The following is a 55814-nucleotide window of genomic DNA, read 5'->3' as shown; positions in this document are numbered from 1 at the left end:
GGGTGGCCGACGACGAGGACGTGGGCGCCGTGCGGACCGGCGGCGACCTGTTCGGCGATCCGCGACTCCTTCGAGCCGCGCACCAGGTGGTCGACGAGCACGCCGATGCGGCGCCCCGGACCGGGCCGGAACTCTCGCACCAGCTCGTCGAGGTTGTCGACGCCCTCGATGTACTCGACGACGACGCCCTCGACCCGCAGGTCGTGGCCCCAGACCTTCTCGACCAGCTCGGCGTCGTGCCGGCCCTCGACGTAGATGCGGCTGGGCAGGGCGACCCGTGCCTTCGCGTCGGCGACGTGGAAGGAGCCGGAGGCGGAGCGCGCGCGACCGAGGCCGGCGTCGCGCTTCAGCCCGGGCGCCTTGAGCGACACCGGCTTCCCCTCGAGGAGGAACCCGGGCCCCAGCGGGAACACGCGGACCTTGCCGAACCGGTCCTCCAGCCGCACCATCCGCAGCTCCACTCCGAGCACGGCGCCCACGAAGCCGGAGGCGACCTCCTCGACCACCAGATCGCGCTCGGCCTCGACCACCGCCACCTCGACCCTGCCGCGGGCGCGCCAGTCGCCGGCGAGCACGTCCTGCCCGTACCTGTCCTCGTCCATCGCACCGAGGGTAGCCGGAGGCGCGCGGGGCGCCGCGCGGACACGGCGCATGCACCTCTGCTTACATGAGCAGATGACCGAGGACCTCGAACCCGCCGCCGAGCTCTTCAAAGTGCTGTCCTCCTCCTCCCGGCTGCGCCTGCTCCGGGCCCTCGCCGAGGAGACGTCGACGGTCGGGCGGCTGGCCGAGGTGACCGGGCTCTCGCAGCCGCTGGTCTCGCAGCACCTGCGGATGCTCCGCACCGCCGGGCTGGTCGCGGTCGAGCGCGTGGGCCGCGAGGCGCACTACTCCGTCGCCGACACCCACGTCACGCACATCGTCGACGACGCTGTCCGGCACGCCCTGGAGGGGTGACCTCCGTCCTTGCCGGGAACGATGATCGCTCTCGATCAGGCGCATCCATTGCAATGCGTTTATGGATCTGGTCGACTGGAGCCCGTCGCGTCCGCGGCCCCCGCATCCGGAAAGGCAGCACCATGAGCACCACCGATCTCCACGCCGAGCACCCCGTCACCGAGCACGAGCACGGCGAGGGCTGCGGCCACCCGGCCGTGCAGCACGAGGACCACGTCGACTACGTCCACGGCACGCACCACCACGCCCTGCACGGCGACCACTACGACGAGCACGAGTCGGAGGCCGAGCACTCGACCGCCGACCACGAGCACGGCGACGCCTGCGGGCACGAGACCGTGCAGCACGACGACCACGTCGACTTCGTCCACGACGGCCACAAGCACGCCGCTCACGCCGGCCACTACGACGAGCACTGAGGCCGTGCGCGACGGGAGGGCTCGCACCCTCCCGTCGGCGCTCAGCCCTGACGGGCCTTGAAGCGCGGGTTCAGCTTGTTGATCACGAAGACGCGGCCGCGGCGGCGGACCACCTGCGAGCCGGGCTGCGCCTTCATCGACCTGAGGGAGTTGCGGACCTTCACGGATGCTCCTGTCGTTAATGAGAACTGTTATCGATAGAGTAGCGGCCCATGGAGCCCCACCACCCCGCACCCCCCGTCCTCGCCGTCACCCTCGTCAGCGCGACCGACCCCCGCGACGCCCGGCGGACCGCCGCACTCCTCGCCGGCAGGCCCGAGTCCCGGATCGACCTCGAGGTCGATCCGCCCGGCGCCGACGGTCCCGCTCTCGCCGAGGAGCTCCACCGGCGCCTCGCGGCCGACGCCGACGACGGCCACCGCGGTCACACGGTCGTCGCCCTCGATGGCCAGGCCGACCCGCTCGAGATCGGACTCGTGCTCGAGCACCTCTGCGCGCAGCGGCATCCCGCCGACACCCGCATCGCGATCCTCGACGTGGTCGCCGTGACGTCGACGGAGGAGATCCTGCGCGTGCTCTGCGGCGGCGCGGGCCCCTCCTTCGACTCGGCGGAGCGCCTCGCCGCCCGCCTGGAGTTCTCGAGCCTCATCGCCCTCGCCGAGCCCCGCTCCGAGAGCGACCCCGAGCGGACCGCACTCGTCCGCGACCTCCTGCGAGCACTCGCCCCCACCGCCGATCTCCTCCCCGCCGGTGAGCTCCCGGCGGCGCCACGGAGGCTCCACCCCCGGCGCGCGCACGCGATCGCCTCCTCGATGGGCTGGCAGTGCGCCCTCAACGGGACCTCGCGGGGCCGCGCCTCGGGCACGACCGTCGAGGAGTTCGTGTTCCGCGATCCGCTGCCCTTCCACCCCGGCCGCCTGAGCACGGCGGTCCACGGGGAGCTGGTGGCGGAGAAGGTGGGCCGCATCCTCCGCTCCCGCGGCCTGGTGCGCCTGGCGACGCGCGCCGACCGGGTCGGCTCGTGGTCGGTCGCCGGCGACGTGCTGACGCTGGACCCGACCAGCCTGCTCAGCTGGGACGAGGACGCGCCTCTCGGCCAGGAGCTCGCCTTCTTCGGGACCGGCCTGGACACCGGGAGGCTGACCGCCGTCCTGCAGAGCTGCCTGCTCACCCCCGAGGAGCTGCTGGCCGGCCCGGCCGCCTGGGCGGAGTACGCGGACCCGTTCCCGCGCTGGGTGGACGAGCACCGGAACTGAACCGAGCGCCCTCCGTCGCGCGGGACTCGACGAGAGCGACCCGCCAAGGACACCATTAGGCGAATGGTCCTCCGAACGCGCCATCGGACTTCTGGAACCCGCCCGATCATTGATGATCTGCGATAACCCTGCAATTGTGACTGGTGTCAAAGATGACGTTGAAAGAAGGAGATGTTCTTGCCAGGCACCAGAAGATCGGTTCGAGCGTTGCTCATGGGCACCGTACTTGCTTTCACTTCATTGGTCGCGACACCTGCGACGGCCGATCCGGGAGTCGTCACAGCGACCCGAACAGCAGAATCGACAATGCAATCTTTCGGCTTGCTCACGCCTATCGCCGCCTCCAGTGAACGCGCCGCTCGACTAAGCTCCGAATCAGAGCACCTGGAGCCGAGCGGCTCCCTCTCGACGAAGTCCGGCCTCACGGTCGAATACAGGAACCACAGCGTCGGCATCACTCCAGGAACCGCTGTCCGATCGGCGAGCGTCGGGCCTTGAGGCGCGCTCGTCTACAACATGAGCGACTCCTACGATTACGCGTTCACAGGGGCAGGCCATGTTCTCAATGCGGGCTTTGCTCTCATCAAGGACCAGGCAGCCCCATCTGATTACAGATTCGACGTGACCGTGGATGGAGAACCCGCCATCCTCGAGTTCATCGACCACTCGGTTGCGGTGAAGGATTCACACGGACGGACCGTCAACTTCATAAATCCGGCCTGGGCCTCAGATTCCACCGGCGCTCCTGTCAGGACCAGTTTCTCGATCGACGGCGGCACGCTGGTGCAGAGAGTGCATCACACGGGCGCATCCTATCCCGTGGTCGCCGACCCCAGCCTCGCCTGTGACATCGCATTCTGTACAATCATGCTCAACAGAACCGAGACGAAAACCGCGTCGCAATCTACCGCAGCAGCGGCAGGATTACTGTGCGGATCAATGACGGCCGCATTCGCCCCCCTCGGAGCGGTGTGCGGCGCTTACGGCGCCGTATTCCACGTCGCCGCAGTTCAAGCGAACAACTCTGGCCAGTGCCTCGGCGCACGCTACCTCACTATAGGTGGCTCTCTGCACCCGGTCATCCAGCGCTGTTAGAGCGCGCGAAGAACAGCGAAGGAGATTCAATGGCCTCTGATCACGATCTCAGTCGGGCGATGCGCCGAGAATTGCGCAATCCCATCCTTGGAGGATTGGCGCTTCTGCTGTTCGGCGGTACAGCGGTTCTATTGCTTCTGTTCTGGTTCACCGATGCACGCGCCGTTCTCACGCCCTTCGTCGGGCCTGGAACGGGACTGGTCCTCACTGCTTTCACCGTGGAGGTAGCTCGACGCGCTAGGAGGCGCATGCGCGCGGAGGAGCGGGAGAGCTGACCTCGGAGCCTCGATCGACGGAGATTCTCGTTGCGCCATTGAGCGGCGAAAATCTCCGTCGCCGGTGGAGGACATTCCGTGTCTGACCAGCCCGGCCGGTATACGCCAACCGGAGTCGAACGATCGGACTATCCAATTTGGGATGCAACCGACATCTACGGCAAACGAAGAGTGATCGACGGAGGGGACGCAGCGCGGCCGTCCACCGTGCGGAGACGACGGACGACCGCCGCGCCGACGGGCTCCGGGACGCACGGAGCCGACCGTGCGCCGGGAGTGTGACGCGCGGAGGCTCCCGCCGGGCGGCGGGTGGGTAGGCTGACCGGACAGCACGTGCTCCGGGGTCGGTGGGAATTCCGAACCGGCGGTCACAGTCCGCGAGCCGCAGCCCCTCGAGAGGGGCGGCGGTTGACCTGGTGGAACTCCAGGACCGACGGTGAAAGTCCGGAGGAGAGGCAGCACGAGCGTCGCGCATCACCGCGCGATGCTGAGCGACGGTGCCCGCGCACATCGCTCGAGACCCCGGAGTTCGGCGACGAACGGAAGAACCGGGAATGACGATCGACTACGAGCACGCGATGCGCCGGGCGCTGGCGCTCGCCGAGCGCGGGCCCGCCCGCGGACCCAACCCGCGCGTGGGCTGCGTGATCCTCGCGCCCGACGGCACCGTCCTCGGCGAGGGCTGGCACCACGGAGCCGGCACCGCGCACGCCGAGGTCGACGCGCTCTCGCACGTCGCACCGGGCGCCGCCGAGGGCGCCACGGCCGTCGTCTCCCTCGAGCCGTGCGACCACACCGGGCGCACGGGTCCCTGCAGCCGCGCCCTGATCGAGGCGGGCGTCTCGCGCGTCGTCTACGCCGTGCCCGATCCGGGCGAGCGCTCGGCGGGCGGCGGGCGCACCCTCCGCGAGGCCGGCGTCGAGGTGATCGAGGGCGTGCTCGCCGAGGAGGGCGAGCAGTTCCTCCACCCGTGGCTCACCGCGACCCGCCTGCACCGCCCCTTCGTCACGCTCAAGTGGGCCTCGACCCTCGACGGCCGCACCGCGGCGGCGGACGGCAGCAGCCGCTGGATCACCGGAGCGGCGGCCCGCCAGCGCGTGCACGAGCAGCGCGCCGCGCACGACGCGATCCTCGTCGGCACCGGCACCGTCCTGGCCGACGACCCCGCCCTCACCGCCCGCGGCGACGGAGGCGAGCTCCTCGCCCACCAGCCGGTCCCCGTCGTCGTCGGCACCCGCTCCGTGCCGTCCGGCGCCCGCCTCCACGAGCACCCCCGCGCCGTGATGGTCGAGCGCACGCACGACCTCACCGCGGTCCTCGCGCACCTGTACTCCGCCGAGATCCGCAGCGTCTACGTCGAGGCCGGGCCGACCCTCGCCTCCGCGCTCGTCGCCGCGGGGCTGGTCGACGAGTACCTCGTGTTCCTCGCGCCCGCACTCCTCGGCGGCCCCCGCCTCGCGCTCGGCGACCTCGGCGTGGAGAGCATCGGCGAGGCCCGGCGACTCTCCCTCCGCTCGGTCGAGATCCTCGGCGACGACCTCCTCGTGACCGCGCGCCCCGACGTCCTCCCCGCGGGCGGTGCCGGCACTCCGGCCCGCCTCCCCCACGCCCTGCAGATGGAGACCCACTGATGTTCACCGGAATCATCGAGGAGAAGGGCGTCGTGACGGCCGTCGAGGCGGGCGCCGACGCGATCCGCCTCAGCATCCGCGGTCCCCTCGCCGTCGAAGGCGTGCGGCACGGCGACTCGATCGCGGTCTCGGGCGTCTGCCTCACCGTCGTCGAGCACACCGACGACGGGTTCACCGCCGACGTCATGGCGCAGACCCTGCGGATGTCGACCCTCGACGGCGTGAGCGTCGGCGACCCCGTCAACCTCGAGCGCGCCGCGCTGGTCGGCGACCGGCTCGGCGGCCACATCGTCCAGGGTCACATCGACGGCACGGCGACCCTCCTCTCCATCGCCCCGGGCGAGGCCTGGCGGGTGCTGCGGTTCTCGCTGCCGATCGGCATCGCTCCGCTCGTCGTCGACAAGGGCTCGATCGCGGTGGACGGCGTCTCGCTGACCGTCTCGGCGATCAGCCCCGCCGCCGAGCCGGAGCAGTGGTTCGAGGTCTCGCTGATCCCCGAGACGCTCGCCGTCACCACGCTGGGCGCGCGCGCGATCGGCGATCAGGTCAACATCGAGACCGACGTCCTGGCCCGCCACGTCGAGCGGATGCTCGCGCTGCGCTCGATCGCGGAGGCCCGCTCATGAGCCTCGCCACCATCCCCGAGGCCGTCGAGGCGCTGCGCGCCGGGCGCCCGATCATCGTCGCGGACGACGAGGGCCGCGAGAACGAGGGCGACGTCATCGTCTCGGCCCAGCTCGCCAGCCAGGAGACGATCGCCTGGATGGTCCGCCACTCCTCCGGGTTCATCTGCGCGCCGATGACCAACGAGATCGCCGACCGCCTCGCCCTGCCGCTGATGGTGGTCGAGAACGAGGACCCGCGCGGCACCGCCTACACGCTGTCCGTCGACGCGGCCGACCGGCTCTCCACCGGCATCAGCGCCTCCGACCGCGCGCACACCCTCCGCGTGCTGGCCGACCCCGAGGCGACCCCCTCCCGCCTGAACCGCCCCGGCCACATCCTGCCGCTGCGCGCCGTCGACGGCGGCGTGCGCGAGCGCGACGGGCACACGGAGGCGGCCGTCGACCTGATGAAGCTCGCCGGCCTCTACCCCGTGGGCGCGATCTCCGAGATCGTCGCCGAGGACGGGGAGATGATGCGGCTGCCGGGGCTGATCGCCCTCGGCGAGCGCGAGGGCGTGCCGGTCACCACGGTCGCGGCCCTCATCGCGTACCTGCAGGAGTTCCACTGCGACACCGAGGTGCCCGTGGCCGTCGCGGTCCCGGAGAGCGCGCGGGTGAGCTTCGAGGTCGAGACCACGGTGCCGACCACGCACGGCCCGTTCCGGATCCGCGCCTACCGCGATCGGCAGACCGGAGCGGATCACGTCGCGATCCTCGCGGGAGAGGTCGCCGCGGGGCGGCCCGCCCTGGTGCGCGTGCACTCCGAGTGCCTGACCGGAGAGGCGTTCGGCTCGCTGAAGTGCGAGTGCGGACCCCAGCTCGACGCCGCGCTCGACACGATCCAGCGCGACGGAGGCGTCGTCGTCTACCTCCGCGGACACGAGGGACGGGGCATCGGCCTGGTCAACAAGCTGCGCGCCTACCGCCTGCAGGAGGACGGCCTCGACACCCTCGACGCCAACCTCGCGCTCGGACTCCCCGCCGATGCGCGCGACTACGGAGCGGCCGTCGGCATCCTCGAGGACCTCGGCCTCACCGAGGTGCGCCTGCTCACCAACAACCCCGAGAAGGTCCGCCAGCTCACCGATCGCGGCATCGTCGTCGCGGAGCGCGTGCCGCTCGTGGTCGGCGTCGGCGCCTTCAACGAGGGCTACCTCGAGACCAAGCGCGACCGCATGGGCCACGCTTTCGACAGCGTCCTCGACCACGACCCCCTCGATGCCGGGATCTCCGGCCTCGCCCTCGACGCCGGGATCGCCGGCGCCACCACGAAGGAGTAGCAATGGCCGGTAGCGGCGCCCCCACCACCTCCCCTCTCGACGGCGCGGGACTGCGCGTCGTCGTCATCGCGGGGACCTGGCACGAGCAGATCAGCGACGGCCTGATCGCCGGAGCGAGCCGAGCCCTCGACGAGGCCGGAGCGTCCTGGTCCCTCGTGCGCGTGCCCGGCTCGTTCGAGCTGCCCGTCGCCTCGAAGGCGGCCCTGGAGGCGGGGGCGGACGCGGTCGTCGCCCTCGGCGTGATCATCCGCGGCGGCACCCCGCACTTCGAGTACGTCTCGGACGCCGCCACCTCCGGGCTCACCACCGTCTCGATCCTGACCGGCAAGCCGGTCGGCTTCGGCGTGCTCACCCTCGACACCGAGCAGCAGGGCATCGACCGCGCGGGTCTTCCCGGCTCGAAGGAGGACAAGGGGCGCGAGGCGGCCGAGGCGGCGGTCTCGACCGCTCTGCTCCTCCGCTCCCTGCGCAGCTGAACCACTGCGGGCGGCCCCCGTCCTGGGGCCGCCCGCACACGAACCTGGGAGAACACGGAGTAAAGTGGACGGGTCGTCACGAGCGACGCCTCTCTCCTCCCCCTCGCCCCAGCGGCCCGCGACGCCCGATCGACGCCCCGCCCCGCCGGCTCGGGGGGAGCCGCCGTCCACACGGAGCCCCTCCCTCATGTCTTCTCCCGCCGTCTCCGACGCGCCAGCAGCCGCCCCGCAGAACTCCCGCGGCCGCGTCATCCTCGCCAGCCTCATCGGCACGTCGATCGAGTTCTACGACTTCTACGCCTACGCGACCGCCGCGGTCCTGGTCTTCCCGTCGCTCTTCTTCGTCAACGAGGATCCGGCCACGGCCCTCCTCGCCTCCTTCGCCGTCTTCGGCGTCGCGTTCATCGCGCGCCCGATCGGGTCGATCATCTTCGGCCACTTCGGCGACCGCGTCGGCCGCAAGGGCACTCTCGTCGCGTCGCTGCTCACGATGGGCGTCGCGACCTTCCTGATCGGCTGCCTGCCCACCGCGCTCACGCCCGGCTGGGAGTTCCTCGCTCCGTTCCTGCTCGTCGTGATGCGCTTCTGCCAGGGCCTCGGCCTCGGCGGCGAGTGGTCCGGAGCCGCGCTGCTCGCGACCGAGAACGCGCCGGCCGGCAAGCGCGCCATCTACGGCACCTTCCCGCAGCTGGGCGCGCCGATCGGCTTCATCGTCGCCAACGTCCTGTTCCTGGTGCTGGCGAGCACGATGAGCGACGAGACGTTCGCCGCCTGGGGCTGGCGCGTGCCGTTCCTGGCGAGCGCCGTGCTCGTGATCATCGGCCTCTACGTGCGGTTCAAGCTCGTCGAGACGCCCGCGTTCCAGAAGGTCGTCGAGAAGGGCGAGGTCGCCAAGCTGCCCCTCGCCCGCGTCTTCGTCACCAGCTGGCGCCCGCTCATCCTGGGCACCTTCATCATGCTGGCGACCTACGTGCTCTTCTACCTGATGACCACGTTCACGCTCACCTACGGCACGTCGCCCGTCGACGGCGCCGTCCCGGGCCTCGGCTACACGCGCAACGACTTCCTCGTCATGCTGATCGTCGGCGTCGTGTTCTTCGGGATCTTCACCCTCGTCTCCGGCCCGCTCGCCGAGCGCTTCGGCCGCCGGCGCACGCTGCTCGTGGTGACCGCGGCGATCCTCGTGTTCGGCCTGCTCTTCGTGCCGCTGTTCAGCGCCGGCTTCGCGGGCGTCATGGCGGTGCTGATCCTCGGCTTCACGCTGATGGGCCTGACCTTCGGCCCGATGGGCGCCGTCCTCCCCGAGCTGTTCCCGACCAACGTCCGCTACACCGGCTCGGCGATGGCCTACAACCTCGCGTCGATCCTCGGAGCGGCGCTCGCGCCGATCATCGCGGTCGCGCTGTGGAGGGCGGCGGGCGGCAGCACCGTGCTGGTCGGCCTGTACCTCAGCGCCGCGGCCGTGCTGACGCTGATCGCGCTCCTGCTCTCGAAGGAGACGAAGAACGCGTCGTACCACGACAACGTCTCGTAGGACTCCCTGCAGAGGACGGCCCGTCGGGATCCCCCGGCGGGCCGTCCGCGTCTCCGCTCCCTCCCTGAGCACCGGGGCCGCCCGCTGGCGGCCTGCTCGCAGCGAGGACGGGGCAGAATGGACGCTGATGAGCACCACCACCTCCCGGCGCGGCGGACGACGACCCTCCCGCGACGACGGACCCCGCGCCTCCTTCTCGCAGCTCGTGCCCTACCTGCTCGAGCACCGCGGCATCCTCTCGGTCGTCGTGGTCCTCAGCCTGTTCGGAGCGGCGGCGAGCCTCGGCCAGCCCCTGCTCGTCGGGCAAGTCATCACCCGGGTCCAGTCCGGTCTCGATCTCGGCCCGCTGGTGTGGGCCCTCGTCGGCCTGGTCGTGGCCTCCGGGCTCATCTCGGGCTTCGCGCACTACCTGCTCCAGCGCACCGGCGAGGGGATCGTGCTCTCGAGCCGCCGCCGCCTGGTCGCGCGGCTGCTGCGCCTCCCGATCCGGGAGTTCGACGCGCGCCGCACCGGCGACCTCGTCTCCCGCGTCGGCTCCGACTCCACGCTCCTGCGCGCCGTGCTGACCCAGGGGCTCGTCGACTCGATCGCGGGCTCCCTCGTCTTCGTCGGCGCGATCATCGCGATGGCCGTCATCGACTGGGTGCTGCTGCTGATCATCGTGGCCGTGGTCGCGGTGGCCCTGGGGCTCGCGCTGACCCTCGGCCGCGGCATCCGCACCGCCAGCCGCATGGCGCAGGAGAAGGTCGGCGATCTGGCCGCGGCCGTCGAGCGCGCCATCAGCGCCGTCCGGACGATCCGTGCGGCCGGAGCCACCGATCGCGAGATCGCGGTCGTCGACCAGCACGCGACGGAGGCGTACCGCCTCGGCATCCGCGTCGCGCACGTCTCGGCCCTCGTGGTGCCGGTGGCCGGGATCGCGATGCAGGTCGCCTTCCTCGCCGTCCTCGGCGTCGGCGGCTACCGCGTCGCGTCCGGCGCGATCGACATCGCCCAGCTGGTCTCGTTCATCCTCTTCCTCTTCATGATGGTGATGCCGCTCGGCAACTTCATCGGCGCCATCACCTCGGTGAACTCGGCGCTGGGCGCTCTCGGCCGCATCCAGGAGATCATCGACCTGCCGATCGAGGGCGACGGCGACGCCTCCGCGGGCGGCCTCGGCGCCGGCGTGGCGGAGGAGGCCATCTCCTTCGAGGACGTGGTGTTCTCCTACGAGGAGGGCGCCGTGCCCGAGGCCGCGGCGGTGGCGGAGGAGCGCGACCGCACCGTCCTGCGCGGCGTCTCCTTCACCGTGCCGCGCGGCAAGCGCACCGCCCTGGTCGGGCCGTCGGGAGCGGGCAAGAGCACGATCCTCGCCCTCATCGAGCGGTTCTACGACCCGGAAGCCGGCGTCGTCCGACTCGGCGGCGTCGACATCACGGCCATCGACCGCGACGCGCTCCGCGCGCAGATCGGCTACGTCGAGCAGGACGCCCCCGTCCTTGCCGGCACCCTCCGCGAGAACCTCGTCCTCGGCCGCCCCGACGCCGACGACGCCGACTGCCTCCGGGTGCTCGAGGCGGTGAATCTGACCGACGTGCTCGAGCGCAACCCGCTCGGCCTGCACGCGCCGGTGGGCGAGAGCGGAGTGATGCTCTCCGGTGGCGAGCGTCAGCGTCTCGCGATCGGCCGCGCGCTCCTGGCGGCACCGCCGATCCTGCTGCTGGACGAGTCCACGTCGAGCCTCGACGGACTCAACGAGCAGCGCCTGCGCCTGGCGATCGACGCGGTCGCCGAGAACCGGACCCTGCTGGTCATCGCGCACCGCCTGTCGACGGTGGTCGACTCCGACCGCATCGTCGTCCTGCAGAAGGGCGAGGTCGTGGGAGTCGGCACCCACTCCGAGCTCGTCGAGTCGACTCCGCTGTACCGGGATCTCGCGAAGCACCAGCTGCTCGTCTGACGGACACCGCTGCGGCGTATCGAGACCCCGCCTCCTGCCGGTCGACCGGCCGCACAGCGCCGTCCCGAGACCCCCGCCGTCTCATGCCGGTCGAGTAGCCGTGAAGTCGCGAGTCGGGACCTCCGCGGGTCGTGAACGACCGCCCGAGCCCGCTCGTCCCTCAGCGCGGCGGCAGCCGCAGGGCGCCGTCGAGCCGGATGGTCTCGCCGTTGATCATGGGGTTCTCGACGATGTGCCGCACCAGGGCCGCGAACTCCTCGGGGCGTCCGAGGCGGGCCGGATGCGGCGTCGCCGAGCCGAGCGCCTCGCGGGTCTTCTCCGGCAGCCCGGCGAGCAGAGGCGTGTCGAAGGTGCCGGGTGCGATCGAGACCACGCGCACGAGCCGGGCCGCCAGCTCGCGCGCGAGCGGCAGGGTCATCGCCGCGACGGCTCCCTTCGACGCGGCGTAGGCCGCCTGCCCGATCTGCCCCTCGAAGGCGGCGACGGAGGAGGTCGTCACCAGGACTCCGCGCTCCCCGTCGATCGGCTCGCGCTCGGCGATCGACGCCGCGGCGAGGCGCAGCACGTTGAGCGTCCCGGTCGTGTTGATGCGCAGCACCCGCTCGAACTGCTCGAGCGGCAGCGGCCCGTCGCGGCCGAGCAGCCGCCCCGGTGTCGCGACGCCCGCACAACTCACGGCGATGCGGAGCTCCCCCGCGGCCTCCACGGCGCGCGAGACGGCGTCCGGATCGAGAACGTCCCCGGCGATCAGCTGCACGGAGGCGGGCAGCTGCGCGGCCTCCACCGCGTGCGGAAGATCGAGCACGACCACTCGCGCTCCTGCGGCGTCGAGGGCCGTCGCCGTCGCGGCTCCCAGTCCGGACGCTCCCCCCGCGATCAGCGCGGACGTCCCCTCGAGTCGCACGGTCAGCCCGCCGGAGCGGGGGTCGAGTCGGCGTCGGACTCGTCGGTCGGCTCGCCGCCGGGCTTTCTCGTCGGATCACTGCTCGGCCCCCCGGACGCGAGCGCCTGCGCCGAGCAGTCGGTCAGGGTGGCGTCGTAGGCGTCCCGGGCGCGCTGCGCCGCCGCGCGGACCTCTTCCTCCGCGAGCGGGCTCGCGAGAGGCGGCCGGTCGCTCAGGCCGTAGCGGGCGAGGCAGTCGCTGATCAGGCGGGTCATGCGCGCGCCGCTCTCGGCATCGGCTGTGGCGGTGGGCGCCGGGGCAGCGGTCGCGACGGAGCCCGAGTCGCGCACGGACCCGTCCGGCACGTCCGCGGCGGGACCGGAGCAGGCGGTGATGCTCAGCGCGAGCGCGGCGCCGATGAGCAGCGCGACGGGCGGGCGGAGCGTCGTGCGCAGGAGCATGGACGACCTCGTTCGTGACGGCTGCTGGCGGGAGTGCGGCCACGGTAGCGCAGTCGCCGCCTCACGGGAGCGCTGGGCGCGCTCTCACGCCCCGTGGCACCCCCAACGGGGCACAGGCACGCCTCTCAGGAGGTCTCGGCGAGCGCCCACATCGCGACCGCCGACGCCGCAGCGACGTTGAGCGAGTCGATCCCGTGCCGCATGGGGATCTGGACGGCGACGTCGGCGGCGGCGAGGGCTTCGGCGGTGAGACCCTGCCCCTCGGTGCCGAGCACGAGGGCGACGCGCTCCGGAGCGCGGGCGGCGAAGTCCCGCAGAGGCACCGCCTCCGGCGTCAGCGCCATCGCCGCGATCGTGAAGCCCGCCCCGTGCAGGAGCCGCTGCGTCGACGCCCAGTCGCCGACGCGCGTCCAGGGCACCTGCAGGACCGTCCCCATGCTCACGCGGATGGCGCGGCGGTAGTACGGATCGGAGCAGCGCGGCGTCACCAGCACCGCATCGGCACCGATCGCCCCGACGGAGCGGAAGATCGCGCCGACGTTCGTCGGGTCGACCACGTCCTCGAGCACGACGATGCGGCGGGATCCCGCGAGCAGACCCGCCGGGTCGGGCAGCGCGGGCCGGTCCATCGCCGCGATCAGGCCGCGGTGCAGGGTGTACCCGGTGAGCTCGGCCAGGAGCTCGCCCGGGCCCGTGAAGACGGGGACGTCGAAGCGGCCGACCAGGCGCTCGGCCTCGGCGGCCGACCCGCCGAGCGCGAGGACCGAGCGCGGCCGGTGCCCGGCGGCGATCGCGCGCTCGAGCACGAGCGCCGATTCCGCGATGTACAGGCCGTGCGGGCCGCGGGCGTTCTTCAGCGCGACGTCCGTGGCGTGCGCGTAGTCGCGCAGCCGCGGATCGTCGAGCGCGGTGACCTCGATCCGCTCCACCGGGTCAGGCGAAGGGGTCGGGGGTGAGCGTGTACTTGGTGCTGAGGTACTCGTGGATCCCCTCGAGCCCGCCCTCGCGGCCGAGGCCCGACTGCTTCACCCCGCCGAAGGGCGCCGCCGCGTTCGACACGACGCCGACGTTGAGCCCCATCATCCCGGTGGCGAGCCGCTCGATCATCCGCTGACCGCGGGCGAGGTCGCGCGTGAAGACGTAGGACACCAGTCCGTACTCGGTGTCGTTGGCGAGCGCGACGGCGTCGTCCTCGTCCGTGAACGGCACGATCGCGAGGACAGGGCCGAAGATCTCCGTGCGGAGGATCTCGCTCTCCCGGTCGACCCCCGCGAGCACGGTCGGCCGGTAGAAGTGGCCGGCCCCCTCGATCCGCTCGCCGCCGGCGAGCAGGCGCGCGCCGCGGGAGACGGCGTCCTCCACCAGGGCGGACGCCTTCTCGACCGCGCGCTCGTCGATCAGGGGGCCGATGGTCACCCCGTCCTCGGTGCCGCGGCCGACGCGCAGTGCGCGCACGCGCTCCACGATCCGCGCGGCGAACTCCTCGGCGATCGACTCGTGCACGAAGAAGCGGTTGGCGGCCGTGCAGGCCTGGCCGATGTTGCGGAACTTCGCGAGCATCGCGCCCTCGACCGCCCGATCGAGGTCGGCGTCCTCGAACACGACGAAGGGCGCGTTGCCGCCCAGCTCCATCGAGGTCCGCAGCACGTTCTCGGAGGCCTGCTGCAGCAGGGTGCGCCCCACCGGCGTGGAGCCCGTGAAGGAGACCTTCCGCAGGCGCGGATCCGACAGGATCGGAGCCGACACGGCCCCCGCCGAGGACGTGGTGACCACGTTGAGCACGCCGTCGGGGAGCCCCGCCTCGGCCAGCAGTGCCGCGAAGGCGAGCGTCGTGAGCGGAGTGAGCTCGGCCGGCTTCACGACGACGGTGCAGCCCGCCGCCAGCGCCGGAGCGATCTTCCGCGTCGCCATCGCGAGCGGGAAGTTCCACGGGGTGATCAGGTAGCAGGGGCCGACCGGGTGCTGCGAGACGATCATCCGGCCGCTGCCCTCGGGCGAGACTCCGTAGCGTCCGCTGATGCGCACCGCCTCCTCGCTGAACCAGCGGAGGAACTCGCCGCCGTAGACGACCTCGCCCCTCGCCTCCGCGACGGGCTTGCCCATCTCGAGCGCCATCAGGAGCGCGAACTCCTCGGTGCGCTCCTGCAGGAGGTCGAACGCCCGCCGGAGGATCTCGCCCCGCTTCCGCGGCGCCGTCGCGGCCCACGACGCACCGGCGGCCACGGCGGCGTCGAGCGCCCGGACCCCGTCCTCCGGAGTCGCGTCGGCGATCGAGACCAGGACCGCTCCGGTGGCCGGGTCCTCGACGTCGATCGAGCCGCCGCCGGAGGCGTCCACCCACTCACCGCCGATCAGCAGCTGCGTGGGGATGCGGGCGAGCAGAGCGGTCTCGGCGGCGCGGGACGCGACGGAATCAGTCACAGGAAAGAACCACTTCTTCGGATCGGAGCGCGCAGACCGCGCCAGGAGGAGCTTCTCGTCCTCCCAGTGTAGGACGAGCGATCGCTCCGGGGGCGGGGTCGCCGGGAGCCGGGAGGACCTGCACCCCCGTGCGCCCTGGGGAGGGACGAGCGCTCAGGCGGACCGCTCGACGCGGACTCCCGCGTCCGTCAGCTCGCGCAGCGCCGCGGCACTCGCCTCCTCGGAGACGCCCGCGATCAGGTCCTCGAGCACGCGGACCTCGAGCCCCGCCCGTCGCGCGTCGAGCGCCGAGGCGCGCACGCAGTGGTCGGTCGCGAGCCCCACGACGTCGAGCGCGGTGACGCCCCGCTCCGCGAGCACGACGCCGAGCTCCTCGCCCGCCTCCGTCGTGCCCTCGAAGGCCGAGTAGGAGGGGCGGCCCTGCCCCTTGAGGATCTGGACGTCGATCCGAGCGGTGTCCAGTGCCGGGTGGAACCGCGCGCCGTCCGTGCCCGCGACGCAGTGGACGGGCCAGCTGTCGACGAAGTCCGGCTCCGCCGCGAAGTGGCCGCCGTTGTGGGAGTCGCCCTCGTGCCAGTCGCGGGAGGCCAGCACCGCGGAATAGCGGTCGGGGTGCGCCGCCAGATGCGCGGCGATGCCCTGGGCGACCGCCGCGCCGCCCGTGACGGCGAGCGCGCCGCCCTCGGTGAAGTCGTTCTGCACGTCGACGATCAGGAGTGCGGTGGTCATCGTGGGCCTTCCGGGTCGAGGAGGGAGGAGGAGCGGGCGGTCGGCCCGCCCGGATCAGGAGTCGGAGAGCGAGGACCCGCAACGGTAGACGCCCGTCACCAGGGTGTCGATCGCGGTCTTCGCCGAGTCGGAGACGTCGCCGAGAGCGTAGACCGCGAACGTCAGGTCGGTGCCGTCCGCCGCGGTGACCACGCCGGCCAGGGTGTAGCCGGTGTCGATCCAGCCCGTCTTCGCGCGCACCGCACCGTCGGCCGCGGCGTTGTCGCCGGCGAACCGGTCGGAGTAGGAGAGCGACCCTGTCCGGCCCGACACCGGCAGGCCGTCGAGGAGGATCCCGAGCTGCCCCTCGCGGGCCCGGACCTTCCGGAGCAGCTCGGTGAAGTACGCCGGCGCGACCGCGTTGTCGTCGCTCAGGCCGGAGCCGTCGACGATCGCGATCCCGGACGTGTCGACGCCGTAGCCGGCGAGCCCCTGCAGCACACCGGCCTGCTCGGCACCGAAGTCACTGCCCGCGCCGGTGCGGATCGCCACGAGCCGCGCGAGCATCTCGGCGATCGCGTTGTCGGAGACGAGCAGCATCTGCTGCACGAGGGTGCCGACCGGGGCCGACTCCACCGTGCCGAGAACCGCGGCGCCCGCGGGAGCGGTCCCGGTGGAGACCACGGGCGAGGCGTCCAGCTCGTCGGCGAACGCCTCTCCGGCCCGGCCGACCGGATCCGTGCCGCGCTCGGAGGTCGAGGCCGCAGGGTCCTCGCGATCGCCGTCCACCTGGAGCGCCGTGATCTCGGGCATGTAGCCGTCGACCTGCTCCTTGCGGTTCCAGCTCGGCTGCCAGGTCTCGCCAGAGTAGAGGGAGGAGTCGAGCACCAGCGACGTGATCGGCGTCCCCGCGGTCGAGGGGTCCGCCTCCCAGGCGCTCTCGACCTGCGCTGCGAGGTCGTCGAGGTGCGCCGCTCCGGAGTAGGTCGACTCCTGGCCGGTCGGGAGCCGGGTCAGGGTGAGGTCTCCCCCGCCGACGAGGACGACGCTCCCGGGCTCGCTCCCCCGGACCACGGTCGTGGCGATGCGCGTCTCCGGGCCGAGGACCGCGAGCGCCGACGCGGCCGTCAGGATCTTGAGGGCGGAGGCGGTGCGCGACGCGGTCCCGCCCCCGCGGTCGAACAAGACCTCGCCCGTCGCGGCGTCGACCACACGAGCCTGCATCGAGCCCAGACGCGGGTCGGCGGCGAGCTCCGCCACCGAGCAGGTGCGGAGCGCCTCGGCCGCCGCTTCGGCGGTGGGCCGTGCCGTCGCCGTCTGCGTCGGAGCGGGAGTCGTGCCGGCGGTCGGGGTCGAGACGACGGGCAGCGCCCCCGGCTCCGCGGCGCTGCCGAGAGCCGTCCCGACGCCGAAGGCGCCGCCACCGAGCACGGCGACCGCGAGCACCGCGGCGACCACGAGAGTGCGGCGACGGCGGGGAGGAGGGGTGTCGGTCATCCGCAACAGGGTAGCGACGCGAGTTCGACGCGACCTGGACGTCGCGGATCCCGCCTGGACGTCGCGGACGGAGGGAGAGGGAGCCGCCTGTGGGAATCGAACCCACGACCTTCTCATTACGAGTGAGACGCTCTGCCGACTGAGCTAAGGCGGCGTGCACGCGGGGCCTGAGCCCCGGACACGATTACACAGCATAGCCTGCTCGCGCGCCCGGGCGTGAATCAGGGCGGCGCGGTCGAGCAGAGGCTCCGGGGACGGCGGCCGCGGCCGCTGCGCTCGGCTCAGGCGAGCGCGCCGCGCAGCTCCTCGAAGGAGCGGGCGATGCGTCCGGGCAGAGCCTCCCGGCCGTCGTGATCGACCCACGCCGCCCAGGCGTGGCGCACGGCGGCGAGCCCGAGGAGCGTCAGCATCCGCGCCCGGCTGCGCACCCGCTCCGCGTCGTCGTCCTCCCGTCCGAGTCGCTCGGCGACGAGCCCCTCGACCGCGAGCTCGAACTCGCGCATGCCCGCGATCTTCAAGCCGACCAGATGCGGGTGCTCGCGGAAGAGCGCGCGGCGGAGGACGTGCAGCTCCCGGTCCTCCTCGAGCGGCTCCTCCATCGCGGCGACGAAGACCCGCTGCAGGTCCTCGAGCACGGCGCCCCGGCCCGCGACGAACGCCGCCGCCGTCTCGTCGGCGATGACCGGGAGCCCGCCGACCAGCGCGTCCTCCTTCGAGGCGAAGTAGTTGAAGAAGGTGCGCGTGGAGACGTCGGCGGCGCGCGAGACGTCCTCGATGGTCACACGCTCCGGCCCGCGCTCGCTCGCGAGCCGGAGGACGGCGATCTCGATGGCCCGCCGAGTGGCCAGGCGCTTGCGCTCGCGGAGCCCGGGCTGCTGCTCGCGGGGCCGCTCCTGCTCGGTCAGCACTGCGGATCCTCCTCCGGGACGGTCCCCTCGAGCAGGTACGCGTCGACCGCGTCGTTCACGCAGGACGTCGACTTGTTGTAGGCCGTGTGCCCCTCGCCGTCGTAGGTGACCAGACGGCCGGCGGAGAGCTCGCCGGCGAGCGCCTGCGCCCACACGTAGGGCGTCGCGGGATCGTTCGTGGTGCCCACGACCAGGATGGGCGCCGAGCCCTCCGCGGTGATCGGCTCGCGGGAGCCCTCGAACGCCGCCGGCCACTCGCTGCAGAGGATGTCGCCGTAGGCCATGTAGCGGCCGATCGTCGGCGCGGCCTGCTCGAGAGCGGCCTCGTCGGCGCGCATCGAGGCGGTGTCGGCGTCGTAGGAGTAGTCGACGCAGTTGATCGCGAGGAACGCCTCGGTGGTGTTGTCCGCGTACCGGCCGTCCGCGTCGCGCCCGTTGTACGCGTCCGCGTACTGGAACGCGACCGTGGGGTCGCCCCGGCGCACGTCGGCGAGCATCTCGCTCAGCGCTCCCCACGCCGTGGCGTCGTAGAGCGGGTAGACGATCGCGGTGAACAGCGTGCTCGCGCCGAGCTCACGGCCGTCGGCGGCCCGGATCGGCGAGGCGTCCACGTCCGCGAGCATGCGCTTCAGCTGGGCCATTCCCGCGTCGACGGTGCCGGTGAACGGGCAGTCGTCCGAGCGGAGGCAGTCGGCGAGGTAGGCGCGCAGTGCGCTCTCGAACCCCTTCGCCTGCTCGCGCACCACGTCGAACGAGGTCGCCGCCGGATCGATCGCGCCGTCGAGGACGACGCGGCCGACCCGGTCCGGGAAGAGCCCGGCGTAGGTCGCTCCGAGGAACGTGCCGTAGGAGTAGCCGAGGTAGTGCAGCGTCTCGTCGCCCAGCGCCGCGCGCAGCACGTCGAGATCACGGGCGGCGCTCGGGGTGCCGACCTCGGGCAGCAGCGGCCCGCTGCGCTCCTCGCAGGCGGCGGCGAACGCGGCGGCGGACGTGCGCTGCGCCTGGATCCACTCGTCGCTGCCCCGCTCCCCCGGCGTGATGTCGTAGAGGTAGGAGTCGAGGCCCGCGGCGTCGAGGCACGAGACGGCGGTGGAGGCGCCCACGCCGCGCGGATCGAAGCCGACGACGTCGTACCGGGCCGCGAGCGCGGAGTCGACCGCGTAGTCGGCGCTGTCGCGGATGAAGTCGACGCCCGACGCTCCCGGCCCGCCCGGGTTCACGAGCAGGGACCCCATCGCCGGGCCCTGCGTCGCGGGCCGGCGCACCAGGGCGATCGACGCCGTCTCCCCCGAGGGGACGTCCCAGTCGAGCGGGACGGTCGCGTCGGTGCAGAGAGCGCCGTCGCCGCAGTCGTCCCAGACCAGCACCTGCGAGTAGAAGCGCTCCAGGGAGTCGTCGACGGTCTGCGGATACGGGGTGGAGGTCCGGTCGACGGTCGGGCCGGGCGCGAAGCAGCCGGTCAGGAGGGACGCCGCAGCGACGAGCGCGACGACGACGGCCGACCGGCGCCCCCGCCTCACGCGGCCACCGGACGGCGAGCAGCCACCACGAGCAGAGCCTCGAGAGCGAGGACCGGGGAGACGTTCGCGTCGATCCGCTGCCGGGCGGTCGCGATCGCGTCGAGGACGGCGAGCGTGCGGTCGGGCGGAGTCGACTCGGCGAGCGCGGTCATCTCGGTCCGGACCTCCTCGTTGATGACGCCGCCGGGCGCCCCGAGCTGGAGACGCACCACGTCGCGGTAGAGGGAGAGCAGGTCGACGAGGATCCGGTCGAGGCCGTCGCGGAGGCTCCGGGTCGCGCGTCGCTTCTGGTCCTCCTCGAGCGCCCGCAGCTGGGAGCGGAGCTGGGCGGGCACAGTGCCCCCAGGCTCGACGCCGAGCGAGCGCAGCGCCTGCTGCCGCTCGGCCTCGTCGCGCTCGAGGGTGATCGCCTTGGCGTCCTCCGTCGCGACCTCGATCATCCGCGCCGCGCCGAGCACCGCGTCCGAGACGCCGCGGAGGCGCAGGGCGATGCGGAGCGTCTCCTCCCGGCGCTCGCGCGCGTTCGCGTCGGTCGCGAGGCGGTGCGCCATCCCGATGTGGCTCTGAGCCTGGCGGGCGGCGCGCTCGGCGGTCTCGGGATCGACCCCGTCGCGGCGCTCGAGGAGCCCGGCGACGTCCTCGACGCTCGGCACCCGGAGCCGCACGGAGCGGACGCGGGAGCGGATGGTGGGGAGCAGATCGGCCTCGCTCGGGGCACACAGGATCCACACCGTGCGCTCCGGCGGCTCCTCGAGCGCCTTCAGCAGCACGTTGGAGGTGCGCTCGCTCATCCGGTCGGCGTCCTCGATGACCATGACCCGGTAGCGCGAGACCGAGGGCGAGTACTGCGAGCTGCTGACCAGCCGCCGCACCTCGTCGATCGAGATGATCACGCGCTCGGTCGTCAGCACGGCGAGGTCGGGATGGGAGCGGGCGGCGACCTGGCGGCAGTCGGGGCACTCCCCGCAGCCGCCGTGGCGGCAGAGCAGTGCGGAGGCGAAGGCGTAGGCGAGGTTCGAGCGGCCGGACCCGGGAGGGCCGGTGATGAGCCAGGAGTGCGTCATCGACGACGACTCCCGGCCGCGGTCGTCCCGGGGCGTCGAGGCGTCCTGCAGGGCGCCGATGGCGTGCTCCTGCCCGACGAGCTGGCTCCAGACGGTCATGCCACCAGGCTAACCGCGAGCACCGACAGCCGGCGCGCCGTCGAGGAGGGCGGCGACCCGCTCCCGCACCGCGGCCGCGATCTCCTCGACCGGGAGAGCGGCGTCCACGACGAGGAAGCGCTCGGCGTCCGTCTCGGCGATCGCCAGGAACGCCTCGCGCACGCGCCCGTGGAACTCCGCCTTCTCGGCCTCCAGCCGGTCGAAGCGGGTGCGGGCCGCGTCGAGCCGGCCCCGCGCGACGGCGGGATCGAGATCGAGCAGGACGGTGAGGTCGGGCCTCAGGTCGTGCGTGGCCCACTCCGACAGCCGCCGGACCTCGACGGCGTCGAGGACTCGCCCGGCTCCCTGGTAGGCGACGGAGGAGTCGATGTAGCGGTCCTGCACGACGACCTCGCCGCGCTCGAGCGCCGGTCGCACGAGCGTCCCGATGTGCTGGGCGCGGTCCGCCGCGTAGAGCAGGGCCTCGGCCCGGGGGTCGATCTCGCCGCGGTGGTGCAGCACGATCTCGCGGATCTGCACGCCCACCTCGGTGCCCCCGGGCTCGCGGGTGCGGACGACGGTCTCGCCCCGCGTGCCCAGCCACTCCTCGAGCAGCCGGGCCTGCGTGGTCTTGCCCGCGCCGTCCCCGCCCTCGAGGGTGACGAACAGCCCGGTCACGACTCCGTCGCGTCCGACGTCTCGGCGGCGGCCGCGGCAGCCGCGCGGCTCGCAGCGGTGGCGCGGGGCGCGGCGGGCTTCTTCGCCGCGGTCGTCTTCGCCGTCGTGGTCTTGGCCGCCGTGGTCCTGGCCGCGGTGGTCTTCGCCGCCGTGGTCTTGGCCACCGTGGTCTTCGCCGCGGTGGTCTTCGCCGCAGGCTTCTTGGTCGGCGCGCGCTTGGCCGGAGCCTTCTTGGCCGGGCCCTTCGCGCGCTTGTCCGCGAGCATCTGGACCGCCTGCTCGAAGTCGATCTCCTCGATCGTCAGGCCCTTGGAGATCGTGACGTTGGTCTCGCCGTCGGTCACGTAGGCGCCGAATCGTCCGTCGCGGATCCGGATCGGCTTGCCGCTGACGGGGTCCGCCTCGAACTCCTTCAGCGCGCTCGACGCGCGTCGCGCCCCGTACTTCGGCTGGGCGAAGATCTCGAGCGCCGTCGGCAGGTCGACCTCGAAGATCTGGTCCTCGCTGGTGAGGGACCGGCTGTCGGTGCCCTTCTTGATGTACGGGCCGTACCGGCCGTTCTGAGCCGTGATCGGCTCGCCGCTCTCGGGGTCGTCGCCGACCGTGCGCGGCAGGTCGAGCAGGCGCAGAGCCGTCGCCAGGTCGATCGACGCGACGTCCATCGACTTGAAGAGGGAGGAGGTGCGCGGCTTCACCACTGCGGGCTTCTTCGCGCCGCGCTTCGCGGGCGCGGGCTCGACGACCTCGCCGGTTGTGGGGTCGGCCGTGGTCTCCGGCTCCGGATCGACCTCGGTCACGTAGGGGCCGAAGCGCCCGTCCTTGACGACGACGGTCTTGCCCGAGTCGGGGTTGCTGCCCAGCACGCGGTCGGTCTGCACGGGCGCGTCGACGAGCTCCTGCGCCTTGGCGGGGGTGAGCTCGTCGGGGGCCAGCTCGAGCGGCAGGTTGACGCGGCGGGGCGTCTCCTGCCCCTCCTCCTGGGCCACCTCGAGGTAGGGGCCGTACTTGCCGATGCGCAGGGTGATGTCGTCGGTGATCCGGACGGAGTTGATGCTCTTCGCATCGATCTCGCCGAGGTTGTCCACGACATGCCGGAGCCCGGGGTGCGTGCCTCCGCCGAAGTAGAAGCGGTTGAGCCAGGCGACGCGGTCCTCCTCGCCGCCGGCGATGCGGTCGAGGTCGCCCTCCATCTCGGCGGTGAAGTCGTACTCCACCAGGTCCGAGAAGAAGTCCTCGAGCAGCCGGACCACCGAGAAGGCGATCCAGTTGGGCACGAGGGCGGTGCCGCGCGGAGTGACGTAGCCGCGGTCGACGATGGTGGAGATGATCGACGCATAGGTCGAGGGCCGGCCGATGCCGAGCTCCTCGAGCGCTTTGACCAGGCTCGCCTCCGTGTAGCGCGGGGGCGGCGAGGTCTCGTGGCCCTTGGCCTCGACCTCGGCGACGACCAGGCTCTGGCCGACCTCGAGCGCCGGCAGCTTGGCGTCCTTCTCGTCGCGGGCGCCGTGACGCTCCTCGTCGCGCCCCTCCTCGTAGGCGAGCAGGAACCCGCGGAAGGTGATGACGGTTCCGGAGGCGGTGAACTCCGCGGTCTTCGCGACGTCGCCGGCCGGCTCGGCGAGCAGCGTCACGGTGGCGGTCGAGCCCTTGGCGTCGGCCATCTGCGAGGCGACGGTGCGCTTCCAGATGAGCTCGTAGAGGCGGAGGTCGTTGCCGCGGAGGGTGCCCGAGAGCTGATCCGGGGTGCGGAAGGTCTCGCCCGCGGGCCGGATCGCCTCGTGCGCCTCCTGCGCGTTCTTGTTCTTGCCGGAGTACAGGCGGGGCTTGTCCGGGACGGTCTCGGCTCCGTAGAGGGACGCGGCCTGCGTGCGTGCGGCGTTCAGCGCCTGCTGCGACAGCCCGGGCGAGTCGGTCCTCATGTAGGTGATGAAGCCGTTCTCGTAGAGCGACTGCGCGACGCTCATCGTCTGGCGCGCCGAGAAGCGCAGCTTGCGCGCCGCCTCCTGCTGGAGCGTGGACGTGGTGAACGGGGCGGCGGGGCGGCGCGAGTACGGCTTGGACTCGAGGTTCGAGACCCGGACCGTCGTGGCGGGGTCGCGGAGGGCCTCGGCGAGGGCCCCGGCGGTGGACTCGTCGAGGACGGTGACGTCGCCCTTCAGCTGACCGCGGTCGTCGAAGTCGCGGCCGCTTCCGATCCGCTTGCCGTCGAGTCGTGCCAGGCGCGCGTCGAAGCCCGCCGAGGAGTCCGACTCGGGCGCGAGCACGGTGGCGAGGTCCCAGTAGCTCGCGGAGACGAACGCCAGTCGCTCCCGCTCGCGGTCGACCACGAGGCGGGTGGCGGCCGACTGCACGCGGCCGGCCGAGAGGCCGGGGCCGACCTTGCGCCACAGCACGGGCGAGATCTCGTAGCCGTAGAGGCGGTCCAGGATCCGGCGGGTCTCCTGCGCGTCGACCAGGGAGGTGTCGATGTCCCGGGTGTTGTCGCGCGCCTTCTGGATCGCGTCCTTCGTGATCTCGTGGAAGACCATGCGGTGCACGGGGACCTTGGGCTTGAGCTCCTCGAGGAGGTGCCAGGCGATGGCCTCGCCCTCGCGGTCCTCATCAGTGGCCAGGTAGAGCTCGTCGGCGTTCTTCAGCGCGCGCTTGAGGTCGGCGACCGTCTTCTTCTTCTGGTCGGAGACGACGTAGTAGGGCTCGAAGCCGTTGTCGACGTCGACGGAGAACTTGCCCAGCGGGCCCTTCTTCAGCTCCGGGGGGAGGTTCTTCGGCTCGATGAGGTCGCGGATGTGCCCGACGGAGGCGAGCACCTCGTAGCCGTCGCCCAGGTACTGGGCGATGGTCTTGGCTTTCGCCGGCGACTCGACGATCACCAGCTTCTTCGTGCCGGACACAGTTCTCCTCGATTGGTGCTGTCGGGTCGGACGACCAGTGGTCCGACGTCCCCTGCTGCGGGGAGACGGTGCGCGGCGACGTGGTGCGGGGAACGGCGACGCGTCCCCATCGGCGGGGGCGCCCGACAGGCACACCATACACACTGACCCCGGACGTCCTGCCCCCTCCCGAGGACACGGGGACCTCGGGAGGACGCTGGACACCGCCTCGGAGCCGCCTGCCCGACCTGCCAGGAGTGGGGGTGACGCGCGGCGCCGATCGGCGCATGATGAGGCATGGCAACGACGCACACCATCACGACCTCCGCCTACACGGCCAAGCTCCTCGACGGACCGCTGGAGGGCAAGACTCTCCGCAGGGATTACGGCGACGATCGGGCCCCTGCCGCGCGCCTCGAGATCCCCGGGGCGAGGGCGGGCTCCCGCTACATCTACCTCCTCGCCGGCGGCCTCGAGCACGACGAGGGCGCGGGCGCTCTGCCGACCGCCGCCGCGTACCGGTACCAGCGGCTCTCCTCCGACTGACGCGCTCCCGCGGGTGTCGTCCGCACCTCGATGCGGACGACACCCGCTGCTGCCTCTCTCAGGGCGGCGGGCCGGCCCGCGACCGCGCGGTGAGGGAGAGCGGACCCGCGGCGACCGCCGCCTCCGCCCTCGCGACGCCGCCGTCGACCTCGCAGAGGACGAGCTCGGCGCCGTTCGCGCGGGCCACGGCGGCGGCGCGCCCGCACGGATCCCCGGCCAGCAGACCGGAGGCGACGTCGGCCGCTGCCAGGGCCGAGGCGTCCGCGGCCGCGACCGCTCGCTGGTGCCCGACGACTCCTGCGCAGCCGGCGAGCACGGCGGCCGTCACCAGGATCGTGCTCGCGATGACGCCGACGGCCACGACCGCGGCCGATCCCTCCTCCCGGTCGCGGACAGCCCCGGGAAGCCGGCGGATCATCCGCCCCCGCCCAGCGCACAGGACCGGACCGAGACCGGGAGCGACACCGCCGGGAGCGGACGCAGCCGAGCCGCGACGTCGACGCAGACCAGTCCGTCCTGCTCCCCCGCCGTGAGCGACGCCCCATCCACCCGGGCGAGCGGCGCGTGGGGGTCGTCGCCCCGGGCCGCGGACCGGGCCGCGTCGGCCGCCGCGTCCACGAGCCGGACGTACTGCGCCGAGGCCGCCACCGACCCCAGGCACAGCGCCAGCACCGCGACCACCGCCGGGAGCACGAGCGCGAGCTCGGCGGTGGCCGACCCCTCCTCCTGGACGAGCCGCCCGCGCAGCAGCGGGAGGCCCCTCATCCCGCCGCGGTGAGCGCGCGGGTCACCAGGTCGGTCAGGATGCTCCGCACCTCGTCGCCCTTGAGGATGACCACCAGCAGCCCGGCGAAGCCGACCGCGGCCATCGTCGCGATCGCGTACTCCGCGGTCGCCGACCCCTCCTCGTCGCCCAGAGAGCCGAGCCCTCCCCACCCGGGTCGGCGCCACTCGACGCGGCCCGCGGAGACGCCGGCGCCCGCCTCTCGACCGGACGTTGCACCTCCGCCGCTCCTCGAGCTCCGGATCCTGCCGGCCGCACCCCCGCCCGCATCCCTGCTCCTGCCGACTCCCCGACTCCGCGTCGCTCCCCCACCGCTGATCGCCGTGTCACCGCTCATCTGTCCTGCTCCGTTCCGCCCCGCTCCGTGCCCCCTCCTCCGAGGATCGCGGACTCCCGATCCCGCCGATCGACCCTCCGGCCGATCCGTGGAGACGCCTCCCGATCGCGCCCCTGTGGAGGAGCGGTCGACCGCGTCACGCCGCCACCGAGAACGTCGAGAGCAGCACCGAGACGACCATCGGAGCCACTCCGAGCAGCAGGAACGCCGGCAGCACGCAGACCCCGAGCGGCAGCATCAGGGTCACGCCGAGCCGAGCGGCTCGCTCCCGCGCCCCGGAGGACGCCCGCGCCCGGACCAGAGCCGCCTCGCTCCGGAGCAGGCGTCCCGCCGGCACGCCCGCCGCCGCGGAGAGGGCGAGCACCGGGTCCGCGTCGGAGAGCACGCGCTCGCCCGAGTCGAGCCCGCACTCGGCGAGCGCCGCCACGACCCGGGCGCGCGACGACTCGATCGAGCCGCCGCCGGCCAGCGCCACCGAGAGGAGGTCGAGCGCGAGTCCCGGTGCCGGATCGGCGGGCGCCGCACCGCGGACCAGACGCCGCGTCCACGCGTGAGCGCCTCCCATCAGCCCCGTTCCCGCGACGAGGCAGACCAGACCCGGCGCGGTCCCGAGGAGCACGCCGACCACGTCGAAGCCCAGCAGCGCCCCCAGACCCAGCGCGGCCAGCGGGAGCGCACCGACGACCCGCCCGGTGGCGGAGGGACCGGCCAGCGCCACCTCGATGTCCCGGCGGGCACGCGCCAGCTCGCGGAGCGACTCCGCCAGCTCGCCGAGAGCAGCGGCGACCGGCGCGCCGGAGTCGGCGGCCACCCGCCAGGCCGCGGCCAGCGCCGCCCACGCGGTCGCCTCCCCGGTGTCTCGCGCCCGCCGCCTCGACGGCCGACGCTCCCGTCCGCTCCGCCGAGAAGCGGGGACTCCACGCAGCAGCGCCTCGGTCACGTCGCCGCCGCGCCCCGCCTCCTCCGACACCGCCCGGAGGAGGCGCCTCCGCCGCGCGTCCCCGCGGCCGGCCCCCTCCGCACCGGCGAGATGTCCGAGCGCCGACGCCGGAGCCACGCCCGCCGCCAGGAGGACGGCCAGCCGGTGCACCACGGCCGCGACCTCGTCCAGGCCGTCGCGACGCGTCACGCGCCCGACCTGGAGACGCGGGGCAGCGTCCCCTCCTCGACCCGCAGCCGCCCGCTCGCGTCCAGCGCGAACGTCCCGGACGCCGCGAGCCGCCGTCGTCCACCCCGGCGCTCCAGGTGCAGCACCAGGTCGATCGCGCTGACGGTCTGCCGCGCGATTGCCTCGGGCCCCAGCCCTGCGAGGACCCCGAGCGCCTCCAGCCGCGCGGGCACGTCAGCGAGGGAGTTCGCGTGGAGCGTCCCCGCACCGCCGTCGTGCCCGGTGTTCAGCGCCGAGAGCAGCTCGCGCAGCTCGACACCGCGGCACTCCCCGAGGACCAGGCGGTCCGGCCGCATCCGCAGCGCCTCGCGGACCAGCCGATCCAGGCCCACGGCCCCGGCGCCCTCGAGGTTCGGCTGCCGCGCTTCGAGCGAGACGACGTGCGGATGCGCCGGCCGGAGCTCGCCGACGTCCTCGATCGCCACGATCCGCTCGGTCGGCGCCGCGCACCCGAGCAGGGCGCCGAGCAGGGTGGTCTTCCCCGATCCGCCCGCTCCCGTGATCAGCAGGTTCCACCGCTCGCGGACCGCCCGGCGCAGGAGCCGCACGCCGTCGTCGTCCAGCATCCCCGCAGCCTGCAGCTCCCGGAGCGACCAGGACTCCGCCCGGGGCACCCGCACCGACACGAGCGCTCCGCCGGTGGCCACCGGCGGCAGCACGACGTGCACGCGGACTCCGTGGCGGAGCCGGACGTCGACGCACGGGCTGGCCTCGTCGACGTGCCGCCCGCCTGCCGCGACCAGCGCCACCGCCAGCCGCCGTGCTCCGGCGGCGTCGAGCGTCCACTCCGGCACCCGCTCCGCACCACTGCCCCGGTCGATCCAGAGGCCCGCACCACCGTTCAGGAAGAGATCGGTCACCGCGGGGTCCGCGGCGTACGGCGCGAGCAGTCCGAGCGCGGCGGCGGCCGGGCGGGCGGGCAGCGGATCGCGGCGGTGCTCGGCGGGGACGAGGGGGACGAAGTCGCGGGTCATCCCGGCACGCTAGGAGCCGGCAGCGCGCCGTGGGAGCGGTGGCGGGTGATCCGGGGACGGACGCCCGTGTCCGCTCCTGTGGAGGAGCACCCGACCGGCCGGGAGCCGCTGGGCCGGAGAGACCCGGAACGCGGAGACGCCCCCGCGAGCAGGGCTCGAGCGGGGGCGTCCGTCCGCCGGATCCGGCGGGAAGAAGGGGGCGGCACCCATTGGGGGGAACAGGTGCCGCCTCGGCGGCGCTGGATTGGGGGGAATCACTTGCGCCGCTGGGCCGAAGTTCATTCGGCCGTATGTAACTGTAGGGGACGGATCGCGATTCGCCAAGCCCGGATCCCGTTCTCTGCGGACTCTTATCCGACACCCGCCCCGCACTCAGCTTCCGGCGTGCGGCGATCCCCGTCGGAGGCGGGCGCTACGGTGGTGCGACGCCGACCGCGCGGGCCGGCGAACGTCTCACTCGCGAAGGAGCGAATCGCAGATGTCCACTCCCCCCGACGCCCCGGCCGCCGACCGGAACGCCATCGACAACCTCCTCCACGAGACCCGCCGGTTCCCGCCGCCGGCCGATCTCGCTGCCGGAGCGGTCGCGACCGCCGCGCTCTACGACGAGGCCGCGGCCGACCGCCTCGCCTTCTGGGCCGACCGGAGCCGCGAGCTCCTGCACTGGCACCGGCCCTTCACGCGCACCCTCGACTGGAGCGAGCCCCCGTTCGCGAAGTGGTTCGACGACGGCGAGCTCAACGTGGCCTACAACTGCCTCGACCGCCACGTCCTGGCCGGCCACGGCGACCGCGTCGCCCTGCACTGGGAGGGCGAGCCCGGCGACTCCCGCTCGATCACCTACGCCGAGCTCACGGCCGAGGTGAAGCGCGCCGCGAACCTGCTCACGAGCCTGGGCGTCCGCGCCGGCGACCGCGTCGCGATCTACCTGCCCATGATCCCGGAGGCGGTCATCGCGATGCTCGCCGTCGCCCGGCTGGGCGCGGTCCACTCCGTCGTCTTCGGCGGCTTCAGCGCCGAGAGCCTCCGCGCGCGCATCGACGACGCGGAGGCGACGCTCGTCATCACCGCCGACGGCGGCTGGCGCAAGGGCGCCGTCTCGCCCCTGAAGCCGGCGGTCGACGCGGCGCTCGCCCTCGGCGGCGAGTCCAGCGTCCAGCACGTCCTGGTCGTGCGCCGCGGGGGCAACGAGGTCGCCTGGCACGAGGGCCGCGACCTCTGGTGGCACGAGGAGATCGTGGCGGTCGACGCCGACCACGTCGCGAAGCCGTTCCCCGCCGAGCAGCCCCTCTTCATCCTCTACACCAGCGGCACGACGGGGAAGCCCAAGGGCATCCTGCACACCAGCGGCGGATACCTCACCCAGGTCGCCTTCACGCACCGCGCGGTCTTCGACCTGCACCCCGAGTCGGACGTCTACTGGTCGACCGCGGACGTGGGCTGGATCACCGGACACAGCTACGTCGTCTACGGCCCGCTCGCCAACGGCGCCACCCAGGTGATGTACGAGGGCACTCCCGACAGCCCGCATCCCGGCCGCTGGTGGGAGATCGTCGAGAAGCACGGCGTGACGATCCTCTACGCGGCGCCCACGGCGATCCGCTCCTTCATGAAGCTCGGCCGGCAGATCCCTCAGCGCTTCGACCTCTCGAGCCTGCGCCTGCTCGGATCGGTCGGCGAGCCGATCAATCCGGAGGCGTGGGTCTGGTACCGAGACGTGATCGGCGGCGGCCGCACCCCCATCGTCGACACCTGGTGGCAGACCGAGACCGGCGCGATGATGGTGTCCCCTCTGCCCGGGGTGACGACTCTCAAGCCCGGGTCCGCGCAGGTCGCTCTGCCGGGGATCTCGATCGACGTGGTCGACGACTCCGGGACGCCGGTCGGCGCCGACGAGGGCGGACTGCTCGTGATCACCGAGCCCTGGCCGGCGATGCTGCGCGGCATCTGGGGCGACCCGGAGCGCTACGTCGAGACCTACTGGTCGAAGTTCGGCGACCGCTACTTCGCGGGCGACGGGGCGCGTCGCGACCAGGACGGCGACCTCTGGCTTCTGGGGCGCGTGGACGACGTCATGAACGTCTCCGGCCACCGCCTCTCGACCGCCGAGATCGAGTCGGCCCTCGTCTCGCACCCGGTCGTCGCCGAGGCGGCCGTCGTGGGAGCCGCGGACGAGACCACCGGCCAGGCGGTCGTCGCGTTCGTGATCGCGAAGGCGAGCCAGGCCGAGGCGCTGGCCCACGGGCACGACGAGCTCAAGGCCTCCCTGAAGGCGCACGTCGCCGAGCACATCGGCGCGATCGCCCGCCCACGGGACATCTACATCGTGAACGAGTTGCCGAAAACCCGTTCAGGCAAGATCATGCGTCGCTTGCTGCGCGACGTGGCGGAAGGTCGGGAAATCGGAGACACCACGACGCTGGCGGACTCCCTGGTCATGAGTTCCATCAAAGCCCAGGTACCAAATGAGTAAGGACGCCTTGCTGAAGCCGACGAGCCCAACCGGGTTCAGACGCGGCTAGCAAGTCTGCATGAAACATTAGGCGCGTCGGTGCTCGATGGGGGCAACCTCTGCCATCATTCCATTGAGGGCTATACGCAGTCGTACTGCCCCAGAGGGGGAAGCTAGAACGATGCATGTAGCACGCGTATCAGTGGAGAATTTCCGGGGAGTGTCGTCAGCGGAAGTTCGCTTTTCCGGAAACACGGTTCTCCTGGGCGACAACAACTCAGGAAAGTCGACGCTACTCGAGGCTATTGAGCTTGCCATCGGGGCCGACCGATTGCACCGTCGCCCGGTCATCGATGAACATGACTTCTATGGAGGTAAATACCTCGACACGGAGATTCGCATTGAGGTCGTAGTCGCTGACCTCGATGAAGACTTGCAGACACGGTTCCGTGGAAACATGGAGTTTTGGAACGAGTCGACGGGCACGGTTTTGGAGGAAATGCCTACTCCGGATTCCGACTCGAGGCCCTGTGTCCGAGTGCTCTTCGTAGGGCGCTACGATTCCGACGAAGACGACTTCGAGGGGCGAACGTGGTTCAGCAGTCCTGTCGACGACTCCGGCACTCCCACTCAGGAAGCGAAGTCGTTTGACAAACGCGAGTTCGGGTTCCTACTGCTGCGCGCACTCAGGACAGGGACGCGAGCAATGTCAATGGAGAGAGGTTCACTCCTAGATTTTGTTCTACGTGCCTTCGAAGTTGAAGTCAAGATGTGGGAAAATCTGCTTGAAAAGCTTCGAGTCATACCGGTCGCGGGCGAGGCGGACACAGAATTTGGCAACGTTCTGACCAGCATCGATGCTGCCATGAAGCAGATCGTGGCTACAGAATGGGCCGATGCGCCCCATCTTCGGGTGTCCGAACTTACCCGCGACGATTTACGCCATGTACTCCGGTCATTCATGGCAACGGGTGCGCCGGGATATGCCGCCCCGTTTAATCATCAGGGATCGGGGACCATCAACTCACTCGTCATTGCCATGCTGACTTTGATCGCGCAAAAACGAAGCGGACGGGTCATCTTTGCAATGGAAGAGCCGGAGATTTCGGTTCCACCTACCTCCCAGAAGCGCGTTGTCGATCTCATCGTCGGCCTTGGAGGGCAATCACTCTTCACGACGCATTCTCCTTATGTCTTAGAAGAGTTCGAGCCTGAGCAAATGACAGTCGTGTCTCGACAACATGCCACTGGAACGATGAGCACAACCCGGATCGCTCTTCCCTCCTCACTGAAGGCGAAAGTGTTCCGCGCGGGACTTCGTACACGTTTCTGCGAGGCCCTCCTTGCACGGCGAGTGTTGGTTACTGAGGGAGACACGGAAGCAGAATCGTACGCAACCCTCGCCAAGACCGCGGCGCGTGCAAACCCTTTGAAGTACGCACGACTTGACACCCGAGGCTGGGCCATCTTCGACGCGCAAGGCGAAACCAATGTCGCCGGGTTCGCCAAGTTCTTCCGGGGTCTTGGCAAGCAGGTGGCAGCAGTATTCGATCAACAACCAGCAGAGCGACTTCAAGATATAGAAGCTAGCTCCGACCTCTCCTTCGAACAAGCATATACGGGGTTCGAGGCGCTCATCATCGCCGAGGTGCCAGCCGATGCCCAACGCGCCTACGTTGACGATTTGATTGCTACCGATGCGTGGCCATCCCACATTCAAGAGCCCGAGGATGAGGAAGACGCAAGCTACGCAAAGTCGCTCCGCAAACTCCTACAGAAGGGCAAAGGGGATCGCTACGCCGCGGAACTGCTCATGGTGCTGACAGAAACTCAGTTCCCTCAGACCATGACCGCAGTTCTTGAGGAACTCAAGAAGGCCAGCGAACCACAGGTGGCGGCTCCCAAAGAGAAAGAGGAAGAGGATGACAGCCAAGCCTCTGGTTGACGACGCATACGAGCTAGCGATTGCCCCGCTACTAACGGCCAAAAACCATGCCGTCGTCGTCGGCAGTGCTGGCTGCGGCAAAACCACTGTTGCGTTGCGGAAGGCCGGTCTCGCTATCGACCAGGGATTGTCGAATCCCCACCAGCGTGTCTTGTTCCTGAGTTTTGCCAATGCAACTGTCGATCGCATTGGAGAACACGCAGCCGGCCAACTAGCAAAAAAGCAGCGCCATCGACTCGAGGTGGGCACGTACCACAGCTTTGCGTGGGCGATTCTCCGCAGTCATGGTTACTTGCTGGGGGCTCCACGCGGCGTAAAAATCATGTCACAAGCGGAGCAGAACTCATTTCGTTCCCATCTAGAAGACCCGGATGCCGACCTGAAAGCGGAGTACCTTCGACAGTTCGAGATGTACGGTCATGTTCGTTTCGATGACTTCGCAGCTCTAGCCAACCGACTGTTGAGTGAAAGCCCGGCGTTGCTCAAGGCTTACGCCTCCGCCTACCCGCTCGTCGTCCTCGATGAGTTTCAGGACACAACAGACGACCAGTGGGCGTTGGTCCAGACGCTTGGTCAGTATTCGAAACTCATCGCCTTAGGCGATCCCGACCAACGCATCTACGATTTTGTCGAAGGAGCGAGTGATTCTCGTTTCGACGATTTCACAGCCGCTTTTACTCCACTTAAAATTGACCTCTCTGCGTGGAACTGGCGAAGCCCAGGTAGCTCAATAACGCGATTTGGCAGAGATGTTCTACGAGGGAGTTTTGACGGCACCTACGACGAGGTGCACCTGAAGCCAAGTGGCTACCCGCCATTAGTCACCTTGAAGGCGGAAGTGCTCCGCGCTCTGGGCCGCTTGAAGAAAAAAGGCGGCGGGAGGATTGCCGTCCTGACGCCAACCAATAGCCTGTCGGGTCGCGTCTACGAATACATCAGCACTGCTCAAGAACAACCTCCATTCCCAGCACTGTCTATTGACATACACGCCGGCAAGGAGGAGGGATTCGCTGCTCTTATTTTCATAGCGTCAATAATGCAAATACAAGAGACTGATGGTGACCGTTACGCATTGGCTTGCGAGGCCATGTCGCATTACCTCAGGACGAAATCTAACAAGCTCTCCAAGACCGCGTTGACTCTTGCGATACGACTAGAAGGTTACGCAGCGAAACTCCGCACTGGCGGGATTGTCAATGTAAAGATCGTGAAGGCGATGAGGGCCGTGGTCGATTCTTCGATCACCGATGGACGAGCAGGACATGCCATCGGAGACTACCTAACCGTTGTCAGAGCACTTGGAACCTCAGACGCCTCAGAGTTCCCCGCTATGGCCTCAGCTGCACGCATGTTGAATTTCATGACTCGCGGATCAGAGATTGAGACCTCGCTTGCCGCCATGTGGCGATCGGCCGGCTCTTACGTCGGTGCCAGCACAGTCATGCGCAGCGCGGTCTTGCAATACCAGATGACGAGCAGCAAACGGGGAAACCGCGATCTCATCGTCATGACGATTCACCGTGCCAAGGGTCGAGAGTTCGATGAAGTTATCGTGTATGAGGAGCAACATACTCCTCTACTGAGGTCAAATCCGACGCAACGAGACCTCGATTCCGCTCGCTACGCCTTGAACGTGGCCGTGACTCGAGCGAAGCAGCGTGTGACCATAATCACCCCGGGCAACGCCGTCTCTCCGATACTCGGTGCATAGCTTGCACAGGCAGGTCGAAAAGGGAGGAACTCGAGCTCAGGCCCTCTAGCTCGTCATAGCTGACGGACTAACGGCACGTCTCCACGGCTGTGCACACGCTCACGGTCTGCACACTCACCCGCTTAGATCAGCACTCGTGAGCACGTCGTAGGCGCCTCATAGGGTGATCGGCCATGAAGCCTAGGAACGCCGCCGCCCTGCTCATAGTCGGAGTGATCATGTTCACAGCCGCCTGTGTGAACACCTCGCGAACAGACGAGCATTCACCCCCACCGCCGCCACTGAGCATCGCGCTCCACGGGCTCCCTCCGGACGACCGCGAACGTGCTCACGAGACGGGGCAGATCGTCGGTGAGCACCTACGCAGCGGGTGGGGGTGAGCAGGTCATTCGGTCAAGGCGTGTTGAGCACCCTTACGAAAGACCTTTGATCACCCGCACTGGCCGGAAGGTGCGCACCGATATTCCCTGTGACCCAGACGCAGGGAGGCATCATGCTGTTTCACATTGACTCATTCGGCACCGTCCGACCATGCCCTGTCCCCCTCGGCGTTTGCGACCTTGCGCCTCACTTCGAAACGTTCACCGCTGCCCAGAGACTTCACGGCCGTGTGATGACCGGACACGATGACGACGAATCGATGTTCAGGCCGTTCTAAGACCAGGGCAACCATTTGGCTGGGCGGTGCGTCGCCCTGGTTGCCCTTACGAAGAACCCCGACAGGCTGTGTGCTGCCTGTCGGGGTTCTTTCTTTGCGGGGCGAGGCCATGCCTGCGGCTATGGGTCAACCTTGTACGCAGCGATATTCGATCTACGACCACCACGCCAGGAGACACCAAGTGCACACCGAATCGACCACCGCCCTCGCACCGCCAGCCGAGTGGCAAGACGGCATGACACCTACCGCCGTCACTGATGTTCAGATCGTCTTGGATGAGGTAAAGGGCCTGTACGCCGAGGCCGTAGGCCACGGCGACGTCGAAGCCGTCTCACAGTTCGAGGCCATCCTCATCGGAGCCGAGTGACGACGATGGAGAACCTAAACGCCGACTTCGCCACTTTCATGAAATCCGAGCAGGCCAAGCGTGAACCGGTCGACCTCGGCAACTGGCGTGAACGTGTCGCACGCGACGCCGAACGCAACGGCGACGCACATGCCGACGCTCATCCCGACCGGTCACTTCCGAACCGGTACGCCGACACATCGGTTGAGGATGACGAGGCCATGCCGGATCTGCTGCAGGCCAAGCAGAAACGAAGAACCCCCGCAGAGCAACTTGCCCTGCGGGGGTTCTTCATCTCAGCCAGCGAGCGAGACTCGACGGCAACTTGTTCTTCAGTTCTTTCAAGCCCGCTGCCTTAGCGCCTGCCCTTGTGTTCGATCCGCGCATTGTCTGGCCGCCGCCCTCGCTGCGTGTACTTGTCTCGACTACTAGGTCGTCCGCGATGGCGGCTTTGGAGTAGCCAAACTCGGCGCACACATCAGCGAGCGATAGTTGCATGTAGTCGGCAAGTTGACGCACCGTTCCCTCCCATATCTTCGGAAGCATTCGACTCGGATCGTGGCCGACCCGCGCTTTCAGCTTGTCAAGGAGGCCATAGTGGATGAAGTTGTATCCGTTCATCAGCAGTGTGACATCTTCGCCGGTCGACGGCAAGAAGAATCGACCGTCGCGTTCTTCGAGTTCCTCACTCATCGTCGTCACCGCCTCGCGTGCTGTCCTGGCTGTCGCCTAAAGGTCATCGGCAGACGGAATCTGCCGGTTCAGAGGTGGGCGTGAACAGACCGTCACGTTGCAAATCCTCGAGGCGTTGGTGTTCGCTCGATAGACCGAGGTAGGCGACCGCTTCGAGGTAAACCACCTGGATGCTTCCGCGAACCGAGAGGAGGTACGCGTTGGTTCCGTTGCTCGTGCCCCACCGCCCTCCGGTCTCGGTGATCATGGTGTCGATGAGTTCGAGACTCGCGTGGAGCGATCGGACGAGCTCGTTTTCGCGTTCTGGTGCTAAGTGGTAAGTCATTTCGGCACGACGAGCTCGAGGCCGCCCTGAAGGCGCACGTCGCCGAGCACATCGGCGCGATCGCCCGCCCGAAGCGGATCTTCGTGGTGCAGGAGCTGCCCAAGACCCGCTCGGGCAAGATCATGCGCCGGCTGCTGCGGGACGTGGCGGAGGGACGCGCCGTGGGCGACACGACGACGCTCGCTGACACGCAGGTGATGGCGGTGATCTCCTCCGCGATCGCCGCGGACTGACCGGGCGCCGCCCCCTCCCGCCGCAGCGGCCGGAGGGGGCGGTGCGTCAGTCGAAGGCGACGATCAGCTCGACCTCGACGGGAGCGCCGAGGGGCAGCTCCGCCACCCCGACGGCCGAGCGCGCGTGGCGTCCGGGCTCGCCGAACACGTCGCCGAGCAGCTCCGAGGCGCCGTTGATCACGCCGGGCTGCCCGGTGAAGCCGGCGGCGGAGGCGACGAATCCGGTGAGCTTGACGATCCGCGTCACCCGGTCGAGCGATCCGATCGCGTCGGCCACGGCCGCGAGCGCGTTGAGGGCGCAGGTGCGGGCCAGGTCCTTCGCCTGCTCGGGCGACACCTCGGCGCCGACCTTGCCGACCAGCGGCAGAGCACCGTCGACGAAGGGGATCTGCCCGGCCGTGTAGACGAGGCCGCCGTGCACGACGGCGGGGACGTAGGCGCCGGCGGGGGCCGCCACCGCCGGCAGCTCGACGCCGAGCTCCGCGAGACGCTCGGCGATCACGCGCCGGCCTCGGCGACGGGGCGCTTGAGGTACGCGACGAGGCCGCCTTCGGGACCGGTCACGATCTGGACCAGCTCCCAGCCCTCGGATCCCCAGGTGTTCAGGATCGCCGTGGTGTTGTGGATCATCAGCGGGGTGGTGATGTACTCCCAGCGCGGGACGGACATGGCTCTCCTCGGGTGCGGCCGGTGCGGGACGACTGCTGAGCGCCGCGCGTCGGCGGGATGAGCGCCGCGGCTCGTCCGAGCGCGGCGACTACGCTGATTCTATGTCGGGGCAGGGCGGGACCAGAGTCGTGAAGACCATCGGGGGCGCCGTCGGCGGTCTGATCGGCATCGTCGCCATGAGCGTCGTCGCGGGAGTCCTGGTGGCCGCCTCGGTGACGCCGGCGATCGCGCTGAGCGGCATGGCCGCCGGCAACACGGTGGAGATGTTCGACAACCTCCCCGAGTACCTCGAGATCGGCACGCTCGCCGAGAAGAGCGACGTCTACGCCAAGGACTCCTCCGGCGGCGACGTGCTGCTCGCCTCCTTCTACGCCCAGAACCGCGTCGAGGTGGGCTGGGACGAGATCTCGCCGTTCGTCAAGGACGCCGTGGTGGCCTCCGAGGACCCGCGCTTCTACGAGCACGGCGGCATCGATCTGCTCGGCACGGTCCGCGCGGCCGCGACGACTGCCCTCGGCGGGGACGTGCAGGGCGGCTCGTCCATCACGCAGCAGTACGTCAAGAACGTGCTCGTGCAGAAGGCGGAGGCGCTCAGCGATCCGATCGAGCGGGACGCGGCCTACCGCGAGGCCACGGAGACCACTCCGGAGCGCAAGGTCGCCGAGATGCGGCTCGCCATCGGGCTCGAGAAGGAGTACCCGAAGAACGACATCCTGCTGGGCTACCTCAACATCGCCCTGTTCGGCGGCACCGTCTACGGCGTCGAGGCGGCCGCTCGCTACTACTTCGGAGTGAGCGCGAAGGACCTCTCGCTCGCGCAGTCCGCCGCGCTCGTCGCGATCGTGAACAACCCCGAGAAGTTCCGCTTCGACCGGCCCGGCGACCCGGCGAACCCCGCCGCGGAGGGCTACCCGCAGACCCGGGACCGGCGCGACTACATCGTCACCCGCATGGACCTCGAGTCGAAGGTGACGTCCGAGCAGGCGCAGGCGGCCGTCGCCGAGCCCGTGGCACCGGACATCACCGAGCCGAGCACCGGCTGCCAGACGGCCGGAGTCGCGGCCTTCTTCTGCGACTACGTCACCTGGGTCATCAAGAACGACGACGCGTTCGGTGCGAGCCAGGACGAGCGCGACGCCACCTTCAAGCGCGGCGGCTACCGGATCTACACCACCCTCGACTCCGACCTGCAGCAGGCCGCCGTCTCGGCGACCGACGACTGGGTGCCCAAGTCGATGGCGAACGTGAACATCGGCAGCGCGAGCGTCTCGGTCGAGGTCGGCACCGGCCGCATCCTCGCGATGACCCAGAACAAGGACTACTCCAACGATCCGAACCTGACGGGCCCCAACTACACGAGCGTCAACTACAACACCGACTTCGGCTACGGCGGCTCCTCGGGCTTCCAGGTCGGCTCGACCTACAAGGTGTTCACCCTCGCGGAGTGGCTCCAGGAGGGGCACTCGCTCGGCGAGAGCGTGGACGGCACCCGACGCGCCTACACGACCTTCCGGGACAGCTGCGAGCCCGACGGCGTCTACTACGGCGAGGCCTGGAACCCCGGGAACGACGAGGGCGGCAACGGAGGAGTGACCACGGCCCTGCAGGCCACGACCGGCTCGATCAACACCTCGTTCGCCGCCATGGCCCAGCAGCTGGACCTCTGCGGCATCCGCAACACGGCGCTGGCGATGGGCGTGCACCGTGCCGACGGGACCGAGCTGCAGAAGCTCGCGCCGACCATCCTCGGCACCAACGAGATCGCTCCGCTCACGATGGCCACGGCCTTCGCCGGCTTCGCGAACAAGGGCACCGTCTGCACGCCGATCGCGATCGACCGCATCGTCGACCGCACGGGCGCGGACGTCGCGCCGCCCGCCTCCGAGTGCAGCCAGGGGATGTCCGAGGAGGTGGCCGCGACCGCCGGGTACGCCCTGCAGCAGGTGGTCACGGGCGGCACCGGCGCCCCCTCCAACCCCCGCACCGGAGTGCCGCACATCGGCAAGACCGGCACCACGGACGACGCCCTGCACACGTGGATGGTCGGCGCGAGCACCGAGGTCGCCACCGCCACCTGGGTCGGCAACGTGACCGGCTTCACCTCCATGCGCGGATTCAGCCTCAACCGGGTGAACGCCGGCCAGGTGCGCCACCAGATCTGGCCGCGCATCATGCGCGTCGCCGACGCGAAGTACGGCGGGACGGCGTTCCCGGCTCCCGTCCGCTCGCTCGTCGACGCTCCGCAGGAGGCCGTGCCCCAGGTCACCGGCCAGAGCCCCTCTGCGGCCGCCGCACGCCTGCGCTCCGTCGGCTTCAGGGTCCGCGTCGACACCTCTCCGGTGCCCTCCGACCGCCCGGCGGGGACGGTCGCCCAGACGAACCCTCCCGCCGGGTCGCGCGTCTCCCGGGGCGCGGAGATCACCCTGCAGATCAGCGCCGGACAGGCCACCCCGCCGCCTGCGGGCTGAGCCCCGGCACCCCCGGCTGCTCCCGAGGGAGCGTCCGGCAGAATGAACGCGGCCGCGCTCGCGGCCGACGTGCGAGAGAAGGACCCATGACCGGACGCACCCGTCGCCCCCTCACCACCGCCCTCGCGGCCGTCGCTGCGGCCGGAGCCGTCGCCGCGGCCTGGGGCATCGGCGTCGAGCGGACGCTGTTCACCGTCCGGCGCACGTCGTTCCCGGTGCTGCCCGCCGGTTCCGAGCCGATCCGCATCCTGCACGTGTCGGACCTGCACATGGCTCCGTGGCAGACGAAGAAGCAGGAGTGGATCCGCTCGCTCCTCGCCCTGGCGCCCGACGTCGTGGTCGACACCGGCGACAACCTCGGCCACCGCGACGGCGTGCTCGGCATCCGCCGGGCTCTGGAGCCCTTCGCCGGGATCCCCGGCGCCTTCGTCAACGGATCCAACGACTACTTCGGCCCTCGGATCAAGAACCCGCTCCGCTACTTCGTCGGCCCCTCCAAGAACCCCCGGCAGCACGAGGCCGATCTCGACACCGAGGGGCTGACCGGCTTCTTCTCGGGCGGGCTCGGCTGGGTGGACCTCAACAACCGCGCCGAGAGCATCACGGTGAAGGGGACGCGCATCGAGTTCTTCGGCGTCGACGACCCTCACATCGGCCTGGACCGCATCGACCTCGTCGCGGGAGCCGTGGACGAGCTGCGCGGCGCGGAGGACGGACCGGCGGGTGTCAGCATCGGCGTAGCGCACGCGCCCTACCAGCGCATCCTCGACGACTTCGTCGCCCGCGGTGCCGAGGTGATCCTCGCCGGGCACACGCACGGCGGCCAGGTCTGCGTCCCGGGCTTCGGCGCCCTCGTCACGAACTGCGACATCCCGCGCGACAAGGTCGCCGGCTCGACGACGTGGGACAACGGACTGCGCAGCTCTCACCTCAACGTGTCGGCCGGAGTCGGCACCTCCATCTACGCCCCGGTGCGCTTCGCCTGCCGGCCCGAGGTGACCCTCGTGACGCTCACCCCCGCGGCCTGACGAGGGGTGTCCGACGGCGGTCCGGAAATCGGCTACTATTGTCGAGGCTCGTGAGCGGTTCTCCGTGATGAGCACACCGGGGTGTGGCGCAGCTTGGTAGCGCGCCTCGTTCGGGACGAGGAGGTCGTGGGTTCGAATCCCGCTACCCCGACCGGTGAGAAGCCCGGCCAGGATCGATGATCCGGCCGGGCTTCGTCGTTCCCGGGGCGTTCCGGAGTCCTGCTGCAGCGGGGCTCGCCCGCCGTCCTGAGCTGGACCCCGGGCGAGGGCTCAGCCGTGGCGGAGCCGGATCGTCGGCGGAACTGCCGCGATGACCGGGCTGCGCTCCCCGGCTCGAGCACCCACGGCGGCGCGCGGAGTGCGTGCGCACGGGCGCGCCTCAGCCCGCTCCTCCGCGCCTCCCGGCCCGATCCCAGCAGCCGGGAGCGAGACTGTTCTTCCGCCGTCGTCGCCGCCCCCGCCCGACGACCGACGAGAGGAGCACCGTGACCCGGTCGCTCACCCGCCTCACCCTCGCGATCGGCGTGCCGTACGTGGTCGCCCTCGCAGCGATCGCCTTCTGGCCGACGCCCGTCGATGCGGGGATGCGCGGCGATCTCGGCCGGGTGACCTCCTGGTTCGCCCGGCACGGCCTCCCGATGGTCGACTACGCGTTCATCGAGTCGACCGCCAACATCGCCCTGTTCGTCCCCCTGGGGCTGCTCCTGGCGCTCAACCTGCGGCTCCGGAGGGCGTGGGTCGCTGTGGCCGTCGGCGCCGTCGTGAGCTCGCTGATCGAGGCGGGCCAGCTCCTCTTCCTCTCGGCGCGCTTCGCGACCGTCGACGACGTGGTGATGAACACCTCCGGTGCTCTCCTCGGCGCGGTCGCCGGCGTGCTGCTCCGGATGATCGTCCGCGCACGACGACGCCGGAGGGCGGCGGAGTGGGACGACGCCTTCGCGCACATCCCCCTCCGCGGCACCGCCGGCGTCGTGGCGGATCAGCCGAGCCGCGTCCGCTGAGACGACGGCTCCTCCGCGTCAGCGGCCGAGGCCGCGGTACTCCCAGCCGGCCGCACGCCAGGCGGCGGGGTCGAGGCAGTTGCGACCGTCGACGAGGAAGGTGTTGGCCACCTTCGCCGCCGTGGCCGCGGGGTCGAGGGCGCGGAACTGCTTCCACTCGGTCACGACGACCACGGCGTCGGCACCGGCCAGCGCCTCGTCGACATCGGTCGTGTAGGTGATCTCGGGGTAGCGGCGGCGCGAGTTCTCGATCGCCTCGGGGTCGGTCGCGACCACGATCGCGCCGAGGTCGTGCAGCCGCGCGGCGACGTCGAGCGACGGCGAGTCGCGGATGTCGTCCGACTCCGGCTTGAACGCCAGACCGAGCACCGCGATGCGGCGGCCCTCGACGGAGCCGCCCAGGCCCTCGGTGACGAGGTCGACGACGCGCTGGCGGCGACGCAGGTTGATCGCGTCGACCTCCTTGAGGAAGGCGACGGACTCGCCGACGCCGAGCTCGTCGGCGCGGGCCGAGAAGGCGCGGATGTCCTTCGGGAGGCAGCCGCCGCCGAAGCCGATGCCCGCGTTCAGGAAGCGGCGGCCGATCCGCACGTCGTAGCCGATCGCGTCGGCGAGCTGCGTGACGTCCGCGCCGGTGACCTCCGCGATCTCGGCGATCGCGTTGATGAACGAGATCTTGGTCGCGAGGAAGGCGTTGGCCGAGACCTTCACCAGCTCGGCGGTGGCGTAGTCGGTGACCACGAGCGGGGTCTCGGCGGCGAGCGCGGTCGCGTAGACCTCGTCGAGGGTCGCCTTCGCCGCGGCTCCGGCCTCGCCCGCGGGCACGCCGTAGACGAGGCGGTCGGGGCTGATCGTGTCCTTCACGGCGAAGCCCTCGCGGAGGAACTCGGGGTTCCAGGCGAGGGTCGCACCGGAGGAGGCGATGCGGTCGGCCAGGCGGGCGGCGGTGCCGACGGGCACGGTCGACTTGCCGACGACGAGGGAGTCCGCCTCGAGGTAGGGCAGGAGACCGTCGATCGCCGAGTCGACGTAGGTCATGTCCGCGGCGTTCTCGCCCGGCTTCTGCGGAGTGCCGACGGCGACGAAGTGCACGGCCGCACCGGCGGCGTCGGCCATGTCGGTCGAGAAGCGCAGGCGGCCGGAGGCGACGCCGGAGGACAGCAGCTCCGGGAGGCCGGGCTCGAAGAACGGCGCGGTGCCGGCGGCCAGGGCGTCGATCTTCTTCTGGTCGACGTCGATGCCGATGACGTCGTGGCCGAGCTCGGCCATGGCGGCAGCGTGGACGGCACCGAGGTAGCCGCAGCCGATGACAGAAAGCTTCACAGGGGTTCTCCGAATCGTGGCGGGTTCGTGTCGCGGTCGCGACGGTGAGGAGGAGCGATGCGATGCGGCGAGGCGTCAGCGCGACCGGGGACGCGCGACTACCGCCGCGCCAATGCTCTCAGATCACGGGAGACGTCGGCGACAGCGGCCGCGATCTGCGCCGCCACGCGCTCGTGCACGGCCTCGCTGCGGCCGATCGGGTCCTCGATGTCGTCGCCGCCCTCGACCCGCGGGGCGCGCCCGCGGTGCGCGGCGGCGAGGCGCACGACGGCGCGGAGCCGCACGGCGGGGTCCTCGACCGTCGGCAGCGGCACCTCCCGCAGCACGAAGGGCAGCACGCGGGCGAACTCGAGCAGCGTGAAGCCGCGGAGGAGGAGCGACGGGAAGCGCCGGGAGGCGTCGACCAGGTGGTCGCGGGTCATCGTGAGCAGGAGATCGGCGTCGCCGACGGTCGCGTCGCCGAGCACCGCGCTCGTGTGCGCGGCCGGATCTCCCCCGTGCTCGGCCGAGAAGCGGGCCGAGACCGGGTCCATCGGCAGTCCGTCGCGCGTCCTCACTCCGGCGCTCGTGAACGCGAAGAGCGGACCTCCCTCGGGCGAGGTCGCGTCGGCGAGTGCGGCGCGCAGCAGCTTCTCGGCCATCGGCGACCGGCAGATGTTGCCGGTGCAGACCGAGAGCACGGTGAAGACGGGGGCGGCGGAGGCGGCGACCGGCTCGTCCGGTCGCCAGCTCCGGCGGGCGGGGCGGGCGGAGTCGTCTCCCGGGAAGATCATCGCGGGGCGCTCAGGCCGAGGTCGACGCGGGCTCGGCCTCGACAGCCGTGTCCGGGCGGGCGCCCGATCGCTCGGAGCCGTAGTAGCTCGTGTAGTAGTAGCCGTAGCCCCGGCCGACCTGGCCGCGCGCGGGCACGCGGTTGAGGATCACGCCGAGGGTGTGGCCGCTGACCCGCTCGAGGTTCTGGATGGCCTTGCCGAGCTCGTCGGTCGTCGTCTTGCCCGCGGAGATGACCACGAGCGCGCCGTCGGTGCGGGCGGTGAGGATGGCGCCGTCCGTGACGGGCAGGAGCGGCGGCGCATCGACGATCACGATGGCCTCGCGGGCGATCTCGTGCAGGAGGATGTCCATGCCGTTGGAGCCGAGCAGCTCGGACGGGTTCGGCGGGATCGACCCGGCACCGAGGATCCAGAGATTGCCGGACGGGCCCCACGGCTGCAGGACGTCCTGCAGCTCGGCCTTGCCGATCAGCAGGTCGGTCAGGCCGACGCCGGGCACGAGGCCGAACGACTTGGCGACGGTGGGCTTGCGGAGGTCGCCGTCGACGACGACGGTGCGCTGGCCGGAGGCGGCGAGCGTCACCGCGAGGTTCGCGGTCACCGTCGACTTGCCGTCCGAGGGCAGCGGGCTCGTCACGACGATGATGCGCGGCGGGCTGTCGATGTTCATGAACTGCAGGTTGGTGCGGAGCTCGCGCAGCGACTCGGCCAGGGCGTGCTTGCCGTCGGCCTTGATGTAGTCGGTCGTGTCGGCCTCGGGGACGATGCGGTTGGTCTCGCTGAGGCGCTTGTCGACGGGGAGGGTGCCGACCACGGGGAGGTCGAACAGGCGCTCGACCATCTCGGCGGTGCGGATGCGCCGGTCCAGCGTGTTGCGGACGAACGCGTAGACGAGGCCGAGGACGAGGCCCGCGAGCGCGCCGACCGCGAGGACGAGGCGCAGGTTCGGGAAGGCCGGCGAGGACGGGAGCGCCGCGGTCTGCAGGACGGTGAGGGAGACCGTGTCGCCGACGCCCGTCTCCTGGTTGACCTGCTGCACTTTGGTGGCGATGGCCGCGACCCAGGCGTCGGCGAGCTTCTGCGCGCCCTCGGGGGTGGAGGCGGTGGCGCTGACCTTCATCACCGGGGCGACCGTGTCGGCCTGCACGGTGATCGCCGAGATCAGCGTGGCGGGCGAGACGTCGAGGCCGAGGCTGTCGATCGCGATCTGAGCGACGTCGCGCGAGGTGGCGATCGGGACGTAGGTGGCGAGGCTCGACTTGGCGACGGACTGCGCGATCTGCTGCGTGTAGATCGCCTGGCCGTCGTCGGCACCGGTGGTGGCGACGGAGACGAGTCCCTGCGAGTCGGCTACGTAGCGAGGCTTCTGCGTCAGCGACCAGCCGAAGGCGACGAGAGTGCCGAGGAGGATCGCCGCGACGATCGGGATCCAGTGGTCGCGCAGCAGCCGGAGGACGTCTCGAAGTTCCACAGAGTCAGATTCCTTCGCTGGTACGGATCACGCGGCGGGTGCCGGAGACGGGTTCTTCCGAATTCTGACACAGCGCTTCCGCGCCCTCGGCGCCAGGCGCGTCAACCGTGCCACCCGTCGGGGGTGGGCTGCGGCGGAGTCCCTCTCGTGATCACACCGAGGCCCTCGAGCTCGACCAGGGCGGACTCGACGACCGCCTCCGCATCGACGCCGGCGGGCGGCGGGCCCGCCTCCTCGAGCACCGCGGCGACGAGACCGGGCAGATCGGAGCCCTGGCCGGCGTGCCGCCAGATCGTCGGGCCGATGCCGGACAGGCGCACGAGGGTGTCGCCGCAGAAGACGAGCAGCTCGCCGTCCGGGAGCTCCACGGCGTCGTCCGCAGGGGTGCGCAGGACGATGCCGGGCAGGGCCTCGCGCACCGCGTCGAGCGGCACGGAGACCACCTCGGACCAGGCGGACGGCGCTTCGGTGCCGAGGGACACGAAGGCCTCCTCGACCAGGTGCACCACGCTCGCGGCCTCCGAGTAGACCAGTCGCCGGACGCCGCCCACCGCCGAGAGGGTGCGGACGAGATCGGCGATCGGCCGTGGGCGGGCCGAGAGGTAGGAGGTCTGCGGCACCAGGTCCTCGATCGCGTCGACCGGGTCGACGTGCTCGAGGAAGGGCGTCCCGACGCCGTCGCGGCGCTCGAGCAGGACGACGCCCGCGAGCCGCAGGGGCGCCTCCGGGACCGGTCGGAGGGCGAGTGACCCGGGCGCGAGCTGCGCCTTCGGCGCCGACCCGGTGAGCGGCTTCACCGACAGGGGCTTGGGATAGGGCAGGACGCGCCCCTCCGGGGTGACGCCGACCGTCTCGTCGGTGACGTAGCCGAAGCGGGACCCGAGCGTCCGGGCGATGGTGGTCTTGCCGGTCCCGGACGCAGCGACGAAGGCCAGCACGCGGCCGGACTCGTCGGAGATCCCGCAGGCGTGGAGCATCAGCAGGTCGGCGCGACGGGCGCCGATCGCCTCGAGGGTCAGCGTCGAGGTGAGGGACTCCTCGAGCTGCGCGAGCGTGGCGCTCGAGACCCGGGGCGAGCCGTCGACCGGGACGGAGGGATCGTGCCCCACCTCGGCGAGGACGTCGCGCGCTGCCGCGTCGGGCTCGGACGCGCAGGCGGCCCAGCTGTCGGCGATCCGCGCCGCGTCCTCGTCGCCGACACCGCGTCCGAAGACCACGCGGAACGGGGTCTCGAGGACCGAGACGGACAGGGTGCGGGGCTCGGCGCCCCTCCCCGCGGCGATCAGTACGCCCCGTCGCGGGCGAGGACGGCGCGCGCGGTCTTGAAGAGGATCACGATGTCGCCGGTCATCGACCAGTTCTCGACGTAGTACAGGTCGAGGCGGACGGTGTCCTCCCACGAGAGGTTCGAGCGTCCGCTGACCTGCCAGAGGCCGGTGATGCCGGGCTTCATCAGGAAGCGGCGGTGCACGTGCTCCTCGTACTGCTCGACCTCGCGCGCCAGGGGCGGGCGGGGGCCGATCAGTGACATGTCGCCGCGGAACACGTTCAGGAACTGGGGCAGCTCGTCGAGGCTGAAGCGACGGAGGATCGCGCCCACGCGGGTGACCCGCGGGTCCTTCGCCATCTTGAAGAGGATCGAGTTCCCCTCCGCACGCTGCTGCGACGCGAGAGCCGCCAGTCGCGCCTCGGCGTCGACGACCATCGAGCGGAACTTCAGCATCTCGAAGGTCGCGCCGTTCAGGCCGATGCGCTCCTGCCGGAAGAGCACGGGTCCGGGGCTGGTGGCCTTGACCAGCACGGCGACGACGATGAGCACCGGCGCGCTGAGGATGATCAGCATGGTCGACGCGAGGATGTCGAAGAGGCGCTTGGCGAACCGCTGGCGGCCGTCGAAGCGCGGGGTCTCGACGTGGATCAGCGGAAGGCCCGCGACGGGGCGGGTGTGGATGCGCGGACCGCCGATGTCGGTGAGGCTCGGCGCCACGACGAGGTGCTCGCGCCCGGGCTCGAGGGTCCAGCTCAGCTCGCGGATCCGCTGCGGTGCCAGCTCGTCGGAGCTCGTGACGACCACCGTGTCGGCGCCGGTGGCGTCCATCACGGCGCGGACGCCGTCGATCCCCGTGAACCCGTGGACCGCGAGGCCCGAGAGCTCCTGCTCGCTCTGCAGCGCCTCCGCCCCGCCGACCGAGGTCGAGACGGCGCCGACGAGTTTGTAGCCGGCTTCGGTGCCGCGGCGCAGCTCGCGCGCGGTGTGCAGGACGCTCGCGCGGGAGCCGAGGAGCACGACCTGGCTCGAGAAGCGGCCCGCCCGGCGCTGCCGGGTGAGCCAGGAGCGCCAGACCAGGCGGCCGACGCAGATCAGCACGATCCCGGCGGGGAACGCCGTGATGATGTAGCCCCGCGCGAGCAGGATCTGGAGCAGGTAGGCGATGATCGCGACGATGCCGAAGAGCCAGATGGAGGCGTCGACGACGCGGCGGTACTCGACGTAGCCGGTGCCGACGATCCGGCGGTCGCGCGTGTCGAAGACCTGGAGGGCGAGGAGCCAGCCGACCGACAGGGCGACGGACACCCAGGTGTAGCTGACCGCGATGTCGGCGGGGTTCTTGAACCCCAGGTCCGAGTTCAGGTTCAGGTCGAACCAGAAGAGCTGCGTGCCGAAGACGGAGAGGACGATCGCGACGACGTCCGTGATGAGCAGCCGTCGCCGGTAGTCCTGCTCCCACGACGGCCGACGCCTCAGCGGTGCCCCTTGCGCCGTCATCGTTTCCCCCGACCTTTCCTGCTGCTTCGAAAGGCGTAATTCCGTTTCCGGTGTTGTCACGTCGTCAGGCTACCCACTTCCTCGTTTCGGAGGGGTGTCGCGCCGGTGAGGAACGCTCGACCGGTCAGCCGCGGAGCCGGCCGCGGCTCTCCTGGAGGTAGCACGCCCCGCACAGGGATTCGTAGGTGACCGCCGTTCCGTCGATCGCGACCTGATCGCCGTCGAAGACGAAGCGGCCGTCCACGACGCGCCCGTTGAAGATCGCTTTGCGCCCGCACCGGCAGATCGTCTTCAGCTCCTCGAGGCTGTGGGCGATCTCCAGCAGCCGCCTGCTGCCCGGGAACGCGGCGGTGCGGAAGTCCGTCCGGATGCCGTAGGCCAGGACCGGCACGTTCTCGAGGATGGCGATCCGGAGCAGATCGTCGACGTGCGACTCCGGCAGGAACTGCGCCTCGTCGACGAGCAGAGCGCTCACGTCGCGCTTCGACTCGGCCAGGACACGGGCCCGGGCGGCGGTGAAGACGGCCACCGGGTCGCCGTCGGGCTCGAACAGGATGTCCACCGGACGGGTCACGCCGAGCCGCGACACGATCAGCTCCTCGCCCTTCGTGTCGACGGCCGGCTTGGCCAGCAGCACCCGGTGCCCGCGCTCCTCGTAGTTGTGCGCGGCCTGCAGGAGCGACGTGCTCTTCCCGCTGTTCATCGCTCCGTAGCGGAAGTACAGCTTGGCCATCAGGTCTCCTCGGGGCGGGTCCGGGGGCGGGTCCGGAGGCGGGGCCTCCGGGGTGAGCAGGGGTCGGTCACAGGAGGAACCCGTCCTCGCCGGCGCGGCGGATCAGATCGGCCCGGCGGCTCGCAGGCCGGCCGACGGCGACGTACTTGCGGCGGACGCGCTGCAGGTAGGTCTTCGCGGTCTCGAACTGCACGTTCATCTTGGCGGCGACCTCCGGAGTGCTCGATCCGGACGCGTAGAGGCGCAGCGCCTCCAACTCGCCGGCGCTGAGCCGCGGGCGCTGCTGCGCCGCGACTCCGGACGGCAGGGGCCGCCACTGCGCGGACGAGACGTCGGCCGAGCGCATCTCGAGAGCGGCGCGGGTCTGCTCCATCACCTCGGCGAGCGAGCGCGACTTCGCCAGATGCCGCACGGCCCCGGCCTTCAGAGCGCGCTCGCGGACCTCGTCGTCCTCGCTCGCGGAGAGCGCCACGACCGCGGCTCCCGCCGCCCGGCAGGTCCGGATCCGCGCCTCGATCGAGATCGGCTCGCGCAGCTCGACGTCCATCACGACCACCTGGGTGGGGAACACGTCGCTCGTCACCAGGTCGTGCCAGGTGGAGGCGGCCACGACGACCTCGAAGTCCGGGGCGTGGGTGCGGATCCACGCGCTCGTCGCCGCGAGCAGGTCCTCGCGCGGGTCGAGCAGGCCGAGCCGGACCGGACGGGGCACCGCGTCGCGGGCGCTCCGGGCGGAGGAGCCCGAGGGCTCACCGGAGCGGGTGACCATGCGGACGATCCTAGCCGCGGCCGGGCCCGGCACCGGCTCAGAACAGCGTCGGCTGCCCGACGCCCGGGAGGATCGCGGCGCGCTCCGGGCCGAGCTCTCCGACCAGCAGCCCGTCGTGCTGGAGGGAGCGCCGCTCGCCGCCGAGGGCCCGCAGAGTCCCGAGCGAGCCGAGGGCCGAGGACTTGACGGAGCCGGTGGCCGGGTCCTCCTCGCCGCGCTCGAGCCCGTGCGCGCGCATCAGCGGGCGGATGCGCGCCGAGAGCCAGCGCCGGTACTCGAGAGGCGCGTAGGCGTCGCGGCCCGGGTAGAGCGCGCGGTACCTGTCGACCAGCTCGGGGTGCTCCTGCCCGAGCCACTGCAGGAACCACTCCTTCACCCCGGGCTTGAGGTAGAGGGTCGAGTACATGATCGTGCTGGCGCCGGCCTCGCGGCACGCCCGCAGCGACTCGTCGAGGTGCGCCCGGGTGTCGGTGAGGAACGGCAGGATCGGCATCAGGAACACCGAGCAGTCGAACCCGGCCTCCCGTGCCGCGGTGACCGTCGCCAGACGGGCCGCCGCGGTCGGCGCTCCCGGCTCGACGGAGCGCTGGAGACCCTCGTCGTAGACGGCGATCGAGACGCCGAGGTCGACCGGGACGTGCTCGGCGGCCTCGCGGAGCAGCGGCAGGTCGCGCCGCAGCAGCGAGCCCTTCGTGAGGATCGAGATCGGGGTGCCGGAGGCGGCGAGCGCGGCGATGATGCCCGGCATCAGCCGGTAGCGGCCCTCGGCGCGCTGGTACGGATCGGTGTTGGTGCCGAGGGCCACGGGGTGCCGCTCCCAGCTCGGCTTGGCGAGCTCGCGGGTGAGGACCTCGGCGACGTTCACCTTGACGACGATCTGGGAGTCGAAGTCGCGACCGCCGTCGAACTCGAGGTACTCGTGCGTGGGCCGGGCGAAGCAGTAGGTGCAGGCGTGGGTGCAGCCGCGCATCGGGTTGATGCTCCAGCCGAACGGCATCGTCGAGGAGGTGTGCACGCGGTTGAGCGCCGACTTCGCGAGCACCTCGTAGAAGGTGATGCCCTCGAACTCCGGAGTGCGCACCGTCCGCACCAGATCGGTGAGCGTGACGAGCCCGGGCAGCGCGGCCTCGTCGGCCGTGCCGATCGACTGTCCGCTCCACCTCATGGAGCCATTAGAACATATGTTCGAACGGCTCGCACCCGATCAGACGGAGGCGGACAGCTCCAGCGTCTCGGCGGTCGCGGTGACCGTCTGCTCGGCCTTCTCGGGCGCGTCGTTGAGCGTCGAGCCGTAGCTCGGCACCAGCGCGCGGATCCGGGGCTCCCAGGCCTTCATCCGGTCGGGGAAGCACTTCTGCACGATGTCGAGCATGATCGGCACGGCGGTCGACGCTCCGGGCGAGGCGCCGAGCAGGCCGGCGATCGTGCCGTCCCCTCCGGTGATGACCTCGGTGCCGAACTGCAGCACGCCGCCCTTCTTCTCGTCCTTCTTCATCACCTGGACGCGCTGGCCGGCCGTGATCAGGTACCAGTCCTCGTCGCGGGCGGTGGGGAGGAACTCGCGCAGGGCCTTCATCTTCTTGCCGCGGCCGGCGAGCACCTCGCCGATCAGGTACTTCATCAGGTCGAGGTTGTCGCGGGCGACCGCGAGCATCGGGCCGATGTTGTGCGGTCGGATCGACAGGGGCAGGTCGAGCCAGGAGCCCCGCTTCAGGAACTTGGGCGTGAAGCCCGCGTAGGGGCCGAAGAGGAGGGACGACTCGCCGTCGACGACGCGCGCATCGAGGTGCGGCACCGACATCGGAGGCGCTCCGACCGCGGCCTTGCCGTAGACCTTGGCCTTGTGCCGGGCGACCAGCTCGGGGTTGTCCGTGCGGAGGAACTGCCCCGAGATGGGGAAGCCGCCGAAGCCCTTGATCTCGGGGATCCCGGACTTCTGCAGCAGGTGCAGCGCGCCGCCGCCCGCGCCGACGAAGACGAAGCGCGCGGTCACGCTCTGCGGCGTGCCTCCGACGACCTGCTTGAGGTCGAGCCGCCAGGTGCCGTCCTTCTGACGGGTGATGTCGGTGACCTCGCGGCCGGTGTCGAGCGTGCCGCCGCGGGCGACGACGTGGTCGAACAGCTGGTGGGTCAGCGAGCCGAAGTCGACGTCGGTGCCGGCCGGCATGCGCGTCGCCGCGTAGGGGCCGCCGCCGGCGGGACGCTGCTCCATCAGCAGGGGCGCCCACTCGTGGATGGTCTTGACGCTCTCGGTGAACTCGATGCCGGCGAACAGCGGCTGGTCCTTGAGCGCCTCGTAGCGCTTGCGGAGGTACTCGACGTTGGCCTCGCCGTGCACGAAGGTCATGTGCGGCGCCGGGTTGATGAAGCTGGACGGCTCGCGGATGTCGCCCGACTCCACCAGGCTCGACCAGAACTGGCGCGAGATCTGGAACTGCTCGTTGATCTGGATCGCCTTGGCCGGATCGACGGAGCCGTCGGCCGCCTCGGGCATGTAGTTCAGCTCGCAGAGGGCCGCGTGACCGGTGCCCGCGTTGTTCCACGGGTTCGACGACTCCTGCGCCACGTCGCCGAGGCGCTCGTAGGCGGCGATGGTCCAGTCGGGCTGCAGCTGGGTGATGAGGGCGCCGAGAGTGGCGCTCATGATGCCCCCACCGATGAGGGCGACGTCGACCGGTTCCGAGGAGTTCACGAGAGACGAGTTTACGCTCGCGCGAGCACGCCGAGGCGGGGAGGGGCCTCGCTCCCCCATCAAATTCGCGGCTTTTCCACCCGGAAGGGGCCGGAGCGCTCGGCGCCGGCCCCTTCCGGGAGGATCAGGAGACGGGCTGCTTCGCCGCGATGAGCTCGGCGATCTGCACGGCGTTCAGAGCCGCACCCTTGCGGAGGTTGTCGTTGCTGATGAAGAGCGCGAGGCCGCGTCCTTCCGGAGCGCCCTCGTCGGCGCGGATGCGGCCGACGTAGCTCGGGTCCTTGCCCGCGGCCTCCAGCGGAGTCGGCACCTCGCGCAGCACGACGCCGGGCGCGTCGGCCAGCAGCTCGCGCGCGCGCTCGGGGCTGAGGGCGGAGGCGAACTCGGCGTTCACGGAGAGCGAGTGGCCGGTGAAGACGGGGACGCGCACGCAGGTGCCCGAGACCAGCAGCTCCGGGAGCTCGAGGATGCGACGGCTCTCGTTGCGGAGCTTCTTCTCCTCGTCGGTCTCGTTCGAGCCGTCCTCGACCAGGCTGCCCGCGAAGGGGATGACGTCGAAGGCGATCGGGGCGACGTACTTGTCCGGCGCGGGGAAGTCGACCGCCGAGCCGTCGTGCACCAGGTCGAGCAGGTGCTCGTCGGCGACCGCGGCGCGGACCTGGCCGGCCAGCTCGTTCGCTCCGGCCAGCCCGCTGCCGGACACGGCCTGGTAGGTGCTGACGATCAGGCGGGTGAGTCCCGCCTCGCGGTCGAGGACCTTCAGGATCGGCATCGCCGCCATCGTGGTGCAGTTGGGGTTGGCGATGATGCCCTTGACCGCCTGGTCGATGGCGTGGGGGTTCACCTCGCTGACGACGAGCGGGACCTCGGGGTCCATCCGCCAGGCGCTGGAGTTGTCGATCACGGTGACGCCGGCCGCGGCGAAACGGGGCGCCTGCGCGCGGGAGCCCGTGGCTCCCGCGGAGAACAGGGCGATGTCGAGCCCCGACGGATCGGCGGTCTCGACGTCCTCGACCACGACGTCCTCGCCGCGGAACGGCAGCGTCGTGCCCGCCGAGCGGGCGGTGGCGAAGAAGCGGATGGACGCGACGGGGAAGTCGCGCTCCTCGAGGAGGCGGCGCATCACCTTCCCGACCTGGCCGGTCGCGCCGACGACGCCCACGTGGAGGGGGGTGCTGCTCATGCTGTGCTCTTTCGTCCGTGCGGCGCGCGGGCCGCTCGTGGCGGGGGGATCGAGGGAGAGGGTACCGGTCGGTCCGGCCGCTCGGGAGGAACGGCCGGACCGCGAGGGTGTCCGGCCGTCAGCGGCCGGTACCGGCGTAGACGACCGCCTCGTCCTCGGCGTCGAGCCCGAAGGCGGTGTGCACGACGCGCAGGGCCTCGTTCACGGTGTCGGCGCGGGTGACGACCGAGATGCGGATCTCGCTGGTGGAGATCATCTCGATGTTGATCCCGGCCTCGTAGAGGGAGCGGAACAGCTTCGCGGAGACGCCGGCGTTGGTGCGCATCCCGGCGCCCACGAGCGCGAGCTTGGCGATCTGGTCGTCGTACTGCAGGGACTCGAAGCCGACCTCGTCCTTCTCGGCGTTGAGAGCCATGAGGACGGTCTGGCCGTCGGCCTTGGGCAGGGTGAACGAGATGTCGGTGCGGGCGGTGGCCGCAGCCGACACGTTCTGCACGATCATGTCGATGTTGGAGCCGGTCTTGGCCACGATCGTGAAGATCTGCGCGGCCTTGCCCGGGATGTCGGGGACTCCGACGACGGTGATCTTCGCCTCGTTCAGGTCGGCGGCGACTCCGGCGATGATGGGCTCTTCCACGGCTTGTCCGTTCTGCTCGGCGCCGGCGGTCTCGGCGTTGTAGACGATGGTGCCCTCGTTGGGGCTGAAGGAGGAGCGCACGTGGAGCGTGACTCCGTGGCGGCGGGCGAACTCGACGGCGCGGATGTGCAGCACCTTCGCGCCCGCGGCGGCCAGCTCGAGCATCTCCTCGCTGGTGATGCGGTCGAGCTTGCGGGCCTTCTTGACGACCCGCGGATCGGCGGTGAAGACGCCGTCGACGTCGGTGTAGATCTCGCAGGTGTCGGCGCCGAGTCCCGCGGCGAGCGCGACGGCGGTGGTGTCCGAGCCGCCGCGGCCGAGAGTGGTGATGTCCTTCGTGTCGCGGTTGAAGCCCTGGAAGCCCGCGACGATGACGACGGCGTTCTCGTCGAGCGCCTCGCGGAGGCGGACCGGGGTGATGTCCACGATGCGGGCGGCGCCGTGCTGCGCGTCCGTGATCATGCCGGCCTGGCTGCCGGTGAAGGAGCGGGCCTCGAAGCCCATGCTCTTGATCGCCATCGCCAGCAGCGCCATCGAGATGCGCTCGCCCGAGGAGAGCAGCATGTCGAGCTCGCGGGGGGCGGGGATGGGCGTGACCTGGTGGGCGAGCTCGAGCAGGTCGTCGGTGGTGTCGCCCATGGCCGAGACGGCGACGACCACGTCGTTGCCCGCCTGCTTGGTGGCGACGATCCGCTTCGCGACCCGCTTGATGCTCTCCGCGTCGGCGACGGAGGACCCGCCGAACTTCTGGACGATCAGGCTCACGTGCTGCTCCCGTGTCGGTGGCTGGACCGCCGTCGCGACCCGACGGGCGAGTCTACCGGTCGACCGCATGCCGGAGCGGTCATGCGACTCCGGCGGCCGCGTCAGTTCTCGACGAGCCGGCGGCCCTCGAAGGCGCGGCCGAGGGTGATCTCATCGGCGTACTCGAGGTCTCCGCCGACGGGCAGCCCGGACGCCAGGCGGGTGATGCGGATGCCGAGGGTGCTGAGCATGCGCGAGAGGTAGGTCGCCGTCGCCTCGCCCTCGAGGTTCGGGTCGGTCGCGATGATGACCTCCTGCACCTCGCCGTCCGCGAGCCGCTGCAGCAGCTGGCGGATGCGGAGCTGATCCGGGCCGATGCCGTCGATCGGGCTGATCGCGCCGCCGAGCACGTGGTAGAGCCCGCGGAACTCGCGGGTGCGCTCGATCGCCGGGACGTCCTTCGCCTCCTCCACGACGCAGATGACCGCGCGGCTTCGGCGCGGGTCGCGGCAGATCCCGCAGGTCGCCTCCTCCGCGACGTTCCCGCAGATGTCGCAGAAGTGCACGCGGCCGCGCAGCTCGAGGAGGATCTCGGCGAGCCGGGTGACGTCGAACGTCTCGGTCTGCAGGATGTGGAACGCGATGCGCTGGGCGGACTTCGGGCCGATGCCGGGGAGCCGGCCGAGCTCGTCGATCAGCTCCTGGACGATGCCTTCGTACATGCGGTCGCCTCCTCTCGGATGGGGCGGACGGGGGTGGCGGGGCG

At 70.9% G+C, this 55814-nt stretch carries 55 protein-coding genes, 2 tRNA genes and 1 riboswitch (1 of these 58 running past the window's edge); of the genes, 21 read left to right on the top strand and 36 right to left on the bottom strand.

Annotated features, from left to right (window positions below; genetic code table 11):
* Positions 1-602, bottom strand: the 5' portion of a protein-coding gene (locus C5D08_RS06605; RefSeq protein WP_104226898.1) for a DUF3097 domain-containing protein. Its footprint begins 247 nt before the window's first position; 602 of the gene's 849 nt are visible here — the first part of the coding sequence; the start codon lies at positions 600-602; its stop codon lies beyond the left edge, outside the window.
* 73 nt (positions 603-675) lie between these two features.
* On the opposite strand from C5D08_RS06605, the gene C5D08_RS06600 reads away from it, so the two are divergent.
* Both C5D08_RS06600 and C5D08_RS17310 read left to right on the top strand, forming a co-directional pair.
* Positions 676-957, top strand: a complete 282-nt coding sequence (locus C5D08_RS06600; protein WP_104222235.1) for a helix-turn-helix transcriptional regulator — start codon at positions 676-678, stop codon at positions 955-957.
* Between the two features lie 122 nt (positions 958-1079).
* Entirely contained in the window at positions 1080-1376 is a 297-nt protein-coding gene (locus C5D08_RS17310) for a hypothetical protein (RefSeq protein WP_104222233.1), read from the top strand.
* Positions 1377-1417: 41 nt separating this feature from the next.
* On the opposite strand, the gene ykgO is transcribed toward C5D08_RS17310, so the two are convergent.
* On the bottom strand, positions 1418-1540 hold the full coding sequence (gene ykgO / locus C5D08_RS06590) for a type B 50S ribosomal protein L36 (protein ID WP_104226896.1): 123 nt from the start codon (positions 1538-1540) through the stop codon (positions 1418-1420).
* Positions 1541-1588: 48 nt separating this feature from the next.
* Here ykgO and C5D08_RS06585 point away from each other — a divergent pair, with 48 nt between their 5' ends.
* On the top strand, positions 1589-2632 hold the full coding sequence (locus tag C5D08_RS06585) for a GTP-binding protein (RefSeq protein ID WP_104276353.1): 1044 nt from the start codon (positions 1589-1591) through the stop codon (positions 2630-2632).
* 146 nt (positions 2633-2778) lie between these two features.
* On the opposite strand, the gene C5D08_RS16660 is transcribed toward C5D08_RS06585, so the two are convergent.
* Positions 2779-2961 carry a hypothetical protein gene (locus C5D08_RS16660; RefSeq protein WP_146086107.1) on the bottom strand — a complete coding sequence of 61 codons (183 nt, stop codon included), beginning with the start codon at positions 2959-2961 and terminating at the stop codon, positions 2779-2781.
* 187 nt (positions 2962-3148) lie between these two features.
* Between C5D08_RS16660 and C5D08_RS16655 the strand changes: the two genes are divergently transcribed.
* The 8 genes from C5D08_RS16655 to C5D08_RS06555 all read left to right on the top strand — a co-directional run bounded on the left by C5D08_RS16655 (position 3149) and on the right by C5D08_RS06555 (position 11530).
* The gene (locus C5D08_RS16655; protein WP_146078469.1) at positions 3149-3727 is read left to right on the top strand and encodes a hypothetical protein; all 579 of its coding nucleotides are present in this window, start codon (positions 3149-3151) and stop codon (positions 3725-3727) included.
* Between the two features lie 29 nt (positions 3728-3756).
* The gene (locus C5D08_RS16650) at positions 3757-4002 is read left to right on the top strand and encodes a hypothetical protein (RefSeq protein ID WP_146078468.1); all 246 of its coding nucleotides are present in this window, start codon (positions 3757-3759) and stop codon (positions 4000-4002) included.
* A gap of 331 nt (positions 4003-4333) precedes the next feature.
* Positions 4334-4466: riboswitch (FMN riboswitch) on the top strand.
* Positions 4467-4556: 90 nt separating this feature from the next.
* Positions 4557-5633, top strand: coding sequence for a bifunctional diaminohydroxyphosphoribosylaminopyrimidine deaminase/5-amino-6-(5-phosphoribosylamino)uracil reductase RibD (gene ribD / locus C5D08_RS06580; RefSeq protein WP_258067338.1), 1077 nt, complete (start codon positions 4557-4559; stop codon positions 5631-5633).
* Positions 5633-6259, top strand: a complete 627-nt coding sequence (locus tag C5D08_RS06575) for a riboflavin synthase (RefSeq protein WP_104276352.1) — start codon at positions 5633-5635, stop codon at positions 6257-6259. The genes ribD and C5D08_RS06575 overlap by 1 nt, the downstream gene beginning before the upstream one ends.
* Positions 6256-7578, top strand: a complete 1323-nt coding sequence (gene ribA / locus C5D08_RS06570; protein ID WP_104276351.1) for a GTP cyclohydrolase II — start codon at positions 6256-6258, stop codon at positions 7576-7578. The genes C5D08_RS06575 and ribA overlap by 4 nt, the downstream gene beginning before the upstream one ends.
* A 2-nt stretch (positions 7579-7580) precedes the next feature.
* A complete protein-coding gene (gene ribH, locus C5D08_RS06565; protein WP_104250609.1) occupies positions 7581-8054 on the top strand; it encodes a 6,7-dimethyl-8-ribityllumazine synthase in 474 nt (157 codons plus the stop codon).
* A gap of 187 nt (positions 8055-8241) precedes the next feature.
* Positions 8242-9588, top strand: a complete 1347-nt coding sequence (locus C5D08_RS06560) for an MFS transporter (RefSeq protein ID WP_104222221.1) — start codon at positions 8242-8244, stop codon at positions 9586-9588.
* A gap of 127 nt (positions 9589-9715) precedes the next feature.
* On the top strand, positions 9716-11530 hold the full coding sequence (locus tag C5D08_RS06555) for an ABC transporter ATP-binding protein (RefSeq protein WP_104276350.1): 1815 nt from the start codon (positions 9716-9718) through the stop codon (positions 11528-11530).
* A 160-nt stretch (positions 11531-11690) separates the two neighbouring features.
* On the opposite strand, the gene C5D08_RS06550 is transcribed toward C5D08_RS06555, so the two are convergent.
* The 12 genes from C5D08_RS06550 to topA form a co-directional block, all read right to left on the bottom strand.
* Positions 11691-12434 carry an SDR family NAD(P)-dependent oxidoreductase gene (locus C5D08_RS06550; RefSeq protein WP_104276349.1) on the bottom strand — a complete coding sequence of 248 codons (744 nt, stop codon included), beginning with the start codon at positions 12432-12434 and terminating at the stop codon, positions 11691-11693.
* Positions 12435-12436: 2 nt separating this feature from the next.
* Positions 12437-12874 carry a hypothetical protein gene (locus C5D08_RS06545; protein ID WP_104276348.1) on the bottom strand — a complete coding sequence of 146 codons (438 nt, stop codon included), beginning with the start codon at positions 12872-12874 and terminating at the stop codon, positions 12437-12439.
* 125 nt (positions 12875-12999) lie between these two features.
* On the bottom strand, positions 13000-13803 hold the full coding sequence (locus C5D08_RS06540; protein WP_104276347.1) for an RNA methyltransferase: 804 nt from the start codon (positions 13801-13803) through the stop codon (positions 13000-13002).
* A gap of 4 nt (positions 13804-13807) precedes the next feature.
* Positions 13808-15295, bottom strand: a complete 1488-nt coding sequence (locus C5D08_RS06535; protein ID WP_104276346.1) for an NAD-dependent succinate-semialdehyde dehydrogenase — start codon at positions 15293-15295, stop codon at positions 13808-13810.
* A 153-nt stretch (positions 15296-15448) separates the two neighbouring features.
* Positions 15449-16024 (bottom strand): nicotinamidase, encoded by a 576-nt coding sequence (locus C5D08_RS06530; RefSeq protein ID WP_104276345.1) that lies wholly within the window; start codon positions 16022-16024, stop codon positions 15449-15451.
* Between the two features lie 54 nt (positions 16025-16078).
* Positions 16079-17500, bottom strand: a complete 1422-nt coding sequence (dacB, locus tag C5D08_RS06525) for a D-alanyl-D-alanine carboxypeptidase/D-alanyl-D-alanine-endopeptidase (RefSeq protein ID WP_146082614.1) — start codon at positions 17498-17500, stop codon at positions 16079-16081.
* An 81-nt stretch (positions 17501-17581) separates the two neighbouring features.
* A tRNA-Thr gene (locus tag C5D08_RS06520) sits at positions 17582-17654 on the bottom strand.
* Between the two features lie 127 nt (positions 17655-17781).
* Positions 17782-18408 (bottom strand): TetR/AcrR family transcriptional regulator, encoded by a 627-nt coding sequence (locus tag C5D08_RS16945; protein ID WP_219815159.1) that lies wholly within the window; start codon positions 18406-18408, stop codon positions 17782-17784.
* Positions 18402-19928, bottom strand: a complete 1527-nt coding sequence (locus C5D08_RS06510; RefSeq protein ID WP_104276343.1) for an alpha/beta hydrolase — start codon at positions 19926-19928, stop codon at positions 18402-18404. Before C5D08_RS06510 ends, C5D08_RS16945 begins: the two co-directional genes overlap by 7 nt.
* Positions 19925-21091 (bottom strand): DNA polymerase III subunit delta', encoded by a 1167-nt coding sequence (locus C5D08_RS06505; RefSeq protein WP_104276342.1) that lies wholly within the window; start codon positions 21089-21091, stop codon positions 19925-19927. The genes C5D08_RS06510 and C5D08_RS06505 overlap by 4 nt, the downstream gene beginning before the upstream one ends.
* Before the next feature lie 9 nt (positions 21092-21100).
* Entirely contained in the window at positions 21101-21748 is a 648-nt protein-coding gene (gene tmk / locus C5D08_RS06500; protein WP_104276341.1) for a dTMP kinase, read from the bottom strand.
* Positions 21745-24639 carry a type I DNA topoisomerase gene (gene topA / locus C5D08_RS06495; RefSeq protein WP_104276340.1) on the bottom strand — a complete coding sequence of 965 codons (2895 nt, stop codon included), beginning with the start codon at positions 24637-24639 and terminating at the stop codon, positions 21745-21747. Before topA ends, tmk begins: the two co-directional genes overlap by 4 nt.
* Positions 24640-24915: 276 nt before the next feature.
* On the opposite strand from topA, the gene C5D08_RS06490 reads away from it, so the two are divergent.
* Positions 24916-25164, top strand: a complete 249-nt coding sequence (locus C5D08_RS06490) for a hypothetical protein (protein ID WP_104276339.1) — start codon at positions 24916-24918, stop codon at positions 25162-25164.
* Positions 25165-25222: 58 nt separating this feature from the next.
* Here the strand turns inward: C5D08_RS06490 and C5D08_RS06485 are convergent, their stop codons facing one another.
* The 5 genes from C5D08_RS06485 to C5D08_RS06465 form a co-directional block, all read right to left on the bottom strand.
* Positions 25223-25582, bottom strand: a complete 360-nt coding sequence (locus C5D08_RS06485) for an Rv3654c family TadE-like protein (RefSeq protein ID WP_104276338.1) — start codon at positions 25580-25582, stop codon at positions 25223-25225.
* On the bottom strand, positions 25579-25929 hold the full coding sequence (locus C5D08_RS06480) for a TadE family type IV pilus minor pilin (RefSeq protein ID WP_104276337.1): 351 nt from the start codon (positions 25927-25929) through the stop codon (positions 25579-25581). Before C5D08_RS06480 ends, C5D08_RS06485 begins: the two co-directional genes overlap by 4 nt.
* Positions 25926-26285 carry a DUF4244 domain-containing protein gene (locus C5D08_RS06475; protein ID WP_104276336.1) on the bottom strand — a complete coding sequence of 120 codons (360 nt, stop codon included), beginning with the start codon at positions 26283-26285 and terminating at the stop codon, positions 25926-25928. Before C5D08_RS06475 ends, C5D08_RS06480 begins: the two co-directional genes overlap by 4 nt.
* Positions 26286-26421: 136 nt before the next feature.
* Positions 26422-27414 carry a type II secretion system F family protein gene (locus C5D08_RS06470; RefSeq protein ID WP_104276335.1) on the bottom strand — a complete coding sequence of 331 codons (993 nt, stop codon included), beginning with the start codon at positions 27412-27414 and terminating at the stop codon, positions 26422-26424.
* Positions 27411-28427 (bottom strand): TadA family conjugal transfer-associated ATPase, encoded by a 1017-nt coding sequence (locus tag C5D08_RS06465; RefSeq protein ID WP_104276334.1) that lies wholly within the window; start codon positions 28425-28427, stop codon positions 27411-27413. Before C5D08_RS06465 ends, C5D08_RS06470 begins: the two co-directional genes overlap by 4 nt.
* Positions 28428-28905: 478 nt before the next feature.
* Between C5D08_RS06465 and acs the strand changes: the two genes are divergently transcribed.
* The 4 genes from acs (at position 28906) to C5D08_RS06440 (ending at position 35560) form a co-directional block, all read left to right on the top strand.
* Positions 28906-30900 carry an acetate--CoA ligase gene (gene acs / locus C5D08_RS06460; protein ID WP_104276333.1) on the top strand — a complete coding sequence of 665 codons (1995 nt, stop codon included), beginning with the start codon at positions 28906-28908 and terminating at the stop codon, positions 30898-30900.
* A gap of 85 nt (positions 30901-30985) precedes the next feature.
* The gene (locus C5D08_RS06455; protein WP_308471627.1) at positions 30986-32824 is read left to right on the top strand and encodes an AAA family ATPase; all 1839 of its coding nucleotides are present in this window, start codon (positions 30986-30988) and stop codon (positions 32822-32824) included.
* Positions 32802-34535, top strand: coding sequence for a UvrD-helicase domain-containing protein (locus C5D08_RS06450; RefSeq protein ID WP_104276331.1), 1734 nt, complete (start codon positions 32802-32804; stop codon positions 34533-34535). Before C5D08_RS06455 ends, C5D08_RS06450 begins: the two co-directional genes overlap by 23 nt.
* Before the next feature lie 839 nt (positions 34536-35374).
* The gene (locus C5D08_RS06440) at positions 35375-35560 is read left to right on the top strand and encodes a hypothetical protein (protein ID WP_104276329.1); all 186 of its coding nucleotides are present in this window, start codon (positions 35375-35377) and stop codon (positions 35558-35560) included.
* Positions 35561-35830: 270 nt separating this feature from the next.
* Here the strand turns inward: C5D08_RS06440 and C5D08_RS16645 are convergent, their stop codons facing one another.
* The gene (locus C5D08_RS16645) at positions 35831-36232 is read right to left on the bottom strand and encodes a hypothetical protein (RefSeq protein WP_146086108.1); all 402 of its coding nucleotides are present in this window, start codon (positions 36230-36232) and stop codon (positions 35831-35833) included.
* A 43-nt stretch (positions 36233-36275) separates the two neighbouring features.
* A complete protein-coding gene (locus C5D08_RS16640; RefSeq protein ID WP_146086109.1) occupies positions 36276-36479 on the bottom strand; it encodes a hypothetical protein in 204 nt (67 codons plus the stop codon).
* 32 nt (positions 36480-36511) lie between these two features.
* Here C5D08_RS16640 and C5D08_RS06435 point away from each other — a divergent pair, with 32 nt between their 5' ends.
* Positions 36512-36790: a hypothetical protein gene (locus C5D08_RS06435; RefSeq protein WP_374953951.1), complete on the top strand. Its 279-nt coding sequence runs from the start codon at positions 36512-36514 to the stop codon at positions 36788-36790.
* A gap of 46 nt (positions 36791-36836) precedes the next feature.
* On the opposite strand, the gene C5D08_RS06430 is transcribed toward C5D08_RS06435, so the two are convergent.
* Together C5D08_RS06430 and C5D08_RS16940 are read right to left on the bottom strand one after the other, a co-directional pair.
* A complete protein-coding gene (locus C5D08_RS06430; protein WP_219815157.1) occupies positions 36837-37292 on the bottom strand; it encodes a RidA family protein in 456 nt (151 codons plus the stop codon).
* Entirely contained in the window at positions 37289-37459 is a 171-nt protein-coding gene (locus tag C5D08_RS16940; RefSeq protein ID WP_164861113.1) for a hypothetical protein, read from the bottom strand. The genes C5D08_RS06430 and C5D08_RS16940 overlap by 4 nt, the downstream gene beginning before the upstream one ends.
* A 101-nt stretch (positions 37460-37560) precedes the next feature.
* On the opposite strand from C5D08_RS16940, the gene C5D08_RS06425 reads away from it, so the two are divergent.
* From C5D08_RS06425 to C5D08_RS06410, 4 genes are all read left to right on the top strand, one after another.
* Positions 37561-39927 (top strand): transglycosylase domain-containing protein, encoded by a 2367-nt coding sequence (locus tag C5D08_RS06425; protein ID WP_104276328.1) that lies wholly within the window; start codon positions 37561-37563, stop codon positions 39925-39927.
* A gap of 86 nt (positions 39928-40013) precedes the next feature.
* A complete protein-coding gene (locus tag C5D08_RS06420) occupies positions 40014-40955 on the top strand; it encodes a metallophosphoesterase (RefSeq protein ID WP_104276327.1) in 942 nt (313 codons plus the stop codon).
* A gap of 77 nt (positions 40956-41032) precedes the next feature.
* A tRNA-Pro gene (locus C5D08_RS06415) sits at positions 41033-41106 on the top strand.
* 334 nt (positions 41107-41440) lie between these two features.
* Complete coding sequence (locus C5D08_RS06410) at positions 41441-41956, top strand: VanZ family protein (protein WP_258067337.1); 516 nt, start codon at positions 41441-41443, stop codon at positions 41954-41956.
* An 18-nt stretch (positions 41957-41974) separates the two neighbouring features.
* On the opposite strand, the gene C5D08_RS06405 is transcribed toward C5D08_RS06410, so the two are convergent.
* The 12 genes from C5D08_RS06405 to recR form a co-directional block, all read right to left on the bottom strand.
* The gene (locus tag C5D08_RS06405; protein WP_104276326.1) at positions 41975-43279 is read right to left on the bottom strand and encodes a UDP-glucose/GDP-mannose dehydrogenase family protein; all 1305 of its coding nucleotides are present in this window, start codon (positions 43277-43279) and stop codon (positions 41975-41977) included.
* Positions 43280-43377: 98 nt separating this feature from the next.
* On the bottom strand, positions 43378-44052 hold the full coding sequence (locus C5D08_RS06400) for a hypothetical protein (protein WP_104276325.1): 675 nt from the start codon (positions 44050-44052) through the stop codon (positions 43378-43380).
* A gap of 10 nt (positions 44053-44062) precedes the next feature.
* The gene (locus C5D08_RS06395; RefSeq protein ID WP_104276324.1) at positions 44063-45523 is read right to left on the bottom strand and encodes a polysaccharide biosynthesis tyrosine autokinase; all 1461 of its coding nucleotides are present in this window, start codon (positions 45521-45523) and stop codon (positions 44063-44065) included.
* Between the two features lie 101 nt (positions 45524-45624).
* Entirely contained in the window at positions 45625-46740 is a 1116-nt protein-coding gene (locus C5D08_RS06390) for a hypothetical protein (RefSeq protein ID WP_104276323.1), read from the bottom strand.
* Between the two features lie 65 nt (positions 46741-46805).
* Positions 46806-48290, bottom strand: a complete 1485-nt coding sequence (locus C5D08_RS06385) for a sugar transferase (RefSeq protein WP_104276322.1) — start codon at positions 48288-48290, stop codon at positions 46806-46808.
* Between the two features lie 124 nt (positions 48291-48414).
* Entirely contained in the window at positions 48415-49023 is a 609-nt protein-coding gene (locus tag C5D08_RS06380) for a thymidine kinase (RefSeq protein WP_104227256.1), read from the bottom strand.
* A 67-nt stretch (positions 49024-49090) separates the two neighbouring features.
* Positions 49091-49792 carry a LuxR C-terminal-related transcriptional regulator gene (locus tag C5D08_RS06375; RefSeq protein WP_146086110.1) on the bottom strand — a complete coding sequence of 234 codons (702 nt, stop codon included), beginning with the start codon at positions 49790-49792 and terminating at the stop codon, positions 49091-49093.
* A 37-nt stretch (positions 49793-49829) separates the two neighbouring features.
* Complete coding sequence (locus C5D08_RS06370) at positions 49830-50957, bottom strand: Rv2578c family radical SAM protein (RefSeq protein WP_104276321.1); 1128 nt, start codon at positions 50955-50957, stop codon at positions 49830-49832.
* 39 nt (positions 50958-50996) lie between these two features.
* Positions 50997-52544, bottom strand: a complete 1548-nt coding sequence (locus C5D08_RS06365) for a malate:quinone oxidoreductase (protein WP_104276320.1) — start codon at positions 52542-52544, stop codon at positions 50997-50999.
* 64 nt (positions 52545-52608) lie between these two features.
* Positions 52609-53667 carry an aspartate-semialdehyde dehydrogenase gene (locus C5D08_RS06360; protein ID WP_104276319.1) on the bottom strand — a complete coding sequence of 353 codons (1059 nt, stop codon included), beginning with the start codon at positions 53665-53667 and terminating at the stop codon, positions 52609-52611.
* A 118-nt stretch (positions 53668-53785) separates the two neighbouring features.
* Positions 53786-55069, bottom strand: a complete 1284-nt coding sequence (locus tag C5D08_RS06355; RefSeq protein WP_104222160.1) for an aspartate kinase — start codon at positions 55067-55069, stop codon at positions 53786-53788.
* Between the two features lie 101 nt (positions 55070-55170).
* Entirely contained in the window at positions 55171-55770 is a 600-nt protein-coding gene (recR, locus tag C5D08_RS06350) for a recombination mediator RecR (RefSeq protein WP_104222157.1), read from the bottom strand.
* Between the last annotated feature and the right edge of the window lie 44 nt (positions 55771-55814).

The organism is Rathayibacter sp. AY1B6, assembly GCF_002932755.1.
GTDB lineage: Bacteria > Actinomycetota > Actinomycetes > Actinomycetales > Microbacteriaceae > Rathayibacter.
This window is presented reverse-complemented; position numbering and strand designations above follow the sequence as displayed.

Bases quoted from the DNA above. Each gene is read 5' to 3' on its own strand.
- C5D08_RS06600 (WP_104222235.1), top strand. From the start codon at position 676: ATGACCGAGGACCTCGAACCCGCCGCCGAGCTCTTCAAAGTGCTGTCC.
- C5D08_RS17310 (WP_104222233.1), top strand. From the start codon at position 1,080: ATGAGCACCACCGATCTCCACGCCGAGCACCCCGTCACCGAGCACGAG.
- C5D08_RS06585 (WP_104276353.1), top strand. From the start codon at position 1,589: ATGGAGCCCCACCACCCCGCACCCCCCGTCCTCGCCGTCACCCTCGTC.
- C5D08_RS16655 (WP_146078469.1), top strand. From the start codon at position 3,149: ATGAGCGACTCCTACGATTACGCGTTCACAGGGGCAGGCCATGTTCTC.
- C5D08_RS16650 (WP_146078468.1), top strand. From the start codon at position 3,757: ATGGCCTCTGATCACGATCTCAGTCGGGCGATGCGCCGAGAATTGCGC.
- ribD (WP_258067338.1), top strand. From the start codon at position 4,557: ATGACGATCGACTACGAGCACGCGATGCGCCGGGCGCTGGCGCTCGCC.
- C5D08_RS06575 (WP_104276352.1), top strand. From the start codon at position 5,633: ATGTTCACCGGAATCATCGAGGAGAAGGGCGTCGTGACGGCCGTCGAG.
- ribA (WP_104276351.1), top strand. From the start codon at position 6,256: ATGAGCCTCGCCACCATCCCCGAGGCCGTCGAGGCGCTGCGCGCCGGG.
- ribH (WP_104250609.1), top strand. From the start codon at position 7,581: ATGGCCGGTAGCGGCGCCCCCACCACCTCCCCTCTCGACGGCGCGGGA.
- C5D08_RS06560 (WP_104222221.1), top strand. From the start codon at position 8,242: ATGTCTTCTCCCGCCGTCTCCGACGCGCCAGCAGCCGCCCCGCAGAAC.
- C5D08_RS06555 (WP_104276350.1), top strand. From the start codon at position 9,716: ATGAGCACCACCACCTCCCGGCGCGGCGGACGACGACCCTCCCGCGAC.
- C5D08_RS06545 (WP_104276348.1), bottom strand. From the start codon at position 12,874: ATGCTCCTGCGCACGACGCTCCGCCCGCCCGTCGCGCTGCTCATCGGC.
- C5D08_RS06530 (WP_104276345.1), bottom strand. From the start codon at position 16,024: ATGACCACCGCACTCCTGATCGTCGACGTGCAGAACGACTTCACCGAG.
- dacB (WP_146082614.1), bottom strand. From the start codon at position 17,500: ATGACCGACACCCCTCCTCCCCGCCGTCGCCGCACTCTCGTGGTCGCC.
- C5D08_RS06505 (WP_104276342.1), bottom strand. From the start codon at position 21,091: ATGACCGTCTGGAGCCAGCTCGTCGGGCAGGAGCACGCCATCGGCGCC.
- C5D08_RS06490 (WP_104276339.1), top strand. From the start codon at position 24,916: ATGGCAACGACGCACACCATCACGACCTCCGCCTACACGGCCAAGCTC.
- C5D08_RS06485 (WP_104276338.1), bottom strand. From the start codon at position 25,582: ATGATCCGCCGGCTTCCCGGGGCTGTCCGCGACCGGGAGGAGGGATCG.
- C5D08_RS06480 (WP_104276337.1), bottom strand. From the start codon at position 25,929: ATGAGGGGCCTCCCGCTGCTGCGCGGGCGGCTCGTCCAGGAGGAGGGG.
- C5D08_RS06475 (WP_104276336.1), bottom strand. From the start codon at position 26,285: ATGAGCGGTGACACGGCGATCAGCGGTGGGGGAGCGACGCGGAGTCGG.
- C5D08_RS06465 (WP_104276334.1), bottom strand. From the start codon at position 28,427: ATGACCCGCGACTTCGTCCCCCTCGTCCCCGCCGAGCACCGCCGCGAT.
- acs (WP_104276333.1), top strand. From the start codon at position 28,906: ATGTCCACTCCCCCCGACGCCCCGGCCGCCGACCGGAACGCCATCGAC.
- C5D08_RS06455 (WP_308471627.1), top strand. From the start codon at position 30,986: ATGGGGGCAACCTCTGCCATCATTCCATTGAGGGCTATACGCAGTCGT.
- C5D08_RS06450 (WP_104276331.1), top strand. From the start codon at position 32,802: ATGACAGCCAAGCCTCTGGTTGACGACGCATACGAGCTAGCGATTGCC.
- C5D08_RS16645 (WP_146086108.1), bottom strand. From the start codon at position 36,232: ATGAGTGAGGAACTCGAAGAACGCGACGGTCGATTCTTCTTGCCGTCG.
- C5D08_RS16640 (WP_146086109.1), bottom strand. From the start codon at position 36,479: ATGATCACCGAGACCGGAGGGCGGTGGGGCACGAGCAACGGAACCAAC.
- C5D08_RS16940 (WP_164861113.1), bottom strand. From the start codon at position 37,459: ATGTCCGTCCCGCGCTGGGAGTACATCACCACCCCGCTGATGATCCAC.
- C5D08_RS06425 (WP_104276328.1), top strand. From the start codon at position 37,561: ATGTCGGGGCAGGGCGGGACCAGAGTCGTGAAGACCATCGGGGGCGCC.
- C5D08_RS06420 (WP_104276327.1), top strand. From the start codon at position 40,014: ATGACCGGACGCACCCGTCGCCCCCTCACCACCGCCCTCGCGGCCGTC.
- C5D08_RS06400 (WP_104276325.1), bottom strand. From the start codon at position 44,052: ATGATCTTCCCGGGAGACGACTCCGCCCGCCCCGCCCGCCGGAGCTGG.
- C5D08_RS06385 (WP_104276322.1), bottom strand. From the start codon at position 48,290: ATGACGGCGCAAGGGGCACCGCTGAGGCGTCGGCCGTCGTGGGAGCAG.
- C5D08_RS06380 (WP_104227256.1), bottom strand. From the start codon at position 49,023: ATGGCCAAGCTGTACTTCCGCTACGGAGCGATGAACAGCGGGAAGAGC.
- C5D08_RS06375 (WP_146086110.1), bottom strand. From the start codon at position 49,792: ATGGTCACCCGCTCCGGTGAGCCCTCGGGCTCCTCCGCCCGGAGCGCC.
- C5D08_RS06370 (WP_104276321.1), bottom strand. From the start codon at position 50,957: ATGAGGTGGAGCGGACAGTCGATCGGCACGGCCGACGAGGCCGCGCTG.
- C5D08_RS06365 (WP_104276320.1), bottom strand. From the start codon at position 52,544: ATGGGGGAGCGAGGCCCCTCCCCGCCTCGGCGTGCTCGCGCGAGCGTA.
- C5D08_RS06360 (WP_104276319.1), bottom strand. From the start codon at position 53,667: ATGAGCAGCACCCCCCTCCACGTGGGCGTCGTCGGCGCGACCGGCCAG.
- recR (WP_104222157.1), bottom strand. From the start codon at position 55,770: ATGTACGAAGGCATCGTCCAGGAGCTGATCGACGAGCTCGGCCGGCTC.